This is a genomic window from Pseudoalteromonas sp. R3 (assembly GCF_004014715.1).
Lineage (GTDB): Bacteria > Pseudomonadota > Gammaproteobacteria > Enterobacterales > Alteromonadaceae > Pseudoalteromonas.
This window is the reverse complement of the sequence record NZ_CP034835.1, coordinates 2,768,232-2,825,902: the sequence shown is the minus strand read 5'-3', so window position 1 is coordinate 2,825,902 and position 57,671 is coordinate 2,768,232. Positions and strand designations below refer to the sequence as shown.

Annotated in this window: 45 protein-coding genes, 7 tRNA genes and 1 pseudogene (1 of these 53 only partly in view); 26 read left to right on the top strand and 27 right to left on the bottom strand. The window is 48.6% G+C overall.

Going from position 1 to position 57,671, the window contains the following annotated elements; all coding sequences use genetic code 11:
* From ELR70_RS17315 to ELR70_RS17295, 5 genes are all read right to left on the bottom strand, one after another.
* Nucleotides 1-738 carry the 5' portion of a helix-turn-helix domain-containing protein gene (locus ELR70_RS17315; RefSeq protein WP_054017077.1) on the bottom strand. It extends 237 nt beyond the left edge of the window, so only the first 738 of its 975 coding nucleotides appear in the window; the start codon lies at nucleotides 736-738; its stop codon lies beyond the left edge, outside the window.
* On the bottom strand, nucleotides 725-2,104 hold the full coding sequence (locus ELR70_RS17310; RefSeq protein ID WP_054017076.1) for an MATE family efflux transporter: 1,380 nt from the start codon (nucleotides 2,102-2,104) through the stop codon (nucleotides 725-727). The genes ELR70_RS17315 and ELR70_RS17310 overlap by 14 nt, the downstream gene beginning before the upstream one ends.
* A gap of 101 nt (nucleotides 2,105-2,205) precedes the next feature.
* Nucleotides 2,206-3,066, bottom strand: a complete 861-nt coding sequence (locus ELR70_RS17305; protein ID WP_054017113.1) for a transporter substrate-binding domain-containing protein — start codon at nucleotides 3,064-3,066, stop codon at nucleotides 2,206-2,208.
* 235 nt (nucleotides 3,067-3,301) lie between these two features.
* Nucleotides 3,302-4,270, bottom strand: coding sequence for a cysteine synthase A (cysK, locus tag ELR70_RS17300; RefSeq protein WP_054017075.1), 969 nt, complete (start codon nucleotides 4,268-4,270; stop codon nucleotides 3,302-3,304).
* Nucleotides 4,271-4,470: 200 nt separating this feature from the next.
* On the bottom strand, nucleotides 4,471-6,735 hold the full coding sequence (locus ELR70_RS17295) for a DUF5916 domain-containing protein (RefSeq protein WP_235577140.1): 2,265 nt from the start codon (nucleotides 6,733-6,735) through the stop codon (nucleotides 4,471-4,473).
* A gap of 259 nt (nucleotides 6,736-6,994) precedes the next feature.
* On the opposite strand from ELR70_RS17295, the gene ELR70_RS17290 reads away from it, so the two are divergent.
* From ELR70_RS17290 to ELR70_RS17240, 11 genes are all read left to right on the top strand, one after another.
* On the top strand, nucleotides 6,995-8,158 hold the full coding sequence (locus ELR70_RS17290) for a dicarboxylate/amino acid:cation symporter (protein ID WP_054017073.1): 1,164 nt from the start codon (nucleotides 6,995-6,997) through the stop codon (nucleotides 8,156-8,158).
* Nucleotides 8,159-8,321: 163 nt separating this feature from the next.
* Nucleotides 8,322-8,972 (top strand): UvrY/SirA/GacA family response regulator transcription factor, encoded by a 651-nt coding sequence (uvrY, locus tag ELR70_RS17285; RefSeq protein ID WP_054017072.1) that lies wholly within the window; start codon nucleotides 8,322-8,324, stop codon nucleotides 8,970-8,972.
* Nucleotides 8,973-9,009: 37 nt separating this feature from the next.
* A complete protein-coding gene (gene uvrC / locus ELR70_RS17280) occupies nucleotides 9,010-10,833 on the top strand; it encodes an excinuclease ABC subunit UvrC (RefSeq protein WP_054017071.1) in 1,824 nt (607 codons plus the stop codon).
* A gap of 44 nt (nucleotides 10,834-10,877) precedes the next feature.
* Entirely contained in the window at nucleotides 10,878-11,423 is a 546-nt protein-coding gene (gene pgsA, locus ELR70_RS17275) for a CDP-diacylglycerol--glycerol-3-phosphate 3-phosphatidyltransferase (protein WP_054017070.1), read from the top strand.
* 265 nt (nucleotides 11,424-11,688) lie between these two features.
* A tRNA-Gly gene (locus tag ELR70_RS17270) sits at nucleotides 11,689-11,764 on the top strand.
* Between the two features lie 33 nt (nucleotides 11,765-11,797).
* Nucleotides 11,798-11,871: transfer RNA gene (locus tag ELR70_RS17265), tRNA-Cys, on the top strand.
* Nucleotides 11,872-11,908: 37 nt separating this feature from the next.
* Nucleotides 11,909-11,995: transfer RNA gene (locus ELR70_RS17260), tRNA-Leu, on the top strand.
* 125 nt (nucleotides 11,996-12,120) lie between these two features.
* Nucleotides 12,121-12,196 (top strand) — tRNA-Gly (locus ELR70_RS17255).
* Between the two features lie 32 nt (nucleotides 12,197-12,228).
* Nucleotides 12,229-12,315: transfer RNA gene (locus ELR70_RS17250), tRNA-Leu, on the top strand.
* A 172-nt stretch (nucleotides 12,316-12,487) separates the two neighbouring features.
* A tRNA-Gly gene (locus tag ELR70_RS17245) sits at nucleotides 12,488-12,563 on the top strand.
* 31 nt (nucleotides 12,564-12,594) lie between these two features.
* Nucleotides 12,595-12,668 (top strand) — tRNA-Cys (locus tag ELR70_RS17240).
* Nucleotides 12,669-12,690: 22 nt separating this feature from the next.
* Here ELR70_RS17240 and ELR70_RS17235 read toward each other — a convergent pair.
* From ELR70_RS17235 to ELR70_RS17205, 7 genes are read right to left on the bottom strand one after another with little or no spacing between them, the layout of a single operon-like run.
* Entirely contained in the window at nucleotides 12,691-13,788 is a 1,098-nt protein-coding gene (locus ELR70_RS17235) for a hypothetical protein (protein WP_128064649.1), read from the bottom strand.
* A gap of 22 nt (nucleotides 13,789-13,810) precedes the next feature.
* The gene (locus ELR70_RS17230) at nucleotides 13,811-15,145 is read right to left on the bottom strand and encodes an ATP-binding protein (protein WP_054017068.1); all 1,335 of its coding nucleotides are present in this window, start codon (nucleotides 15,143-15,145) and stop codon (nucleotides 13,811-13,813) included.
* Entirely contained in the window at nucleotides 15,142-16,473 is a 1,332-nt protein-coding gene (locus ELR70_RS17225) for a sigma-54 dependent transcriptional regulator (protein WP_054017067.1), read from the bottom strand. Before ELR70_RS17225 ends, ELR70_RS17230 begins: the two co-directional genes overlap by 4 nt.
* A 54-nt stretch (nucleotides 16,474-16,527) precedes the next feature.
* On the bottom strand, nucleotides 16,528-17,745 hold the full coding sequence (locus ELR70_RS17220; RefSeq protein WP_054017066.1) for an FtsX-like permease family protein: 1,218 nt from the start codon (nucleotides 17,743-17,745) through the stop codon (nucleotides 16,528-16,530).
* Between the two features lie 4 nt (nucleotides 17,746-17,749).
* Nucleotides 17,750-19,111 carry an ABC transporter permease gene (locus ELR70_RS17215; RefSeq protein ID WP_054017065.1) on the bottom strand — a complete coding sequence of 454 codons (1,362 nt, stop codon included), beginning with the start codon at nucleotides 19,109-19,111 and terminating at the stop codon, nucleotides 17,750-17,752.
* Between the two features lie 9 nt (nucleotides 19,112-19,120).
* Complete coding sequence (locus ELR70_RS17210) at nucleotides 19,121-19,816, bottom strand: ABC transporter ATP-binding protein (protein ID WP_054017064.1); 696 nt, start codon at nucleotides 19,814-19,816, stop codon at nucleotides 19,121-19,123.
* Nucleotides 19,817-19,834: 18 nt separating this feature from the next.
* A complete protein-coding gene (locus ELR70_RS17205) occupies nucleotides 19,835-21,103 on the bottom strand; it encodes an HlyD family efflux transporter periplasmic adaptor subunit (RefSeq protein WP_054017063.1) in 1,269 nt (422 codons plus the stop codon).
* Between the two features lie 268 nt (nucleotides 21,104-21,371).
* Between ELR70_RS17205 and ELR70_RS17200 the strand changes: the two are divergent.
* The 4 genes and pseudogenes from ELR70_RS17200 (at nucleotide 21,372) to ELR70_RS17190 (ending at nucleotide 25,517) form a co-directional block, all read left to right on the top strand.
* Nucleotides 21,372-22,027: pseudogene (locus ELR70_RS17200) on the top strand (ABC transporter ATP-binding protein).
* Nucleotides 22,020-22,781, top strand: a complete 762-nt coding sequence (locus tag ELR70_RS25475) for a hypothetical protein (protein WP_241566316.1) — start codon at nucleotides 22,020-22,022, stop codon at nucleotides 22,779-22,781. Before ELR70_RS17200 ends, ELR70_RS25475 begins: the two are co-directional and overlap by 8 nt.
* Complete coding sequence (locus tag ELR70_RS17195) at nucleotides 22,745-24,433, top strand: ABC transporter permease (RefSeq protein ID WP_241566315.1); 1,689 nt, start codon at nucleotides 22,745-22,747, stop codon at nucleotides 24,431-24,433. Before ELR70_RS25475 ends, ELR70_RS17195 begins: the two co-directional genes overlap by 37 nt.
* Nucleotides 24,434-24,443: 10 nt before the next feature.
* On the top strand, nucleotides 24,444-25,517 hold the full coding sequence (locus ELR70_RS17190; protein WP_054017060.1) for a lipocalin-like domain-containing protein: 1,074 nt from the start codon (nucleotides 24,444-24,446) through the stop codon (nucleotides 25,515-25,517).
* A 241-nt stretch (nucleotides 25,518-25,758) separates the two neighbouring features.
* Here ELR70_RS17190 and ELR70_RS17185 read toward each other — a convergent pair whose 3' ends face one another.
* The gene (locus tag ELR70_RS17185; RefSeq protein WP_054017059.1) at nucleotides 25,759-26,688 is read right to left on the bottom strand and encodes an acetoacetate decarboxylase family protein; all 930 of its coding nucleotides are present in this window, start codon (nucleotides 26,686-26,688) and stop codon (nucleotides 25,759-25,761) included.
* 319 nt (nucleotides 26,689-27,007) lie between these two features.
* Between ELR70_RS17185 and ELR70_RS17180 the strand changes: the two genes are divergently transcribed.
* Nucleotides 27,008-27,379, top strand: a complete 372-nt coding sequence (locus ELR70_RS17180; RefSeq protein ID WP_054017058.1) for a hypothetical protein — start codon at nucleotides 27,008-27,010, stop codon at nucleotides 27,377-27,379.
* Nucleotides 27,380-27,402: 23 nt separating this feature from the next.
* Complete coding sequence (locus ELR70_RS17175; RefSeq protein ID WP_054017057.1) at nucleotides 27,403-27,699, top strand: hypothetical protein; 297 nt, start codon at nucleotides 27,403-27,405, stop codon at nucleotides 27,697-27,699.
* 37 nt (nucleotides 27,700-27,736) lie between these two features.
* Here ELR70_RS17175 and feoB read toward each other — a convergent pair whose 3' ends face one another.
* From feoB to ELR70_RS17150, 5 genes are all read right to left on the bottom strand, one after another.
* Nucleotides 27,737-29,821, bottom strand: a complete 2,085-nt coding sequence (gene feoB, locus ELR70_RS17170) for a ferrous iron transport protein B (protein ID WP_054017056.1) — start codon at nucleotides 29,819-29,821, stop codon at nucleotides 27,737-27,739.
* A gap of 19 nt (nucleotides 29,822-29,840) precedes the next feature.
* Nucleotides 29,841-30,065: a FeoA family protein gene (locus ELR70_RS17165; RefSeq protein WP_054017055.1), complete on the bottom strand. Its 225-nt coding sequence runs from the start codon at nucleotides 30,063-30,065 to the stop codon at nucleotides 29,841-29,843.
* A 315-nt stretch (nucleotides 30,066-30,380) separates the two neighbouring features.
* Nucleotides 30,381-34,616: a DEAD/DEAH box helicase gene (locus ELR70_RS17160; protein ID WP_128064648.1), complete on the bottom strand. Its 4,236-nt coding sequence runs from the start codon at nucleotides 34,614-34,616 to the stop codon at nucleotides 30,381-30,383.
* Nucleotides 34,617-34,693: 77 nt separating this feature from the next.
* Entirely contained in the window at nucleotides 34,694-35,215 is a 522-nt protein-coding gene (locus ELR70_RS17155; RefSeq protein ID WP_054017053.1) for a GNAT family N-acetyltransferase, read from the bottom strand.
* Nucleotides 35,202-35,627 (bottom strand): hypothetical protein, encoded by a 426-nt coding sequence (locus ELR70_RS17150; RefSeq protein ID WP_054017052.1) that lies wholly within the window; start codon nucleotides 35,625-35,627, stop codon nucleotides 35,202-35,204. Before ELR70_RS17150 ends, ELR70_RS17155 begins: the two co-directional genes overlap by 14 nt.
* Before the next feature lie 122 nt (nucleotides 35,628-35,749).
* Between ELR70_RS17150 and ELR70_RS17145 the strand changes: the two genes are divergently transcribed.
* Both ELR70_RS17145 and ELR70_RS17140 read left to right on the top strand, forming a co-directional pair.
* Nucleotides 35,750-36,556: an AraC family transcriptional regulator gene (locus tag ELR70_RS17145; RefSeq protein ID WP_054017051.1), complete on the top strand. Its 807-nt coding sequence runs from the start codon at nucleotides 35,750-35,752 to the stop codon at nucleotides 36,554-36,556.
* A 217-nt stretch (nucleotides 36,557-36,773) separates the two neighbouring features.
* Complete coding sequence (locus ELR70_RS17140; protein WP_054017050.1) at nucleotides 36,774-37,706, top strand: diguanylate cyclase; 933 nt, start codon at nucleotides 36,774-36,776, stop codon at nucleotides 37,704-37,706.
* 31 nt (nucleotides 37,707-37,737) lie between these two features.
* On the opposite strand, the gene ELR70_RS17135 is transcribed toward ELR70_RS17140, so the two are convergent.
* On the bottom strand, nucleotides 37,738-39,012 hold the full coding sequence (locus ELR70_RS17135; RefSeq protein ID WP_054017049.1) for an aromatic amino acid transport family protein: 1,275 nt from the start codon (nucleotides 39,010-39,012) through the stop codon (nucleotides 37,738-37,740).
* A 322-nt stretch (nucleotides 39,013-39,334) separates the two neighbouring features.
* Here ELR70_RS17135 and ELR70_RS17130 point away from each other — a divergent pair, with 322 nt between their 5' ends.
* Complete coding sequence (locus ELR70_RS17130; RefSeq protein WP_054017048.1) at nucleotides 39,335-39,805, top strand: GNAT family N-acetyltransferase; 471 nt, start codon at nucleotides 39,335-39,337, stop codon at nucleotides 39,803-39,805.
* A gap of 76 nt (nucleotides 39,806-39,881) precedes the next feature.
* Nucleotides 39,882-41,105 (top strand): DEAD/DEAH box helicase, encoded by a 1,224-nt coding sequence (locus tag ELR70_RS17125; RefSeq protein ID WP_054017047.1) that lies wholly within the window; start codon nucleotides 39,882-39,884, stop codon nucleotides 41,103-41,105.
* A gap of 28 nt (nucleotides 41,106-41,133) precedes the next feature.
* On the opposite strand, the gene ELR70_RS17120 is transcribed toward ELR70_RS17125, so the two are convergent.
* The 5 genes from ELR70_RS17120 to ELR70_RS17100 form a co-directional block, all read right to left on the bottom strand.
* Nucleotides 41,134-42,465, bottom strand: coding sequence for an ATP-binding protein (locus tag ELR70_RS17120; protein ID WP_054017046.1), 1,332 nt, complete (start codon nucleotides 42,463-42,465; stop codon nucleotides 41,134-41,136).
* The gene (locus ELR70_RS17115; protein WP_054017045.1) at nucleotides 42,462-43,835 is read right to left on the bottom strand and encodes a sigma-54 dependent transcriptional regulator; all 1,374 of its coding nucleotides are present in this window, start codon (nucleotides 43,833-43,835) and stop codon (nucleotides 42,462-42,464) included. The genes ELR70_RS17120 and ELR70_RS17115 overlap by 4 nt, the downstream gene beginning before the upstream one ends.
* 82 nt (nucleotides 43,836-43,917) lie before the next feature.
* The gene (locus ELR70_RS17110; protein ID WP_054017044.1) at nucleotides 43,918-46,329 is read right to left on the bottom strand and encodes an ABC transporter permease; all 2,412 of its coding nucleotides are present in this window, start codon (nucleotides 46,327-46,329) and stop codon (nucleotides 43,918-43,920) included.
* An 11-nt stretch (nucleotides 46,330-46,340) separates the two neighbouring features.
* On the bottom strand, nucleotides 46,341-47,048 hold the full coding sequence (locus ELR70_RS17105) for an ABC transporter ATP-binding protein (RefSeq protein WP_054017043.1): 708 nt from the start codon (nucleotides 47,046-47,048) through the stop codon (nucleotides 46,341-46,343).
* A gap of 34 nt (nucleotides 47,049-47,082) precedes the next feature.
* The gene (locus ELR70_RS17100; RefSeq protein ID WP_054017042.1) at nucleotides 47,083-48,339 is read right to left on the bottom strand and encodes an HlyD family efflux transporter periplasmic adaptor subunit; all 1,257 of its coding nucleotides are present in this window, start codon (nucleotides 48,337-48,339) and stop codon (nucleotides 47,083-47,085) included.
* Between the two features lie 202 nt (nucleotides 48,340-48,541).
* Here ELR70_RS17100 and ELR70_RS17095 point away from each other — a divergent pair, with 202 nt between their 5' ends.
* The gene (locus ELR70_RS17095; protein ID WP_054017041.1) at nucleotides 48,542-49,021 is read left to right on the top strand and encodes a GNAT family N-acetyltransferase; all 480 of its coding nucleotides are present in this window, start codon (nucleotides 48,542-48,544) and stop codon (nucleotides 49,019-49,021) included.
* Here the strand turns inward: ELR70_RS17095 and ELR70_RS17090 are convergent.
* Complete coding sequence (locus tag ELR70_RS17090; protein WP_054017040.1) at nucleotides 48,970-49,845, bottom strand: DMT family transporter; 876 nt, start codon at nucleotides 49,843-49,845, stop codon at nucleotides 48,970-48,972. The two genes, ELR70_RS17095 and ELR70_RS17090, sit on opposite strands and share 52 nt — an antisense overlap.
* Before the next feature lie 414 nt (nucleotides 49,846-50,259).
* Between ELR70_RS17090 and ELR70_RS17085 the strand changes: the two genes are divergently transcribed.
* Together ELR70_RS17085 and ELR70_RS17080 are read left to right on the top strand one after the other, a co-directional pair.
* Nucleotides 50,260-50,823 (top strand): YSC84-related protein, encoded by a 564-nt coding sequence (locus ELR70_RS17085; protein WP_054017039.1) that lies wholly within the window; start codon nucleotides 50,260-50,262, stop codon nucleotides 50,821-50,823.
* A 127-nt stretch (nucleotides 50,824-50,950) separates the two neighbouring features.
* On the top strand, nucleotides 50,951-51,673 hold the full coding sequence (locus ELR70_RS17080; protein WP_054017038.1) for an NAD(P)-binding oxidoreductase: 723 nt from the start codon (nucleotides 50,951-50,953) through the stop codon (nucleotides 51,671-51,673).
* Here the strand turns inward: ELR70_RS17080 and ELR70_RS17075 are convergent.
* Nucleotides 51,670-52,860, bottom strand: coding sequence for a porin (locus tag ELR70_RS17075; protein ID WP_054017037.1), 1,191 nt, complete (start codon nucleotides 52,858-52,860; stop codon nucleotides 51,670-51,672). The two genes, ELR70_RS17080 and ELR70_RS17075, sit on opposite strands and share 4 nt — an antisense overlap.
* 90 nt (nucleotides 52,861-52,950) lie before the next feature.
* Here ELR70_RS17075 and ELR70_RS17070 point away from each other — a divergent pair, with 90 nt between their 5' ends.
* Both ELR70_RS17070 and ELR70_RS17065 read left to right on the top strand, forming a co-directional pair.
* The gene (locus ELR70_RS17070; RefSeq protein ID WP_054017036.1) at nucleotides 52,951-54,834 is read left to right on the top strand and encodes a methyl-accepting chemotaxis protein; all 1,884 of its coding nucleotides are present in this window, start codon (nucleotides 52,951-52,953) and stop codon (nucleotides 54,832-54,834) included.
* Nucleotides 54,835-54,891: 57 nt separating this feature from the next.
* Nucleotides 54,892-55,353 (top strand): YaiI/YqxD family protein, encoded by a 462-nt coding sequence (locus ELR70_RS17065; protein WP_054017035.1) that lies wholly within the window; start codon nucleotides 54,892-54,894, stop codon nucleotides 55,351-55,353.
* Between the two features lie 49 nt (nucleotides 55,354-55,402).
* Here ELR70_RS17065 and katG read toward each other — a convergent pair whose 3' ends face one another.
* Nucleotides 55,403-57,556: a catalase/peroxidase HPI gene (gene katG / locus ELR70_RS17060; protein WP_054017034.1), complete on the bottom strand. Its 2,154-nt coding sequence runs from the start codon at nucleotides 57,554-57,556 to the stop codon at nucleotides 55,403-55,405.
* Nucleotides 57,557-57,671: the final 115 nt, after the last annotated feature.

Genomic DNA, 57,671 nt, shown 5'->3' with positions numbered 1-57,671 from the left:
TGTGCTTAGCCTAAACGGCTCACTGACTGCTGCTTTTAATGTTGCCGGGATCACCAGCGCGCCATCGTACCTTGCTTTATCAAGAGGGGTAAAAAGCGGATTATCATGACCAAATCCAAGCTTAGTGATGTGCCCAGCGTCCAGGCCTTGTGCTTTGGCCCATTGATGAAGTTGCTCCCAGCATTGCCAGATCCCCTCAAGATGATAACCCTCAGATGCTCTCAGCGTACACAAGTCCCGGGTGTCGACGTTCATGATTCGGGTGGGCACGGGAGTCTCGTCCGGCATGTGTGTCGACATTCGTTGTGCTTGCAGTTGCAGGAGTAACTCAATATTTAACTTTTGTGGTGCCATGTGCTGCGCAAGCTGTTGTCTCAATCGCTCTGTTTTTCTTACGCTAACCGGCGTAATACCATAGTGATCTTTGAAAGAGCGAGCAAAGTTAGCGCTACTTGAGTAACCGCAATCCAGTGCTATTTCTGTCACGTTTTTGTCAGGATGAAAAAATAACAAAGATGCAGCGCGTTCCAGCCTTATCCGATTACTATACTGTGTGAGAGATTCCCCCATCAGTGCAGAAAAAATGCGCTGGAAATGAAACCGGGAGAAATGGCTGAGCGCCGCGGCTTTATCCAGTGTCAGAGGCTCGTCTGGCTGACGGTGGATATGAATAAGCACCGGCTTCAGGCGCTGATAATACTGAGCACGATATTTGTCTTGTGGTTTAATCGATTGCATCTGGACCTTCTAACTTGGATACACTGTACTTGTTGTAATGAAGCCAGCATAAAACACAGGTTATTAATGCTGCGATGATGTCGGCACTGACTATTGCCATAAAAATTCCCTGAATGTGGAACCACAATGGCAAAATCAAAAGTAAAGGAGTAAACACAAATATGACTCTGAGCGCACTATAAAAACTCGCCCTGAGGGCATCGCCGATAGACTGATAAAAGCCGCTGGCGATCAGCATTATAGCTATCAGTGGTAAACCCCATAAAGCCGATTGTATCATTGTCTGGCCTTGACTAATCAGTACCGGCTGCTCTGTAAACCAGGCCATAATGCCGGATGCAAACGAGACCAGTATCAACACTAAGAGTATTGCGTACAGCATCATAGAGCCCAAGGCCACTTTTATTGTCTCGCGCACACGTACGCTTCTCTTTGCGGCGAGGTTATAAGCGCATATTGTCTGAAAGGTGACCAACATGGCAATCATAGGCAAAGTTGCAAAGGCTAGTACGCGGCCAAGCATACCGTAAGCTATGACCCAGTTTTCACCCGCCGTCTTCATCAGTTGAATATTCATGATAGCGGTTTGCCAGCCGAGGCATAGCTGAGTGATCAGGATAGGGGCTCCAACTGCCAGAATAGGCAACCAGGCCTTAAAATCAACGGTGAAGAAGATGCGTGTATACCTGTCTTTACTGCACAGCATGTATATAGCCAGCACTATTGTGGCTGCTTGTGACACTATTGTCGCTTTTGAGGCACCTGCAACTCCCCAGTCAAACAGCGCAATAAATAGGTAATCCAGCAGGATGTTTAGCCCCGAGGCGGTCAACATCAATATCATAAGCCTATGTGGCTGCCCTTCGGCACGAAAAATGTCACCAAGCACGGGTAACAAAATCGCCACAAAGCTAAACAAGACTATGGGGCGAAGATAGGCATAAGCATCCGCTTTAAACAACGGATCTGCACTGAGCCAGTTGATTATCTCTAACGGGTAAAGCCAGCCTAAAAGCAACAGAATAATACTCAATATAAAGACAATCTGGAGGGTATGACCAATGATTACCCCTGCTTTTTTTCGCTTTCCAGCGCCCAGTTGACGTGTTACCTGGGTGGCCATGCCAGCAGATAACATGGCGGCCAATGCAGCAATCGCCATTTGTATTGGGAAAGCGACTGCCACGGCACCCAAAGCCAGCTCACCCACAAAATGGCTGATAAAGAGCCCATCAATGAGGTTGAAAAGGCCAACAACGAGCATACCGATACAGATTGGGAAAAAGTGCTTAAAAAATAATGAGAAAACTGGCTCGGCTGCTAAATCTTCAGTGCTGTGTAGCGAGCGTTCACTTTTTACGGCCATCAAAAACTTCCTGTAGTAATTAACTTCAGGCTATTTTATTGACCCCATATCGTAGAGAATATTCAAATCTTGCGCATTTGAGTGTGACCGCAATAGATCACTCAATAGCATTCAGAGCTACCCATTTCAATGATCCGCTCGGTTTCGCCACTATTTTTGAATAAATACAGGCCTTTATTAATATCATTCAGAACGCCTCGCCAGTTAGGCTTGGCTTTGCTCAGTGCAAAGTAGAGGTTGTTATATCGCAGGGCTGGTTCAACATTTTCCAGCCCCCTTAGTAAGGTGACCTTCTCGGACTTGGCCAGCTCAGAGTAACTCACGGTAAAACGCAGCACTTTAGGGTCGCCTATAATCAGGTCAACACGCTTACCTACCAGCAATTTTACTAGTTGCAGATCATCTACCGCCTCAACAATCACAAATTCATTATTGTCCATCATGGCATCAAACTCAGGGGTGTTCTGATAACCGCGTACGACCCCTATAGTTGCGCCTTTCAGCGCACTGAGATTGCCTTCAAAATTATCGGATTCACCACGGCGTTTTAGTAAAGCGATTTCACCACCTGGGTAAGCGTTTGATAGCGCCAGTAGCTCACGACGTGTTTTTCCCTGATAGTTATCAGATGGGGATGCATCTTCAATAAAGTATTCGGGGAAGAGGATATCGGCGCGGCCAGACTCAACTGCTTTGACCGCTCTTGCCCAGGGCAGGAACTCGACATAAACCGGATAATTCTGATCGGCCAGTAAGGAGATGGTAAATTGAAATACCCACCCTTTATTGCACAACTGATCGCCGATATAAGGCGGCCAGTCAAGCGTTACCAGGTGCAGCAGTGGTTTGTCACCACTTTTGTTATACAAATAGCCATTACGGTATTGCTCACCTTGTACCATGATGTACTTGCCTTGCTTAAAGTAGCCGACATTCAGGCTGGCAGTAGCAGTCAGAGACATAGTACACAGTAACAGTAATAGTAGCCTGGTAAGTGTGTTCATAACGTGTTTCCTGGTGCGCGCAATTAAGATAAAAGCGTTTAAAAATAAAACGATGAGCTTGCTTTGAGAGCACATCGATTATCCATTAAGTCTAGACAGTATCACGCTAAAAGGAAGGGAAGAAGACAACAAGGCCAGCATTTTGCTGGCCTTGTTCTAAACAATTAGTCTAATAAGAGCTGGCGTTACCAGATTACTGTACTAACTCCTGCTCTGAGAACTCATCGGCAAACAGCGGGCTAGATAAGTAGCGTTCTGTTGCACTTGGCAGAATAACCACAATGTTTTTGTCTGCATTTTCAGGCTTTTCTGCCAGACGCTTTGCAGCAACAACGGCAGCACCAGAAGAAATACCGACTAAGATACCTTCATCCTTCATCAATTGGTGAGCCATCGCAATTGCGTCTTCGTTTGAAACTTGCTCTGTGCCATCAAGCAGTTCAAGATCCAAGTTACCAGGAATGAAACCTGCACCAATCCCCTGAATTTTGTGTGGGCCAGGCTTCAATTCTTCACCAGCCAGCGCTTGAGAAATAACGGCTGAATCAACTGGCTCAACAGCAATTGATTTTACGTCCAGGCCTTTTTCTTTTTTCAGGTAACGCGTTACACCGGAAATAGTACCGCCAGTACCTACACCTGCAACGAAGTAGTCTATTGCACCGTCCATTGCTTCGAAAATCTCAGGGCCGGTGGTCTGTTCGTGAATTTTCGGGTTAGCTGGGTTTTCGAACTGTTGTAACAACACATACTTCTCAGGGTCGCCAGCCAGGATTTCATTGGCTTTTTCAATAGCGCCTTTCATACCTTTGGCACCTTCAGTCAGTACCAGGTTAGCACCTAAGGCTTTAAGTAGCTTACGACGCTCTAGGCTCATTGTGTTTGGCATTGTTAGTGTCAATTTGTAGCCACGAGATGCTGCAACAAAAGCTAATGCAATACCTGTGTTACCTGAGGTAGGCTCGATAAGTTCTTTGCCTTCGCTTAGCAAACCGGCTTTCTCAGCTTCCCAAATCATAGAAGCACCGATGCGGCATTTTACGCTGAAACTCGGGTTACGAGATTCGATTTTGGCAAAGACGTTGCCACCGGTCACGCGGTTAAGTTTAACAATTGGGGTGTTGCCAATAGACAGGCTATTATCTGCAAAAACGTTCGACATAATTTTCCCTTGAATGAGCTAAGGATATCTAATACTAGTCACACTTTACTGGGCTTGAGGCAAAACAAAAGGAAAGAATGGCTATAAGATATATTAAAAAGGCTTATGCTTTGATGGAATAAAAAAATAAATATGTATAATTAAAGAGCAGTATTCACCCAGCCAGTCTCAGTGTGTCTGGCTGGGCTAATGAGGGAGGCTTACATCAACCAGGCGTAACTAAACTTAGCAAAAAATGTTTTGTTATCTTTGCTGATCTTGGTCAAATCATCATCCTGGTAGCCGTTATCTGAGTATCCGGCGAAAAACACAGTTTGTGGGTTGAGCTTATAGGCGTAGAGTAGTTGTGTGCTGAGGCGCTTGTATTGGCTGTCCACATCGTCTACATAATTGGCTTGATTACGGCGAATGTCCGTTTTAATGAACGCCAGTCTCAGGTAACTATTGATGTTAAACTGATAGGTAAAGCGCACATCACTGAGGTTAGCGGTAAATACATCCATGCCATCTGCGGTGAGCTTCTGATAGGTGTGACGTAGACGTACCTCAAAATGCTGGCCCAGATAAAAGTCCAGCATAGGGCGGATGTAACGTTCATCAGCCATGCGATTGTTGGCCAAATCGACACGGTTGCCTCTGCGCAGCGTTAATCCACTGAACACGCCCGGAGCAGGCTTACTCTCCAAATAAATCCATTGGGTATTTTCTGTGAACAGATCGGTGTTTCCATCTATGGCCAGGCTGGTTTCGTCATGGCGTAGTCCAGTTCGCTTGCGATGATCGACACCAAAATCAATGGTGCTCTGCAGCGGACCGCTGATGGCTATGTTACTTTGAACCTCTTTTTCCAGCAGCTCCCCATTCTCATTGTGACTGATATCCCAGTCGGTATACCAGCGAGTGCGATTCCACCAGGTCTGGTCATCACCATACCAGCGATATTCAAAGCCTGTGATGAGCTTATTGAAGTCGACTTGTGATAAGAACCCCATGTCGGCCCTTAGTGCAGCATCGTAGTTGCGATAACTGGCAAAGGCTTTCCAGTGTTTCTGGTTATGACGGTAGTCGAGCATATAGCCCAGGCCCTGATTATCATCCTGCAGCTGAGTGCGCAGCACACTTTCATCTATCTCACAGTCATCCAGGGTTGCGTCATCACACAGCTCTTTAACCATAGCCGGGTCGTAGTCCGTTTTTGAGGTCAGGATCTGTGCTTTAAAAGTATCATTTGCGGTGGGCTCGTATTTGCCATCCAGGCTGAACACCTGATTTCGGTAGTCGTTACTTTGTCGTGTTGTCGTTAAAGCGCCCACAGACAAAGTTTCATCGGCATCATAGCGATAGCGCAGTGCCGCATTTTCACTTTTTTGCTCCAATGAGACCACATTTGAGCCCAGATTACCCGGCACCATGACATTGGTAAACTCATCGTTGGTCACAAAGGCAGCATAGGTATGGCCCTGCTTGCTACCCGTCAACTTTGCGCCATAGTCTGGGGCTGCAATGTTACGGGTGTGCAAAAGATTGATATGGGAAGAAAAATAGTCCGCGTTATCAAGGAAGAATGCGCGTTTTTCCGGGAAGAATAAACTAAAACTGTTGTTGACACTAAGCTGGCCATTGTCGGCTTCTACCTGAGAAAAGTCCGGATTCAACGTGGCGTTTAAGGTGGTATCCGGTGTAATGGCCCACTTAACGTCCAGACCCGGCTCATAGTTAGTGTCGCTCTCCCAGTCCGGGATAGTACTGCCGTCAATATCCCGGGTTTGTTGACGACTGATCACCATGGAGGGGATGACCGCAAGGTTACTGCCTTGCTTGGCATCGGAAAAGCCGGTGTAAGCAGGCATCTGGCACACCCAGCATTGATTTTCATGGGCAATTTGCATGCTGGAAATTCTTAGTCGCTCGCTGCGCGGGTAGAAGCGTAAGAACTCCATGGCCATGGTTTTGGTGTCCTGGCTGTCATCAAAGTTGAGCACACGCAGTGGGATCTCCACTTCAACTACATACCCTGTTTCATTAATCTGTCCGGCGGAGTCCCAGATGCCATTCCAGGAACTGTCTTCACTGCCACTTAAAACGTTCTCTATGGAATCTTGCTGTACACCGAGGGGGTTAATAAAAAACTGATAGGCACTGCGGCCAGTATTAAAGGAGTCGATCTTTATTCCAACCAGATCGTCGTTCCAGTTACGGTCCCTGTCGCGGAAAAACGCCCTGATCTGACTCGGGTCTGGATCTTTGGCATCGAAGGCAAGAAACAAGGACTGGCCATTTTCAAATACGCTTACAGAGGTTGATACCGGGCTTTTGGCATTTTCATAAGGCCAGGTCACATTGTCGATAACAATATGTTTTGCCTGCTGCCACACAGACTCATCTATTTTTCCATCGATGTTCACGCTGGCATTGATATAAGGGATACTTGGTTCGGCGGCCTGGCTGGCGGCGCTTAACCACAAGCACGGCGCCATGAGTGAGAGTGAGCTTAAAACTTTATTTAACATTATTATCGGGTTTGATAGCACAACTTTGATGGCGCATTAAATACCAGAGAAACAGTGTGAACAATTGTTTAGCGTTTAACGGCAAGGTGGCCAAGTTAAGTGGTATTTTATTTATATTTTGTGAACAGTTAGTCAAGTCATATCGCAGAACTATGTACCTGCATTGTCATTCCATGGTAAAAAGGCGCATCTGTTTTTTACTCAGGCGTGTTGTATGTCTCTTATTTTAAAACTTGTTGCTGGTATTTTCGCCGGTGTGCTGGCAGGCTTCTATCTGCCAATGTTTCTGGTCGAATTGCTCTACACCGTCAAGGTGATTATCGGACAACTGATTTCTTTTACTATTCCACTTATTATTCTGTTTTACATTGCATCAGGGATCGCTGGATTACCAAAAGCATCTGGTCATTTGTTAGGTAAAACGGTTGGTTTTGCATACGGCTCTACGGTTATCGCAGGTACTTTGGCGGTACTATTAGTAAGCTTGGCTGTGCCTCTGTTTGAAGGCAGTGTTACTTACCAGGCTGCAGAAGCCACTAAGGTAGAAAGTCTTATCAAGCTTCAAGTGCCGCCGTTGATGGGCGTAATGACGGCACTGGCAACGGCGTTTGTATTCGGTATTGGGATTAGCCAGCTTCACCTGACTCAGCTTAAACAAGTGGTCGACCAGGGTCGCGATGTCATTGATGCGCTGCTGGCTAAAGTGATCATTCCCGCTTTGCCATTCTATATTGCAGGTGTGTTTGCAGAAATGGCTGTTGCGGGTACAGTGGCAGATACGCTGAGCACGTTTGGTGTAGTGTTGCTAGCTGCTGTTGCTATGCACTGGCTGTGGCTGGCATTTTTGTACATTACTTCCGGTGTATTGCTAAAACGCAACCCTGTAGAACTCATTAAAAATATGTTGCCTGCCTATTTTACCGCGATCGGAACCATGTCCAGTGCGGCAACCATTCCCGTCTCATTGCGTGCCAGTAAATCTAATAAAGTAAAAGAGGAAGTCGCAAACTTCACCGTACCTTTGTGCGCCACCATTCATCTTTCAGGGTCAACAATCACAATTGTCACTTGTACTATGGCCGTGATGTTGTTGTCTCCTGAAATGACCTTGCCCTCGTTAACACAAATGCTGCCGTTTATCTTTATGTTGGGAATTGTCATGATTGCAGCACCTGGTGCACCTGGCGGCGCTGTCATGTCTGCTTTGGGTTTGCTTAGCACTATGCTGGGTTTTGATGAAAGTGCGGTTGCCCTGATGATAGCGTTATATCTCGCACAAGACAGCTTCGGAACCGCCTGTAATGTGACCGGTGACGGTGTGATTGCATTGTGGGTAGACCGTTTCTCTGAGCAGGATCTGAAATTGCACGGCAATTAATGGTCAAGCTCTAATACTAAAGACTGTTTTTACCTAAAGTGGAAACTCGAATTGATTATGCTTTGCAATTTTCTGTGTTACTCTTGCAAAGCATAATCAGACGATTAAATAAATGACATTTGGCAGTTATTGCCATTACCAAGGCTAGTGTGAGGGTTACCCGTTGATTAACGTACTTTTAGTTGATGATCATGAACTTGTCAGAACCGGTATAAAACGCATTCTGGATGATGTGCGCGGGTTTAAAGTGGTCGGAGAGGCTAAAACGGGTGAAGAGGCAGTGAGCTACTGTCGTCAGAGTGAACCCGATATCGTGTTAATGGATATGAATATGCCAGGTATTGGCGGTCTGGAAGCGACTAAGAAAATTTGTCGATACTGTCCGGATGTAAAAGTCATTGTTTTGACCGTGCATTGTGAAGATCCGTTTCCAAGCAAAGTGATGCAGATCGGAGCGCACGGGTACTTAACTAAAAGCGCCGGGCCAGACGAGATGATCAATGCTATTCGTGCGGTAAATGCCGGACAGCGTTATATCGCTCCGGAAATAGCACAACAGATAGCACTGGCTCAGTTTAGCGGCAAAGTGGATGAAAACCCGTTCCAGTCCTTGTCGGATCGTGAGCTGCAAATCATGCTGATGATCACCAAAGGTGAAAAAGCGCAGGACATTGCAGATCGGCTTAATCTGAGCTCTAAAACGGTAAACAGTTACCGCTACCGCATGTTCGAAAAGTTGCACGTCAGTGGTGATGTTGAACTAACTCATCTGGCAATTCGCCACAAAATGATCGACATCGACAGCTCTCACTAGTAAGTGTGCTGTTCTAAATTAGAAGCAGTTTTCGACCATGGCAGTGTTTGACAGTCAGGCGTTTCTAAAAACGCTGACCACAGAACCTGGTGTTTATCGTATGTATGACGAAGATCATCAGGTTATCTATGTCGGTAAGGCAAAAAACCTTAAAAAGCGGGTCAGTAGCTACTTTCGCAGCAATATACCAGATGCTAAAACCCGGGTCTTGGTGAGCAATATTCGTCATATTGAAGTGACGCTGACGAATACTGAGACCGAAGCTTTATTGCTGGAAAACAACCTGATTAAAAAGTACCAACCTAGGTACAATATCCTGCTGCGTGATGACAAGTCTTATCCCTATATCTTGTTGACCGATCACCGTCACCCTCGCTTAGCGTTTCATCGTGGCTCCAGAAAGAAGAAAGGCGAGTATTTTGGTCCCTTTCCTAGCAGTGCTGCTGTATCTGAAAGCTTACGTTTGATGCAGAAGATTTTTCCTGTCAGACAATGCGAAGACGCCTATTATCGGGCACGAAGCCGACCTTGTTTACAATATCAACTGAGGCGCTGCTCCGCGCCTTGTGTGGCGAAGGTCAGTGATGGAGACTACGCTGAGCAGGTTGATATGGTGCGCCAGTTTCTGAGCGGTAAATCTCATCAGGTAATCGCTACTTTGGTGGACAAAATGGAGCAGGCGAGTATGGCGCTCAATTTTGAAGCCGCGGCGAAGTTCCGGGATCAAATCGCCTTGCTGCGTCAAATGCAGGAGCAGCAATCTGTTGCGGGCAATTTTGCCGAAATGGATGTTATCGGCTTTGCACAGCGCAATGGTCTGAGTGCTATTCATATGTTGATGATCCGCGAGCATAAAGTGCTGGGATCAAAAACTTTCTTTCCAAAAATCCCCAAAGATTCGGGCCGAGAAGAAATTCTCACCAGCTTTGTCGGCCAGTATTATGTGTCGACTGGCAGTCATGGCCGGATAGCCAAAGATATTGTATTGCCGTTTGATATTGCAGAGCTGGACGATCTGGCCGCAGCCCTTAGCCAGGTTGCTGAGCGCAAAGTGCATCTCAGAGTTAATGTACGTGCAGAGCGAGCGCAGTATCTGGAGCTGGCCAACAAGAATGCCCTGAACAGCATTATGGTGAAGCAAAATGCGCAGGATTCTATTGATAAACGGTATGCCAAATTAAAGGCGGCGCTGGGCGTGTCGGATATCAACCGTATGGAGTGTTTTGATATCAGTCATACCATGGGTGAAAATACCGTAGCGTCATGCGTAGTGTTTGATGGTCAGGGGCCTAACAACCGTGAATATCGCCGTTATAATGTTACGGGTATTACGCCTGGCGATGACTATGCGGCCATGGCATTTGCACTGAATAAACGATATGGCAAGGTCACAGACCCTGACAAGGTGCCAGACATTATCTTTATAGATGGCGGTAAGGGTCAATTATCACGAGCAGAATCATTCTTTGAATCCTGGACGCTGGATAAGTTACCTATGTTGATTGGTGTGGCGAAAGGCACTAGCCGTAAGCCAGGCTTAGAAACCTTACTGATCGATGGTGGACGTAAAACCATTAATCTGGAAAGTGATTCACCAGCGTTACATTTGATCCAGCACATCCGTGATGAATCTCACCGTTTCGCGATAGCGGGGCATAGAAGTAAGCGTCAAAAACAACGTACGCAATCCGTTCTGGAAGAAATAGAAGGCGTTGGTCTGAAGCGACGCCAGGCACTGCTCAAATATCTTGGAGGAATGCAGGGCGTAAAAGCCGCTAATATACAACAATTAAAACAAGTGCCGGGGATCAGCCCTCAGTTGGCTGAAAAGATATTTAACCATTTGCATGACAAAGCTTAAGCGTTCATGCGAACATAGTAAAAAAAGAGTCTCTCTTAGTAGTTATGTGGAACATTCCAAACACGCTCACAACATTTAGGTTGTTACTTATTCCTGTTTTCGCAGTGATCTTTTATTTGCCTTACTCATGGGCATTTTTTGCTGCTGCTTTTATTTTCTGGCTGGCATCAGTGACTGACATTCTTGATGGTTATCTGGCACGCAAGCTGGAACAGTCAACGCCATTTGGTGCATTTCTGGATCCCGTGGCCGACAAAGTTATGGTCAGTGTGGCACTGGTAGTACTGGCGACTCATTATCAAAATATGTTTATGACTATTGCTACCATTGTCATTATCAGCCGTGAAATTGTCATCTCGGCACTCAGAGAGTGGATGGCAGAGCAGGGTAAGCGCGGTAATGTGGCAGTGTCCTGGATGGGGAAGTTTAAGACTGCTGCACAAATGCTGGCCATCATTGGCTTGATCTGGCAGTTTGAACCCTGGATGGTGACGCTAAGTTATGCATTGTTAGCCATTGCGACTTTACTGACTGTGGTCTCTATGGTGCAGTATTTCTATGCTGCCCGTACTGAATTGATTAAATCTTAGTATTCTTTGGCTGAATACAAAGCGTTTTAGATAAAAAATAAGCAAACGATTAAAAAGCTTCATTTTTTATGTTGACGCCTCCCGGAACTTCTGTAGAATGCGTCCGTGTTGAGAGGCAACAGCCTAACAAAAAGAGAAGTTCAAAACGCTTCAGTATCTTGAAAGTTTTGAATTTTATATTGATGCGAGTATAGCTCAGCTGGATGAATGAATAGACGCAACCTTGCTTCTTACATATCCAACTAAGTTAAAAAGCTTCTGGAGTGCGAGTATAGCTCAGCTGGTAGAGCGCAACCTTGCCAAGGTTGAGGTCACGAGTTCGAACCTCGTTACTCGCTCCAAATTCTCTTTATCCGACTTGGTCGGGATAGTGCGGCGGAATGGCAGAGTGGCCATGCAGCGGATTGCAAATCCGTCTACCTCGGTTCGACTCCGGGTTCCGCCTCCATTTTCTCAACAAACTCCACATGCGAAAGCAGCCCGATGCCCGGGTGGTGGAATTGGTAGACACAAGGGATTTAAAATCCCTCGCTGGTAACAGCGTGCCGGTTCAAGTCCGGCCCCGGGCACCATTGTTTAGAGTAATTAACTTAATGGTTAAATTGCTTATGGAACGCAGGTATAGCTAAGCTGGATGAATGTAAAGACGCAACTTTGCTTCTTACATTTTATCTAAAAGTTAGAAAGTTCCTGGAACGCGAGTATAGCTCAGCTGGTAGAGCGCAACCTTGCCAAGGTTGAGGTCACGAGTTCGAACCTCGTTACTCGCTCCAATTTAAACAATGAATGCTCTAGCAAACCCGATGCCCGGGTGGTGGAATTGGTAGACACAAGGGATTTAAAATCCCTCGCTGGTAACAGCGTGCCGGTTCAAGTCCGGCCCCGGGCACCATTGTTACAGATAGCTTAATTTCTTGATATGACAGTAATATTAAGTTAGAGTAGCAACGATAAAATGTGCATTAATAAATGCAATATGGAACGCGAGTATAGCTCAGCTGGATGAATGAAAAGACGCAACCTTGCTTCTTACATATCCAACTAAGTTAAAAAGCTTCTGGAGTGCGAGTATAGCTCAGCTGGTAGAGCGCAACCTTGCCAAGGTTGAGGTCACGAGTTCGAACCTCGTTACTCGCTCCAATCTCTGATACACTAAGTGTCAATACAATGCGGCGGAATGGCAGAGTGGCCATGCAGCGGATTGCAAATCCGTCTACCTCGGTTCGACTCCGGGTTCCGCCTCCATTTTCTTTCCCCTTAGCTGTTTCTAAATTCTTTTCCCAGTAGTTTCCAGTAACCATACGTAAATCACCGGTATATCGTTTTTATATTGAATTCTCAGGTCTACTAACTCACCGCTGACACTTTCATTGATGGTAAATTCGCTGCTGGTGAGCAGGTATCGCCCCTGGTGGTGTTTTACTTCTACCTGCGCATCTACGGTGATCCCTTTGTTCTTGGCAATCTCTGTCAGGGCATCCTGAATAGCAAGCTTGATGGCGGTGCTGAGCAGGTTGTCTGAGGTCATAGTGCCATCTTCACCAAATGCGCCTAACACCAGATGTCCACTGCGTTTTATGTCGGCCATGGCGCTTGTTGTCGGTGTAGTCACAGCTTCAAGCACATCAGGCTTATACAGACCGATGAGCGTGGAGCCATACTGACAGCTTTGGTGCAATGCGAGGCGAGCAGGCACACCTTGTGCTGTTACTTTACCATTGCGGTTAAAGTTTATCTCATGGCGCAAAATACCGTCGCGACTGATTGCGCGCTCTTGCAGGTACTCGGTTGCATTTACCTGGGCCTGCAACAAAAAGCTCGCCACTGCTTTGGCATTGAGTTCGCTGATAGAGATCTGCTGATGGGGCGATGCCGTGTAATAACTCACTCCCAGCACCTGGTTGCGCTGTTCATTTTCACATAACCAGGCAGGCTGGCAGAGCGAAAAGTCACAATGACGTACAGGGCAGTTGGCATTTTCCTTAAGTGGCGTGAAGCTGACATAGCTGTATTGAGTGTCCTGGGTATTAAAGGGTGCTGAGTAATAGATGGTATGACCGGAGGATAACACTTGAGTGGGCTCATCCGGTGTCACACCTTGCAGATCGCTGCGCTGTAACATAATAGCATGATAGGCCGCTAGTTTTTTGAGTGCGCGGGTCCTACTGGCCAGCTCTGAACCATTCGGAATGGCGCTGAACGGGGCCGCGGTGCCAATGAAGCCAAGTTGTTCGGCTTGTTTTGGCGACTGAATCCAGCAGGGCAGGTGTGTCTCCCGGTGCTTTTCGGGTGGCTGTGGAAGCGTTTTACAGCCGGTAAAGATTAGGGTGCCAGATAGCATGGCCCAAAGCAAAGGTGAATGCACAGTCGATCCTTGTGAATGTAGGTTACTGTCCATTCTCTCCCAAAGGTAAGTCGAATTCTACCATCAGGCCACCCTTTTCGCGGTTACGCAGTCTTAACTGTCCCTGATGTGCTGTGATGATGTCATGACACAGGCTCAATCCGAGCCCAGTACCCTGAGATTTAGTCGAGTAAAATGGCTGTAGTGCTTGATGTAAATTACCCGGCTGGATCCCACATCCGCGGTCAACGATGGCAAAGCGAAGCCGGCTTTGATCCCGAACCACCTGCACGGATATCTCGCTTTTATCACTGCCTGATTCGTGGGCATTTTTGAGCAAATTAAGCAACACCTGCTCTACCTGAGCAAGATCGAAGTCGCCGCTGTAATCGGGGATTGTGCCCAGTAGTTTAAAAGGGTAAAAGGTCTGCAATCTATCCAGAAGCGGTGCGATAGCGTGCGTTGCGCTGCTGGGGGCCGGTAAACGTGCATACTCTGCATAGCGCTGGATAAACTCGCTCAGGTTATGCGCTCGCTGTGAAATGGTGTCCAGCATGTCTGGCAGCAGCTCAAGGTGTTTTTGCTGGTTCAGCATAGTCTGTGCCGAGCTGGTCAGTGATTGGATGGGTGCCAAAGAATTGTTTAGCTCGTGGCTTATCAGACGAATGGCATTTTTCCACAGCATGATCTCTTCACGATTTTGCTCTGCTGAGACGTTTTTACAGATCACCAGTGTATGGGGCTGATAATTTAGAGTAACCTGTTCGATGCCAAGATAAAAAGTGTGCTTTTGCTCTTGTTGCTCGAAGCTCAACATACCTGTGTAACCCAGACTGAGTGCCTGGGCTAGTGGTGCGGGTAAAGCATCACAGGCCGTTTCGAGTTTACTGCCTGTGAGTGCACCGGCTTGTTTACTTAGTAACTGACGTGCAGCGGCATTGTGGTAAACAATGTGGTGGTGTTTATCGAGTAGCAGGGTCGCCATTGGTGAGGCTTGGACTATGCTATCCAGTACCAACTCTTTTTGATTGAGCTTTTGTTTTTGCTGCTTCAGGTTGGTTGTCAGCTGGTTGTACAGCTCAATCAGGCTGGTTAGCTCAGGATCGGATGTTGGCGAGATCCGCAGTGACAGGTCGCCATCTTTGATACTTTTAATACCATCCTCTAAAGTCGCCAGTAACCGCTGTCGACGGGCCGTTAGATGGCCTAGTAGCAAGACTAAAGCCAGTAAAGATACAAGCAGAATCGAAGAGCAGGCAATGGCCACGGGGATTTGATGGTGCAAAGCCATCGTCAGCGCCATCAGTGCGCAAGTAAGCACTACAGTGCAGCTTAACAGGATCTGGCCCGCGAAAGACCAGTGCAGGCGCACGTTCATCGCTTAATTCCAAATTTGTCCATACGACGGTACATCGCTTGGCGACTTAAACCAAGACTCTTAGCCGCATGCGTTACATTACCCTGGTGTTTATCGAGGGCCTGGGTAATATCCTCAATAGTAAATTCATGGCTTGCCAGCGTAGACGCCGATGCATTCAGGCCCAGGTCCGTCGCTTCAATACGCTCTCCGGCAGCGAGCAGCTCGGCCCGTCCTATGACATTTTGCAGCTCTCGCACATTGCCCGGCCAGGCATATCGCTTCAGCAAACGTTGCGCGCCTTCACTCAGCGATTTGTGGCTGCTGAGGAAATGCATAGCGAGCGGAACAATATCATCGGGTCGCTCAGCGAGGGGAGGAAGCCGCAGTTCAATCATATTCAGGCGGTAGTAGAGATCTTGTCTGAATTCTCCACGGGCGATGGCCTCATTCAGATTCGCATTGGTCGCACTGATCACCCTGACGTTAACTTTTTGCGTTTTGCTACTGCCAACGGCTTCAAACTCACCGGTTTGCAGTACTCTCAATAGTTTTTGCTGGCCTGTCAGTGGCAGGTTGCCTATTTCATCGAGAAACAGTGTCCCCCCATTTGCTGCGGCAAAACGTCCTTCGCGGCTTTTTGTTGCGCCAGTGTATGCACCGCTGACCACGCCAAACAGCTCGGCTTCGATCAGATCTGCAGGCAGGGCACCGGCATTGACCCGGATAAAAGGTTTATCCCGGTAGGCGCTGTTGGCCACCAAGAGTTCAGCGATTTTTTCCTTGCCAGCCCCATTAGGACCTGTGATCAAAACCTGGGCATCAGAATGTGCTACTTGTGTTGCGGTTTCAAGCAAAGACAACATGGTGTGATCGGCGAAGATCAATCCACAGAGGTCGTAATCCTGGCGAAGCCGCTCCTGTCTGACCTTGAACTGTTTTTTACTGCGGTTTTGAGCTTGCTGAAGCTGGTACATTTCCAGTAAGTTGTTCACCGAGCTGAGGAGCTTGTCATCCTGCCAGGGTTTAGCGATATAATCCGCAGCCCCATGCTTAATGAGTTCTACGGCCATTTCCAGCTGGGCCCAGGCGGTTAGCAGGATAATAGGGAGATCAGGGTTAAGTGCCCGGATCTGATGATACAGGGTTTTGCCTTCTTCACCTGAGGTTGTGTCATGGGTAAAGTTCATATCCTGGATCACCAGATCGTAATCCTGTGACTGCAGCATCGCCAGCCCCTGCTCTGGCGAACTCGCACCTTCGCAGTCGATATCATTAATTAAAAAAAGAATTTTAAGCGCTTTGATAACATCAGTGTTGTCATCAATCACCAGAATTTTGTGTTGCATGGTGTTATTTATCGTTATTATTTTATCAGTATCAAGGGCTTTTCAGCCCTTGGTTCAGGTTTTTGTGACTCTTGCAGGCGCTATCTTAGCGGCTTTACGAACAGGAATATAGACCGCCACTGCACTGAGTAGCCAGACAGAGATGGCAACCAGGACAGCCAACCAGGGTTCTACCAGGCCTTGTGCTCGTAAGTGAGTCACAAAATAATTGTTCAGCCATAAGGCCGCAAAACTGCCAAGCAGGATACCCGCCATGGCCAGCAAAGCGTTTTCAATCAACAGCGTTTTGAGTATGGTGCTTTGGCTGGCACCCAGAGCGCGTAAAATACCAATGTCTTTTTTACGGATCGAGACGGAAAAAGAGACCAGACCGATTATCCCAAAAGCAGTGACCGCCACAGCGATCACACTGATCCCTATCATGATAAAAGCAAAGGTACTTCGCCCATCCCATAATCGCTTCTTTGCTCGGGCGGCAAATTCTACTCGCTCTACTATTCGCCCACCTTGTTGGTACAGCGCGTCTTCAACATCTTTTAAAATGGCTTCTTTGGTGCCTTTTTTGACTCTCAATATATAGTTGACGTTTGTGCTGCCAAAATGCGCTTGAGGGACAATTGTCGAGTGATACCAGTGTTGCTCATAGACTGCACTTTCGCCAAGCATTTTATCAGCATAGACCCCAATAACTCGATAAGGCAGGCGCGCGCGTTGTAAATATACGGTTTGCCCCAGCGCACTTTGCTCACCAAAAAGTGACTTCGCCAGGGCTTCGCTGATCAAGACGACGCTGGCAAACCGGCTCTGATCTGAACCTGCAAAGACAAACTCACTAGGATAGAAGTCTCGCCCTTGTGTGATAGTCAGGCCCAAAGTGGCAACGCCTTCAGAGGTGATGTCAAACTGCGCATTTTCAATACCAGCTTCTTCTCGGTCAGTGGTTTTATAAACCTGATTGCTGCCCGAGACTGTGGCCAGTACCAGTTCATTGCTGGCATAAGTTACCTGAGTTACCTCTGGCAATGCACCGAGATTGCTTAAATCCCGTTGGATCAGAGCTGATTTATCGACCTGCTTGTCAAACACCTTAGTGTAGACATTGAGTATCTCATATTCGTCGAGGTGAGATGGGATAAGCCAGTTTTTGAGCGTCCCATAGCTGATGAAGCTTGCATTGCCGACTATGGTCACCGCTATGGCTATCTGGATTAGGATCATCAGTGAGATATTACGGTGTTTAACAATAATTTTAAGTATATGTTTTAGTGACATCGTCTTATCCTCTTAGCTGAGCTGCAGGTGCAGTGCGACTTGCTTTGATGATGGGGTAGAGCCCCGCGGTAAATATCGCGATAAAAATGCCTATTGCAGCTTGCAACGCAAACGGAATATCCATGCTGTACATGCGGCGTACCTGCTCGGCGTCGGCCAGGTAGTCTGCCTGATACAAGGCCAGATGAAACATGGCAACCAGTCCAAATTGTGCCAGCAGTAACCCCAGAACAATGGCGGCACCACTGAGCATACTGAGCTCCAGCAGCTGGATTTTCAGAATATATAGTTTGTTAGCCCCAAGTGCCCGATACAAAGAAACCAGTTTGGCGCGACTTTGGTTTTTTGCCAGCAAGATCCCTATGGTGTTGATGAGACAAATCGCAAACAGCAAATAAGCAAATTTAAGGTAGATCTGTTCCCAGTATAGATTGTCACTCATTCTGTCGTTCAGAGTCGCAAGTTGGCCCAGATAGAAGGGCTCGGCATGACCAAAGCGGCCCAGAGCAAGCTGTTGCTCTGCATAGTTACGCAGCCAAAGAGTGAGCTCTGCGTGGCTTTGTTCCTGGTTATCAGGGTCTAATTCTGCCCAGGCATGCAGGTATCCGCACTCGGCACTCTTTAACCCCTGAACATCGTCACGACGATAGCTGTTTCGCAGTGGCTCGTCCTTGGTACGACATGGCATATAGCCGGTGCGGGCAATATTATTCGTATGCGCGTACCCTAGCGGTATAACAGCCATATCATTGACTCGGCCGCGAAAACGCATGTTCTGAAAACGACGCAAATAGGCTGACATATCCATGACACCCACTACCTCAAGCTGGCGATTGTTGATAACAACTTGCTGACCGACCGAGTTCTCACCACCGAACAATAGGTCGTTGGCTTTTTTATCCAATACAATGACGGCTGTGTTGTCCATGTCTGCGCGCCAGGGTTCACCATAGATAAACGGAACCTGAAGTAAGTCAAAATATCCAGCATCTGCCGCAGAAGCTTCTGCCGTGACGGGTCTGACGCTGCGATCCGGCAAGTCGATGACGAACGACGTCGTATAATTCAATGACAATCTTACGCTGTTGTGATTTGCCCAGTCGGCATAAAGTGACTGCGCATCCGTGTAGGTAAGTGGTGGCACACTAAAAGGCGAGCGATTCTCATAATCGGGATCCATAAAGTTTAAGCTTACGTGGTAAATGCGATCGGCACGTTCGTCTATGGGAGAATGCCCACTGCGGGTTACTATGTTGCCCATAGTCAACAGCAGGGTAATGCCAATAGCCAGATTGAGGACCATCAGCAAAGTCAGTTTGCGTTTTTGTTTCAGACCACGCCAGGCCAGTTGCACTAAATCCTTCATTGCAGCCACCTAAGAGATCAGTTCAACCAGTTCATTTTTATTGATATCGCGCAGCTGACCATCGAGGATCTGTATATTCCGGTGCGCACGCTGTGCCAGTTCATTGTCATGGGTCACCATAAGCAAGGTGGTACCCTGACGATTAATCTCCTCCAGCAGGTCCATAACCTGTCTTGCCATCATAGTGTCCAGGTTGCCAGTAGGCTCATCGGCGAGCAAAAAACGCGGCTGACCTGCCAGTGCCCGGGCAATGGCGACCCGTTGCTGCTGACCACCACTCAATTGCGCGGGAAAGTGACTGGCACGACCGCCAAGACCGACTAGCTCAAGGCTTTCTTCGATGCGCTTTTTACGGGCCTGAGCAGACAAGCCCCGGAAAATCAGTGGCACTTCGATGTTATCGTAAAGATTCAGATCGCTGATCAGATTAAATCCCTGGAAAATAAAGCCAATTTTTTCATTGCGTAGGCGGGAGAGCTGTTTATCACCTAGGGTGCTGACATCTTCTCCGTCCAGTTCATAGCTGCCTTGCTCGAAGTTTTCAAGCAGCCCGGTTATGTTCAAAAAGGTGGTTTTACCTGAGCCTGAGGGGCCTGTCACGGCAATAAATTCGCCTTCTTCTACGGTGAAATTAACGTCTGACAGTGCGTGTGTCTCGACCAGCTCAGTGCGATATATTTTACTGATGTTCTTCATGCGTAACATGGGTATGTTCCTTTATTATTATTCGCTGAGGATCACTTGTTGTGATTGTCCGAAAGCAGCCAGACTTGAGATAATGATTGTATCACCAGGTTGCAGCCCCTGGGTAATCTCTACTTCTCTGACACTTTTGACACCCAGTGAAATAGGGGTTCTGAATGCGGAGTTTTGTTCAATTTTGTAGGCGGTGCGTGATGCGCCGGTTTCGACAAAGGCACCGCGTTCAACCTTAAGTACATTCTGTTTTTGCGCGATAATGATCTGAGCATTGACGCGTTGATTCTGGCGTAAATTTCCGGGCTGCTCGCTAAAGCGGATCCGACCACGAACCTGGCCCTGCTCAACTTCGGGAGAAATAGCCACTAAAGTCGCACTGTAGTGTTCATTGTTAATTTGTACATTTGCTCGCAAACCTATGCCTAGCTCATCTGCGAGGTTTTCAGGGATATAGGCTTCGACCTCCAGCTCGTTGAGGTTAACCAGTGACATCAATTGCGTGTCTCGCTGCACATGTTGCTTTTGCTGAACATTCAGTGTGCCGACAATGCCGGACAAAGGTGAATGTAAAGTCAGCGCTTCGACCTGGCGGCGTAATTCTTGTGTAAGGTGGCGCTGACGAGTGAGATTAAGTTCGCTACTTTTTAGCTCAAAGCTGAGTCGTTCCTGGGCCAGTTGCAGGCTGGCAATGGCATGGCGTTCATTCAACTCTGCACGTTTCAGAGCGACTTCTGTTTGTTCTAATTCCTCTTTGGAGATGATCTGTTTTTCGATACTTGTGCGCGCTCTGGCCATTTCACTTTGCGCGGCTTCTAGCTCTACTTTGGCCAGTTCCATTTGTTGCGTGTTGTCCAGTTGCTGCTGTTTGATTGCGATTTTCTGGCGGCTTACTTCCATCTCCAGACGCGCCAGAGTGGCCTCTTCCTGGAGTAGCTGGTTACGTAGTTCCGGACTGTCGATGGTCAGCAATGCTTGTCCTGCCTTAATTTCATCGCCTGCTTTGACAAACAAAGTGACGGTGCCGGCCGCAATAGCGTACATTGAGGGGCTATCCGCCGCCATGGTGCGTCCTTCAACGCGCAAATCCTGAACCATATCGCCTCTGATTACGGTGGCTGTTCTTAAATTCTGTAACGACACTACCTGATCAGCGCTGAGCAATTGGTCGAAACTGTTGTAGGACGCAGTCGCTGCACCCACGAGCCCGATGGCTGTTGCCATTGCAAGCCACAAGCGGGGCAGTCTGCGTGTTTGCTGGATCACTTTGTCTTGTTGTCTGGTATCTCGGATCATGCCGGGTATGGCTCCCTGTTTTCTGGATTTTACCTTCTATTACAAAATAAGTGCCAAAGTTTAAGTTATTGAAATTATTGTTTTATTTTGTTTTTCCTCTTGTGTTGCTAAAGCAGCGGACGGACAGCGGACAGTACGCGGACAGTAGATGGGTGTCCGGACAGGTGCAAAGTGGGGAACAGACAGAATACACTAGAATTGCCGGGTTGTTCCTGTACTATAGAGACAAAAGCTAAGCAGCTGTTTATTAAGTGGTAATGGAGATACGATGATCCAACTTGATGAAGTCACCTTTAAGCGCCCGGATGGTACGGGTACAGACATGTGTTGGACGGGCTGAGCTGGTCAGTGGCTGCAGCCGAGCAGGTCGCGTTAACGGGCGAAAGTGGATCAGGTAAAACAACGCTGCTCAATATACTTGCAGGCTTGTTGACACCAGATGCTGGATCTGTGTTTATTAGTGAGCAAAATATCAGTGATTACAACAGCACCGAACTGGCATTGTACCGCCGTACAATTGGCATGATATTTCAGCATTATCAGTTACTCAGTCCACTCACGGTTGCCGATAATATGGCGTTTCAGGCACGTCTTAATGGTCGCTCAGTCAGTTATGGCGATATTGTTGCCATGGCAGAAAGACTAGGGCTAGCGGCTAAGCTTGATGCATATCCAGCGCAATTAAGTGGCGGGGAGCAGCAGCGCGTTGGGATTGCCAGAGCACTGCTCAATCAACCTCGCTTGCTGCTCGCGGATGAACCCACCGGCAACCTGGATAGTGTGCGAAGTCAGGAAGTGCTTGAGCTGCTGATGGCGCTTTGCAAGGAGCAGCATGTCAACCTTATCATGGTGACCCACAGTCGTGCGCTTGCGGCGCAGTTCCCGCGTCTGGTGGAGTTACGTGATGGACGTATACATGAGTGAGCTACGCCTGATCTTAATTACTTATGGCCAGTTCTATCGTCGCCATAAAAGCCTGCTGGGGTTGTTTCTGCTGGGCCTTAGTCTGGGTAGTGCCTTGCTCAGTGCGACATTAGGCTTAAATCAGGAAGCATCGCAGCGTTACACCACCAGCACGGCACTGTTGTCACAACCGGTTAGTCATTTTATCCGCCCACCATTAGGGGAGAATGGTCTGGCTTTTTCGTTGTGGCAACGACTGACGGCGTCCGGGTTTAAGCAGGTCCAGCCCGTGCTCGAAGGGCGGCTCAGGACTGATGAAGGTCAGACACTGGCTATACGAGGTGTCAATTTACTGCAATGGCAAACAGCGAGTGCAGCTATACCAGCAACAGATGAGTCAGCCGCACAAGTTGCACGAACAAAGCTGTTTGATACTGTGTTTTTGTCACCTCAGTTAATTGCCCGGATGAAACTGGATGGATCTGTGCTGCTCATTGATGGAGTGAGTTACCCGACCAGCCTGTTAGATGGGACGGGCCATTATGCCCTGATGGATATCAGCCTGGCGGATAGACTGTTACAGGCGGGTGGACAGAGCAGCTACTTTGAAGTAACCGGTTTGAGTGAGTCTGAGTCACAACGCCTGATCACGCTACTTGGCACTGAAGCCAGGCTGGAGTCTGCTCAGGCCCAAACCTTCGATGCACTATCGGGGCCTTTTTCTTTAATCTTCAGGCGTTGGCCTTACTGGGTTATGTCGTTGGTGCCTTTTTAAGCCTCAATGCCATCAAACTTGCCTATCAGAGTCGTTTGTCACTACAGCAACAAATGGCTACCCTTGGTTGTCTTCAGGGCCAATTACTTAAAGCGCTGTGTCTGGAAGTGGCTTTACTGAGTATTGTGGCTGCAACGCTGGGTAATCTGATTGGCGTTGTAATGGCCAATGCGATGATGGGTGACATTAGCGCTGTGTTGGGTAGCTTTTATAAACTGGACCGCGCCCTGACGGTACAGTTCAATGCCTGGCTGGTGCTCCTGGGAAGTTTACTCAATCTGGCTATTTTAGCTGGCTTCGTCATGCTGCAAACCCAGCTGGCGCAAAGGCTTTCCAGGTGGCTGACACCAGGTCTGCTTTTGATTGCTTGTATTGGTGGCCCGTTGATGTTGTACTTTGCACAGACTAAATGGCAAGCGCTGCTTCTGTGTGTCTGTGTGCTACTTTTGTTTTTCGCGCTTACCCCCTCTGTGGTACGTCAGGTGTTTCGTGTTCGCTGGCCCACTCGCTCCCCTTTGCTCAGCTGGCTCAGAGCTGACAGCCTGACACAATTACCCGCTTTATTAAGCTCCGTACTTGCGATTTTGATGGCGATGGGCGCAGCCATAGGAATGCAGGTGATGGTGGGGAGTTTTAGCAGTGCACTGGATGCGCACCTGCAAACTCGCCTCAATGCCGATCTGTATGTTCGGCCCGATGAGCCGACTTCCCAAATGCGTCTGGCTCTGGCTGATATGAGCGAAGTTGAGCAGGTTGGTGTGTATTGGTCAGCACAAAGTGAAATCACAGTGGGTAATGAGGATATCCCCGCAACTATCATGAGCTTTGGTGAAGACTATTCTTATCATCAGCATTTGACCCTGTTAAACAAACAGCCACTAGAAGCGGCACATCTGGCCAGTACAAACGAACAATTATCTTGTCTTATCAATGAACCAGGTATGCGACGATATGCATTAAAAGCGGGCAGTATACTTGAGATAAAGCAGGGTCCGCGCGCATTTCATTGCAAGGTTAGAGGTGTGTTTTATGATTATGGTGAGCCTGGCATAAATCTGGTTGTAAGCTCGTCGGTCATAGTACAACAGGCTTTTTTGTATGAAGCTGTTGGTTTTATGCTGACGCTGCAAGATGGCGTTAACTCAGAGCGTATTGCTGATGCCATTAGTCAGCGCTGGTCACTGGCCGGACACCAGTTAATTCACAATCGGGTGTTTAAGCGCTTCGCAAAGCAATTATTTAGTCAAACTTTTCTGGTTACCCATGCGCTGAACTTGTGCATTATGCTCATTGCTTTATTCGGTGTCTGGGTGAGCTTTCTCACTCTTGGGCGGCAGCAATTACACCCTATGGCGGTGTTACAAACGTTGGGCGTGACCCAGTGGCAATTATTTGCTCTTAAATTATGTCAGGCTGCGCTTATTCTCGGTATGACGTTGCTTCTGGCCGTGCCTCTGGGCATCCTGTTGGGCTGGGTGTTGTTAGAATATGTGATGCCCATCGCCTTTGGCTGGAGTATGGCCATGGTGCTCAGTTGGGGCGACATTTTGGGATTTTGTGCTGTGATACTGTTACTGGCGCTGGTGGTGAGTGCCATCCCGTTGTTGAAACTGATCAGGCGTAATGTGGCCGACAATGTGGCACAGTTATAAGGAGTAGCAAATGCAGTTTACCGGGTTATTTTTACTCATCATATTAGTTTTAACAGGATGCCAGCCTGGCGCACCTGAAGCTGAAAAGAATAATGCTGCGATGGCTGTCCTTGGTCAGGAACTCGGTGAGCCGGTAAGCGCTGCGCACTCTCTGGTGTTTCCCCGCGATCATGGTGCGCACCCTGAACAGGGGGTGGAATGGTGGTACGTGACGGGCAATCTGAGCGCACAGGATGGCACTCAGTTTGGTATGCAATGGACTTTGTTCCGGGTGCTCGACCCGGGGTTTTCTGCTTCTCAGGGGTCGCCCTGGTGGGACGGCCAGTTGTACTTTGCACATTTTGCCCTGCAGGATGGTCGTACCCATCATGCCTTTGAGCGTTATGGCAGAGCAGGGCAGGTCGAGATCCAGGCAAGTCCTTTTATTGCCCGGCTGGATAACTGGCAACTGGCGAGTCGGGAGAATTCATTCTTACCTCTGCGATTACAAACCCGGGAACCTGGTTATGGCCTGGATATTACACTGACAAACAGCCCGCAGGTGTTGCATGGCAAACAGGGATATAGCCAGAAAACACAGCAGGGCCATGCTTCCTTTTATTACAGCTATCCCTTTTTACAGGTGGCAGGTACGTTGACTTATGCGGGCAAAGATTATGAGGTCACAGGTCAGGCCTGGCTGGACAGAGAATGGTCTTCGGGCCTGATTGACAGCCAGCACGGAGGCTGGGACTGGTTTAGTTTACAAAGCACCGAGCCCAATCAAGGTGCGCTGATGGCATTCTGCACTCGAGATGAAAACCACGCTTATGCTTATTGCAGTGCCTCAGAGATATCATCGTCTGGAGAGGTGACCGCTTATCCTGACGAGCAGGTCACTCTGACAGTACTGAACAGAGCGAAAACGCACGATGTGACACATCCGGTTAGCTGGCAATTGCAGTTACCGGGCAAAGAAGCGGTGATCATTGATGCGCTGCAATCAGACTCTTTGAATACTTTGAGCGTGCCTTACTGGGAAGGCCGAATACGCAGCCGGGGTGGGTTTTCCGGGCAAGGGTATGGTGAGCTGTTTGGGTATTGAGTATTCCCGGGTCAAGGAGGCAGAATTGTGCAATTATCTTTATAAGATGTTGTTATATAAAACTGTCTTATGGCTTTTCGGACTGAGTTGGCTGACAACCTTGTTATCAGGGCTGTAATGATAAAGGGGCACAGGTGTACCAAGTGCCAGCATTTAATTCAAACAACCCTGGTGAGGCCTGCCGCACAGGATAATCCGTAATAGGTTATGCGGGCAGGTATACACTGTCGGTGCTCAGGTATTACTCCCGGCCATACAAGGGCATAGCGACGCCTGAAACGTCAGGAAACTCCAGGACAGCGACAGGCGTAAAATCACTTTCTGCCAGGAAGAAAGTTGTCAGGCTGGCTCTTGAGTGAATAGTAAACTCTCCCACAAATGGCATCATCCAGCCACTGTCACTTGATAATACACCACTTAATTGCGGTACTTTACTGTAGTCAGGTAACAGGTAATCAGGAAGCACGTTATCTCCAACAGAATGCAGTGGCAGGTTGACGCCAATCTGACGAGTGTAGGACACGTCCAGCATAGACCGCCCAGTAAATTGGTTGGCCAGAGTTAATGTATGCTGGTGAGGTGTGATAGTAATAGTCACTTCGGCTGCTTGTTTGGGGTAGCCCCAGATCTCGCGGCCAGCTCTGATTGCTATAGGATTGTCGAGCATAAGGTGCTGGTTATAAAGTGCATAATTATGTGGTTTTCCAGCTGCTTGCTGCTCGGCATTCGCCGCTGCCAGTGCCGCCAGTACTTTACCGGTAAAACTCAGTTGAGCACTTGGCTCGGTCATGTCACCCGGGCAAGGTAAAATGGGGTCGACACTGCCGCGACGTTTAACATAAAAGCTAGAAATGGTTTCGTTATAGGCACCCGCCGGGCTGGCGGTAATTTTTTGCGTATACAGCGCGCCAATGCCTTTCGATGCAGCGCCTTCGCAATGCAGGCGGACTGGTTCCCATTGCCAGTTCCATAGAAAAAACTGTGCAACATTCGCATCAATTAACCCAACAACAGCACTGGTGGCTTCGCCCTGCACATGAAAGGGCATATCGACGGGCGTGCCATCAGAAAGGTACGTGGTGCTAGTTACTGGGTAACTTTCACTGAGATCTGCGGCGTGACTGCTCAGCGATATCATAGTACCGAGCAAGAGGGATTTGATTTTCATCATGGATCCTTTTTTAGTTATGGTTTTCCTTTTGGGTGTACTGCCTGAAACACACTGGTTTAGGTACAGAGTGCGTAAAAGCGGGACTAGGTTAGCATGGTGTGATGAAAAGTAAATGAAATGAACAGAGTGGGGGAAATCGGCGTGCGGTAATTCAAATGTATACGAGTGTAAACTGGCTATTCTTTCCATATCCGCAATGCTGTAAACTGGCGACCCATTTATGTAGGCAAACAGATAATTAAGTCTGACATAAATAACTTTCAAATAGGCGCAGTTCGGTTCCCATCCGTACTAAGAGATAAGAAGGAATTCATTATTTATGATCCCATTTGCGGTGTTGATCACAGTATTGGTGTGTTTTGTCGGCTACGGGTTGTGGCCATTGGTGATCTCCGTGCTGGGTTATCTGGTGTCCGAACAACCATCGGAGGCCATGATCCTAGTGTTTTTCTGGTTAACTATGGTATTTATCCAGTTTGTTGCAATGTGGCATATTGCCAAAAGAAAGCCCAGAGGGCGTAATTTCTTTTTCTATACCGTGTGGGTCTGTGTTTTTGTACAAAGTGCAGACTTACTACTGGGTACTGAGGGCGCGCTACCAGTTTGGGATTTAGTCGATCTGTTTATCTATCCAGCTTTGGCAATGTGGGTACTGTATGCCAGCGACGTCAAGCAATATTTCGATAAGTAAAAGGCAAAACAAAGAGTAATTGTATGAGTAAATGTGGTAAATGTGACAGCGATATTTCCTTTATGTCGGTATTAAATACACCGAATCCTTTTAAACTAAAATGCGGCAACTGCAAAGCACCGATTTCGCTGAGCCTGGTGAGCGCCGGTATTGTAGCGGGCATTATTCTGGCGGTGATAAGTACCATCCTGATCTATTTTTACGGCTCTGAAGGGTACTGGATTAAAGTGGTGCTGCCTACCGTTTTGGCCGCAGAGGGTCTTTATTTTGCTGCTATTAGAATGGGGTTGGTAAAAGTCAAACCAGAAAAAGCAGCATAAAAAATGGGAGCCTTTGGCTCCCATTTTTTATGTATTATCAGCTTAATTCGATTTTGTAAGTTGGCACGGTATTAATACGCTGACTCAGGCGTCCGAGCAATACCCACCAGGCAAATAAGGCGCTAAGCATAAGCGCAATCCACATGGCTGCCGACTCCGGTGCTGTACTGAGTTGCCCTAGCTGGTAGACGAGGGTTGCCAGTATATAGGCAATCGAGGTTGTCCAGCTAATCACCACCCACATCCACTGACTACCAGACTCACGTTTAATTGCCCCAAGTACCGCAACACAGGGGGTATAGAGCAGAATTAATACCAGATAGGCAAATGCGCCCAGCTGGCCATTAAACTGAGCTGCCATAGCAGTCAACAGCTCATTGTCAGCGTCACCGCCTTCTTCAACGGCCCCCAGACCTAATGGGTCCCCAAGGTTGTTAAGCAAATCCACCGAGTTGTCCCATAGTGTCATGGTTGCCTCGCGTGCTGAGCTGCTCAGAGACCAAGCCTGCGCCTCTTCCGGTACGCCGACATATAAAGCGTCCATCGTGCCTACAATGGCCTCTTTGGCGAACAGACCGGTCACGATCCCAACAGTCGCTGGCCAGTTGTCTTCTTCTATACCTAACGGTGCAAACACAGGTGTTACCACTTGTGCGGCCTTAGACAGCAAAGACGCTTCACTGTTTTCGTGGCCAAAGCTGCCGTCCGTACCGATAGAATTGATCATACTCAGCAGCGCAACGACAAATACAATCGTTTTTCCAGCGCGGGTAATAAAGCTCCGTAAGCGCTGCCAGGTGGTCATCATCAGGTTGCGCCACACCGGCAGGTGATAGGCGGGCATCTCTATAAAAGAAGGCACTTTTTCCTGTCTGAACACACGTTTTCGGAACAAGTAACCTGATCCTACAGCAACGAGAATGCCAAACAAATACAGTGCAAATACTATATTTGCGCCATTGACCGGGAAAAAGGCGGCGGCAAACAAGGCATATACCGTCAAGCGAGCACCACAAGACATAAAAGGCGCCATGATCACCGTCAGGAGGCGGTCTGACTCCCTGCTCATCGTACGAGCGCTCATCACGGCGGGGACGTTACAACCAAAGCCCACAATCAGAGGCACAAACGCATTGCCGGGCAAACCAATGGATGACATCAGGCGGTCTATAACAAAAGCAGCACGTGACAGGTAGCCACTGTCCTCAAGAATTGACAAACAGAAATATAATACAGCAATAACAGGAATAAAGGTCGCCACCAGCTGTAAACCGGCGCCAAAGCCGTCACCCAGGATCACACCAAGCCATTCAGGTGCCCCCAGGTTAGCCAACAGCAATTTGGTCCCGTCGATAAAGATGGCGCCAACCAGAATATCGAAAAAATCGATAAAAACGGCCCCGAAATTGACGGCAATGGTGAACATCAGGTACATCATAAACAAGAAAATAGGGACACCAAGCCAACGATTCAGTACCAGTTTATCGAGCCGCGTGGTGAAATCAGAGCGCGTCTGCGACATGATACTGACACCGTTACTGAGCTTTTTGACGCTTTGATACCGTTTTACAGTGTCCTCACTATTGATATCTGACTGAGTGACTGGCTGTCTGGTGGTTGCCGAGTTATCTGACTTAAGGTGATGAATCAAGGCATCGGTTAGTGCCTGCATTCCTTCACCTGTTGAGCCTATCATTGCGATAACCGGCACGCCCAGTCGTTGTGACAACAACGCAAAGTCAAGCTCTTTACCTTGTTGGCGGGCGACATCGGTCATGTTAGCAACCACAATCACAGGCGTTCCTGTTTCCTGCATTTGGGTGGTCAAAACCAGGTTGCGTTCGAGGTTAGCACAGTCGACAACGTTGACTATCAGGTCGGCGTCTTGAGAGCGGATATAGTCAATGGCAATCTGTTCATCCTGGCCCGGATCAATCTGAGCCATACTGTACAGTCCGGGTAAGTCAATTAGCTCAATCTGCTGGCTCTGTAATGTCAGCTCGCCACTTTTGCGTTCAACCGTGACACCTGGCCAGTTCCCCACCTTTTGCCTGGCGCCGGTAAGACGATTGAATAGGGTGGTTTTACCACAATTGGGGTTACCAACGAGGGCGATTCTCACGTGACCTTACTCCTTTTAATTAGCGGTTCAGTTGGATAAAGCGTGCATCTGTTTTGCGGATACTAATATAGGTGTTACCAACCTTGGTCTGGATTGGGCAACCCAGGGGGGCGATATTTAAGACAGAGATCGCTTCGCCGGGGATGAGACCCAATGCCATAACGCGGCTGATCAGGGCTGCATCCGGATGATCAATACCCGCAATAATCGCTGTGTCATTTGGTTTTAAATCTGCAAGTGTCATAGAGGTAATGCAAACCTTGATAAGAATTATTTATTATTAGAGTGCTATAGTACCGCAACTTAAATGTCATAAACAAGCTGGCGCAGGAAAAGAGGTGAGTTATTTTTATGATTGATAAAGTTATATATTTTAGTTGGTTACGCCTTTTAAAGGAATGTCATCAAGGTGTTGTCAGAGACCTCATATAGTTTGCACTTTGATTGCCAACTGTTTGCAAAAGTAGCTGTTAGGGGAGTTTGGGCCCAGCTGTTCAGGAAGTCGGTGCTCAGCGGCCATCATTGGTAGCTGAACACCTGTGGTTTTTAGCTGCTGTGTTTAAAAGGTCTCTTTGAGTAAGTTAAGCATATCCTCGACCGATAGCTTGCCGGCCTGCTCGTTACCTGCCAGCAATTGATCTGCAAGGTCTCGTTTGTGCTGGTGCAGCGCGACTATTTTCTCTTCTATGGTGTTCTTGGCGATGAGGCGATAGATAGTCACCGGACGTTGCTGACCCATGCGATGAGCCCTGTCAGAGGCCTGTGCTTCGACCGCTGGATTCCACCAGGGATCCATATGGATCACATAGTCGGCAGCGGTGAGATTCAAGCCCGAGCCACCAGCTTTTAGACTGATCAAAAACACTTCGCCATTGCCACGCTGAAACGCATTAACGCGCTCCTGGCGTTGCGCAGCTGGTGTGCTGCCATCCAGATACTGATAGGCGATTGCACGTTCCTCAAGAAGTGTTTTAATGATCTGAAGATGACCCACAAACTGGCTGAAAATGAGTGCTTTATGGTTATTTTGCCGTAATTCATCTAGCAGCTCGCCCAGGGCATCCAACTTACTGCTGGGCAGTGTACTCTCTGCCATGACCAGTTTTGGGTGACAGCAGGCCTGGCGGAGCTTGGTCAGCTCTGCGAGCATTTTTATCCGCTGTTCCGCTGCTGAGCTGGTGCTGGCAGATTCGGTGATCTGATCGATAGCATGCTGTCGCAGCGCTTCATAAAAATTCATCTCATCATCGCTGAGCGAGACCGTCAGATTGATTTCGGTTTTCTCCGGCAGCTCAGTGAGCACCTGGCTTTTCAGGCGCCGCAGAATAAAGGGCTTCACTAACTGCTTTAGGCTTTGACGCGCTTTATGCGCCGCGAGCTTGTCTTGTTCGGCATTTTCCATGGGCTGTGAAAAGCGGGCATTAAAGCGCTTCAGATTACCGAGCAGTCCGGGGTTTATAAAACGAAACAGTGACCACAATTCGGTCAGGTTGTTTTCTATTGGGGTGCCTGTGGTGATCATCTTAAATTCGCCCTTGAGAGCACAAGCTGCCACAGTGCGTTTGGCCAGCGGGTTTTTCAGCGCCTGCGCCTCATCGGCGGTGATAGTGTGCCATTGCTTGGCTTTTAACAGTTCAGCCTGACGCTGCAACAGACCATAACTGATCACCACACAATCAAATGGGCCTGCCTGGGTTAACAGCTGCTCGCGCTCTTGCGCACTGCTATGATCGCAAAACAGCATCATGTTTAAAGCTGGTGCAAACTTACTTGCTTCCTGTTGCCAGTTAAAACATACAGAAGTTGGCGCGATGATCAGGGTTGGCCCTTCACTGGCGCGTGCCAGGATCACGGCCAGAGCCTGTAAGGTTTTGCCCAGTCCCATGTCATCGGCCAGGCAGGCTCCGGCGCCCCAATGAGCCAGGCGCATTGCCCAGTCGAATCCCGCCAGCTGGTAATCGCGCAGTTGCGCCTGCAAGGTGGGAGGGACGGTGAGAGTCAGTGCATTGGCCTGGTACATCTTTTTGCTTTGTTCTTCCCAGGCTGGCAGGGTTTTCATGCGCATGCCTGCGGTGGCTTCAGCCACCTGACCACTGGCAAGTGGGTGGAATTGACCCTCATCGGTCACCCTATCAAGCTGGGCGAGTTGATTACGCAAGTCTTGAGATAGTGCCAAAATCTGTTCACCGTCCAGGTTGACAAAGCGACCATGGCTGGTGGCCATCAAACTTAACAGCTTTTTCAGCTCAATGACCTGTGCATCATCGACCTGCAGCTCTCCGGTTACGTCAAACCACTGATTTTGTTTGCTCATGGCCAGGGCAAGATGCTGGGACTCAAGTGGTTTGCTGAGACGAAATTTTTTCCCTCTTGGCCAGCGCAGTCTCAATGTCAATTCATTCTCAGGCACTGCAATACATTGCTCGAGCTGCTCCAGGGCTTCCAGTGCCATTTCCAGGTCGTCCAGTTGCAGTCGATTGTCGGACATAGCCAGGAATGCCGGGCAGTGTTCATCCAGCAACTCCAGCCAGCGCTGCTCCCGGGCTAAGTTGCGCTGAGTAGCTACCCGTTTGTTATCAATTTCTGTTGTCAGATTGGGACTGCCAATGCCTGGATGCAACATCGGACCCTGGTCGCCAAATGGCATACTGACACAATGAAACTCCAGACCGCCCTGGTAGGGGGTGATGTTGACCACCAGCTCTTCGGCAGGCTCCACTGTGGTTAATCCGGTTTCTACCCCTTCGAGATCGGATTGAATATTCAGTAAAGGGGCAATGGCTGTGATACTTTCGAGCAGCTTGGGTTTGGCGGCTTTGGGTACCACCAACCCGCTCTCACCGATGATCTCTGCCACTTGCAGGTGCTGACGTGTGAACAGGGTAAACCCATAGCGATGCCCCTGAAGTGAATAAAAGGCGTATTCGTCCTGTCTGGCATGTTCATCCAGCTGCATTCGGTAGTCTATACCTTGAGGCAGGTTAGGGATCGATATCATCAGCTCATCGCCGTTATCGCGGATCTGAAGCTCAGCGGGATATTCAGTCAGCTCAATTTCTGTATTTAAATCCTCGCCCAGATACAGGTTTTGAGCGCCCGCAGCAGCGCTCAGCGCACTTGCGCCTTCGAGCTCAAATGTGCGTCCACCATAGTAGCTGTGGTTTTCATATATCCGAATGGCCGCGATGATCTCTTTATCCTTGTCGCTCAGGTATTCAAAGCTTTCGGGCTCGTCGATTAACCTCTTCAGCGCGACATTGCGGCCCTTACTCCAGCCTTGTTTCCCCAGTTTTTGTTCCCGAGGCTTCAGGGTGAGGTCAAATCGTGATTGCTCAAGCTGCCAGATGAGTCGATGGCTCTGTGGTGATTTATCCTCAGTGGCTGCGTGATTTGGTGCCAGGTTTTGCAGCTTTTCCAGAGCCAGTTCCCAGCCGCTTTTTTGTTCTATCAGATTGGCAAAGTTGAGCACCAATCGCTGAGGTATGCTGGGGACCGGAGCCTGATGGACCAGCAAAAGATCCGCCCCCATACAAGCAAACAAAGGTTGCTGCATTGTGCTGAAAGTCGTACAGGCCTCGCTGAGGCGATTTAGCCTGGCTGCTTGTGCGCGGGCACCCGTCCAGTGTGTAGCAAGGGCAATCAGTAACTGCAGCAGGGCAAAATCAAAGGGCTGCGTATTCCGGAGTACTTCATAATCTTGATATTGTTCACTGAATGTCTGAGCATCATTGAGGCATTCGGTAAGATACTCCAGTAAGTTCAGGATGGCGTAGTTAAATGTGGGGGCTTTTTTATCCGCAGCTTCAGCCCGAACCAACTGGCGCACTGTTTTAAACAGTTGGGGCTGACCCTGGCAAGCCTGAACCAGAATGGCTAGTTTATGAAACAGACCAGGCAGGCCACCCAGATATTGCTGTTTGCGTCGGGCCAGTTTGTTTTTCGCCACGATGGCTTGTTCAAATAATGCGTGTGCGGTTTGCTGCTCGCCAGAGCACATGGCTACGATGGCACGTAACTGTAATGCATAGCAGCTGGTGTCGTTGCCAAGACTGGCGATACATTGATCCAACTGTGCACGATACAGGTATTGCTCGGCCAGTAAGCAGTGCAGCAGTTGATTGTCAGGCTGACGCTGGCAAAGCTGCTCTATCAGCTTGAGCGCGGCAAAATTATTCTGACAGCCACTTTGCAAGGAATGGACCAATGTGGCACATGCCTGATATAGCAACAGCGGTGGTAGCTCAGCAAGGCGGTCGGCGTCTGCCGGAAAAAACAGCGTATCGACCAACACCTGGTTGGTGTAATGATCCAAATATTGCGGATTCTTGTGAAACGACAGCAGGTCCGTGGCTTTGTCGTATTGGCCAAGCATGAGCAGGTCGCGGATAAAACGCTGTTCGTCCGAAAAATCCCGCTCCCATTCATACAGGTTGAGTATAGGCACGATTTGTTCGGCGTAATTCAATGTGCTCATAAAGCGATCTTCACGCAACGCAGTGTGACACAACGAGACTTCAATGAGCGGCTGCACCCTGAGGCCCTTTTGATTGCTGATCAGCAATCCAGCTTCTGCCAGAGCGGTTCTTTGTTCTGGTAGCATGCCCTGGCTGAGCGCGGCTAAGTCGTGAACCTGTGCATCAACTAATAACTTTAACACACGTTTTAGTTTACTTATTGCGACTGGTTTGCCGATCAATGCCAGGACCTCCAGCATGATCTGTTGCTCTTTAGGCAGCTGCGCGTAGCGTGCCAAGAGTTCTGTTATTTGTGTCTGGCTGAAAGGGGTATAGTGCATGCTCATGGACCTAACCAGGCCGTGCTCCGCAAGTTGTTGTTAATTGCGAAGCAAAGTAGCAGATGCGAGGTACGTGCTCAAGTCAAACCAGCCACAGAGAAAGTATAATACAGCTGCGAGCTGCTGTTTTGAGACTGAGCCTGGCAAAGTACAAAACCTGCTTTTTCCAGCACTTTTATTGAAGCAGGGTTATCGGCTGCAACGCCGGCATTGAGTATGGCATCAGGCTGTATTTCTCGCAGATGAGTCACCAGTCCCTGCAGTAGCTCACTGGCATAACCCTGACCCCAGTGTGCTTCGCCTATCAAATAGCCAAGTTGTATCGTATTGGTTGAAAAGTACAACATTGTCAGGCCGAGGCACTGTGCTTGTTTATCTCGCACCAGTAACAGGTCACAGTGTGCGAGTTTGTCCTTTATCCAATCATTAAGCTGAGCCGGAGTTTGTGGGCAGTGTTGCCAGTCTTCGGGTAAAAAGCGCAGCGTATTCGGTGTCAGCAAGTGTATTAGCTGGTTTGACTGCGCCGGGCTGAGCTTGTTGACCAGCAAGGATGCGGGGATGACCTCTAACCTGGCCGTATTGAACTCAAGCTTTGTCATGAACTTGCTCCTTTGTGTTGATTTGCGCTTCTGACATGCCTGCTTTAAATGCCTGAGTGAGCTCGTGCCCTTTTATTGCCGGTAATGCGAGTGCTTTCAGAGCCAGGCTGCCAATCATCATCAGTAACGCTGTGACCAGCGCATCCAGACTCATACCTATCATTGTACCAGCCAGACCATATGACTCGGTTAAGGTGGTAAGTTCAGGCAAAGTATAGACTCCAGTGAGTAGTTGTAAGATTAAGGCAGCCCAAAAACCAAAGCAGTACGGGCAGTGCCAGGCAGAATACAAATAGGCCAGCGGAGCCGGTAAACGCTCCACCAGAGCGTTGAACCAGGAGCCCCAGTCGGGTAACTTTTCCCACACAAGTACATGGATTGACAGCCCCATCAAAACGAGTGATAACGTCATGCGTGTTTCCTCAAAATCGGTGTATTGTTTTATCTGTGTCTATTATTCTCAATAAAGCTAACTGATGTTATTGTTGGATTTTTGATTTAATCGGCTTATTTTAAGATTGCGGGTGGAATAAGATGACCAATCACGTTGCAGCCTGTGGTCAGATGAAAGTGGCCAGACTGGCGCCAGAGCCACACGGCACACACAGCGAAAGTGTTTTAAGTTATATTCGTTCAGGCTCATTGGACATGTTACATGGAGAGACCTTCACCGCCACGCAGGGTATGTTTGTATTGGTGCCCGGCGGGATGCCACATACTTTGTTATCGGGCTCCGACTTGCATGTTCACTGGATGAGCTTTTGCCCAGACTGCCTGGGGCTTGAGCCTGGGTGTGCTTTATTACAGCCTTTTCAGCAGGTGCGCCTGGGGGCTTTACCGGCATTGACCTTATCAGGGGAACGTGTTGAATTTGTTCAGACTCTGTACCAGGAGTTTGAACTGGCGTTGCAGCAGTCATTACCGCTGGAGGTCATGAAAAGCTTTGTGTTTTTGCTACTGCACGAAGTGTCATTGGCGCAACAACCTGTTAGCTGGCGTGCAGGCATGCATCCTAAAGTGGTTGCGGCACTGTCCTACATAGAAAGCCAGGGATTACAGCCGGTTTCATTACAGGGTGTAGCCGATGCTGTATTCGTGAGTGCGCCTTATCTGGCGACCCTATTTAAACGAGAAACGGGCTACTCAGTCGGTCAATGGCTCACAAAAAAGCGTCTAGGTGAAGCCTGTAATCGCCTGTTGCACACGCATACATCGATTGCGGCTTTGGTAGAAGAGCTCGGCTGGTCAGACACCACTCATTTTATCCGTCAGTTCAAGGCTGCCTATGGGGTAACGCCTGCGCTGTGGCGCAGGCAGCACAGCCTGAAACAAGCGCGCTAATGATATGTCCCTTTTTTTGTGCAAAAGTCATACAGTTCTGAGAGGGTTAAATTACTGATTTTAAGCTTCTAATCCATTTAATAAAGCACAGACGCATGATAAGTTAGTCATAGCATGTTAACGGGTATTTATTTGTGCGCCTGCTATAATTGCAATCGGGACCGAAAAAAGTCGGTCTAAGTTGAGCCGAAGAATCACAGTAATAGGTAAATGTACTTTGTTTAAGGAAATTGAAGACCTGAGCGAGAGTCTGGTATTGATTGTTGAAGACTCAATGCTGACGCAAAAAGTCATCTCGTGTTTTTTAGAGGGGATTTGTTCGGTACATATGGTGACATCTGGTGAAAAGGCGATTGAATTTTGCCATGCTACACCGCCAGACCTGATCTTAATGGATTGGGTACTGGAAGGCATGTCTGGGGTAGAGGCTTGTAAACAGCTACAGGAAATGGAAGGGCTGTCTGACATTCCCATTATTTTTGTGACTTCCAACATTAGCGAACAGCAGCAAGACTTATGCTGGGATGCCGGCGCGGTTGACTTTATTCCTAAGCCCATCGTAGCCAAGACTCTGATTAACAGGGTAAAAACCCATTTAAAATACAAACAGCAGGCCGATACGCTCAAGCGCTACTCGTATTACGATGGCCTGACAAAAGTATTCAACCGGCGCTTTTTTGATATGGAAGGAGCGCGTCAGTTCAAACAGAGCGTCCGTCAGCAGCACACTTGCTCAGTGGTGATGCTGGATATCGATCACTTTAAGAAATTTAACGACCGATATGGTCATTTGAGTGGCGACGATGCACTTAAGGCCGTTGCCAGTGCGATTGATGGTCAGATACGCAGACCAATGGATGGGGTATATCGCTACGGTGGCGAGGAGTTTGCCATCTTACTACCAGACACAGAGCCTGACGGGGCAAAACAGCTTGCCGATCAATTTGTTGATGCCGTCAAAGCGCTGGACATTGTCCATGAAGATTCGGAGTTTGGGGTGGTTACTATCAGTGCGGGTGTTGCGAGTAATAACCGGGGTGAGCACTATCAGGATTTAGCGCAGCTGATTGCTGCGGCGGATGAAGCGCTCTACAACGCAAAGCACCAGGGGCGCAATCAGGCCTGTGTAGCAGAAAAAAAGGGCGCTTAGGCCCTTTTCAATTGAAAGTTAACATTACGGCTTAACCTGCCATGTTATATAGCAGTGCAGAGACAGCTAACAGACCAACTATCAGGATAAAATAGGTACCAAGATGATGACGGTACTTTTGTAGTGTTGGCACCTTAAAAATAGCAATGGTTGGCATGATAAAGAGGATCATAGCAATAATGGGTCCTGAGATGGCGCCCATCATATCCAGAATGCTGGGGTTCATTACCGCGCATACCCAAATAGCGATAAACATCAGGCCCACACCCAGTTTATCTATCAAACCCACAGATAAAGATGACTGCTTGCTCAGCAGACCGTTAAAGCTTTCGCGTGCCCCCAGAAAGTGGCCGAGGAAAGAAGAGGTAATGGCAATAAAGGCAACCAGCGGACCCAGCATGGCTATAAACGGGTTGTCATACACATTGGCAAGATAAGACAAAACAGACACATTGGCTTCTTTGGCTTCGCGCATTTGCTCCGGGCTTAGTGACAGTACGCACGAAAAGACAAACAGCAGCACGAAGACAATCAGCATGAGCGAGGTATTACGCAAAATGGCTTCGGCTTTGTGTGTGGCGTTGTGTGCATAATGACGACGCTGGACATTGGCAAAGCTTGAAATGGCTGCAGCATGGCTGAACGAAAAGACAATAATAGGTACAGACAGCCACAGGGTTTCACTCAGGGTTGCAATATCCGGTGTTGTCACAACAGGTGTTTGCCAGTGTGGGACCAGATACAGTGACAGCATAAGCAGGATGGCAACCAGTGGGTAGACCAGTAACGCAAAAGCACGTAATAACAGCTTTTCTCCACCCAGCATAATGGCAATCATGCCCGCAACCAGCAAGCCGGAGAGCAACACTCTGGAAGGCGATGCCATCTCCAGCTGATTGACCATAAAGCTGTCTACTGTGTTGGTCAGGCCAACACCATAAATCAACAAAATTGGGAAGATTGAAAAGAAGTAGAGCAGTGAGATTAAGCGGCCTGATGCTGCACCAAAATGCTCTTCAACGACGTCGGTAAAGTCACTATTTTTGTTTCTGGAAGAAAGTACAAATCGTGCAAGTCCTCGGTGAGCCAGGTAGGTCATGGGAAAGGCCAGTACTGCCATGATCATCAGTGGCCAGAATCCACCGATACCTATATTGATAGGCAGAAATAAAATTCCGGCGCCGACAGCGGTACCAAACAGGCTCAGAACCCAGTTGGTGTCATGCTGTGTCCAGCGACCCCGACTGCTTTGGCTCTGTGCATCAGCGAGTGCCGCTGTTGAGAGCCCTTCTGGGGTATTACTCATACTTGTTGTCCTATGATTAGAATTATATGCGCGCGGATGATATAAAAAATACGGCAGATATGCATGTTTTCGTCAGCACTCAGTCTGTATATGAGTAAATACTCAGCAGCGCTGGTCGAATGTTAGTCATATGACCACAGACAATGATAGATACCACCACTACATTTGACTTTGTAACTTTAAAAGGTACGATTAGGGTCGGAAAATAAGCTAGTATCATAATACAGAACATAGTATTTTAGTCTCTATATCATGCCCAGTTATCAAATACCGTCATGCGTCGTGCAGTTAATCTGATTGGGCTAGCAAGGTAAATCACGCTATGGAAATAATTAATCTTGATCCGCATCACCCGGAAGTGTCGCAGTTACTGAGAGACATAGATGCGTTGATGAATACATTGTACCCGCCAAGCAGTAACCAGCTGATCCCCGCCGATGAGCTAGCTGCACCGGATGTCTATTTTGTTGGGGCCAGAACAGAACAAACGCTGATGGGTTGCGGTGCGTTGGTGCCAAAAACAGATGGCGCCGGTGAACTGGCGTGTTATGCGGAGCTCAAACGTGTGTATGTGCAGCCGCCATATCGAGGGTTAGGCGTATCCAAACAGATTATGCAGTCGCTCATTGAGCATGCTCGGCGGTGCGGGTTCAAGGTGCTTAGGCTTGAAACTGGGATCCGGCAAACTGAAGCCATAGGACTCTATACCTCATTGGGCTTCATTCAATGTGAGGCGTTTGGCAGTTACGAGCCCGATCCGTTGAGCGTATATATGGAATTGCATCTTTCATAAGTGCGCATTTCTGTGCGGGCGTTGAGTCACATTTTTGCTATACTCCCGCGACGAATTTTTTGAGCTTTACACAATTATGTCCTTTGAATCTCTCGCCATTGCGCCGACCCTTTTAGATGGGCTTGCGGCGCTCGACTTTATCGAGCCGACGCCTGTTCAGGCACAAAGTATTCCCTTAGTTTTGGCAGGTCACGACTTGCTGGCATGTGCACAAACGGGGACCGGTAAAACCGCGGCGTTTATGTTGCCTATAATGACACAGCTGATAAGTAAACCGGCTAAAGGTGTCCGCGCTTTGGTACTGGCCCCTACTCGTGAACTAGCTCAGCAAGTGGCACAGCATGCCGGTGCTTATGCGGCTCATAGTGATTTGGTAACTGTTTGTCTGCATGGTGGAGCCAACATTGGGCCTCAAGAAAAAGCACTGAGAGAGGGTGCTGATATTGTGGTTGCCACACCCGGACGGCTGTTGGATCATTTGATCAAAGGCACATTAACGCTATCAGCGATAGAATATCTGGTATTCGACGAAGCGGATCGAATGCTTGATATGGGGTTTATGGGTGAAATACGCCGTATTATGCGCAAGATGCCATCTGAGCGGCAAACTTTACTGTTTTCAGCGACGGTTGATGAGGCCATTTTTAATCAGGTCAAAGACTGGTTGAAAGAACCCAAACGAATAGGCATAGAAGCTCAGAACCAAACCGCAGCTAAGGTCGAGCAAATTTTTTATGCGGTGGATGAAGAGCGCAAACGAGAGCTGATCGCACACCTTATTGGTAAGCAAAACTGGCATCAGGTGCTCATTTTTACACGCACCAAAAAGCAAGCTGATGACTACGCGAAAGAGTTAAATAAGGATGGTCTGAAGACGCAATCTATCCACGGCGATAAGTCTCAGGGGGCGCGGAATAAAGCGCTTGCACAATTTAAAGACGGCGAAATTAGAGTACTGGTTGCAACCGATGTGGCGGCGCGTGGTATTGATATTCAGCAACTGAACTACGTTATCAATGCGGAGCTACCTTACGTGGCTGAAGACTATGTACACCGTATAGGTCGTACTGGCAGGGCAGGAGAAGCGGGCACAGCGATTTCATTGGTCAGCATTGATGAGCAATGGTTACTGGAAGAGATTGAAGTGCTGCTGGATGAGCGCCTCACGCCACAGTGGTTAAGCGGTTATGAACCTGATCTGACCCGTGAGCCTAAAAATGAGCGACAAAACTCAGCCAAATCTCGCCGTCAACGTGATAAAAAACGGGTACTGGGTCAGCGTGGTAAGCGTCGGCGTTAATTGCTCGGATAATTATAGTAGCGGCACACTAATTTTTTGGTTGAGCTAAGGGTAATCTTAGCTCAACCTGGCATCCTCTTACCTCTTCAGATAGCTGGTAATTAGACAGCGATAACTGCCCGCCATGGTTTTGTACAATCTGTCGTGCAAGGGCCAGTCCCACGCCTGTTCCATGTTCTTTTGTGGTGTAAAGAGGAATAAACAGGTTGTCTGGGTTTTGGATACCAGGACCCAAATCACGTATCAGTATGGTCACGCTATTGTGAGTGTGCAAAAGTTGGCAGTCGATGGGCTTATCAGGAGCAGCTTCGACGGCATTTTTAAACAAATTGATCAAACACTGTTCCAACTGGGTCTGATCTAACATCAGCGTGGGCAATGGCTGTGCCTTGAATTGCACGGGATGGCCGATTAACGCTATCACCCCATTTAATATCTCGTTTAGCACACAGGGCACACGTTGTGGTGCAGGAAGCTGACTCAATGCCTTGTATCCACTTATAAAGCTGTGTAATCGTCTTGCGCGTTCAGCGATAATCGCGAGTCCTTCGTGGAGATCCTGCTTGTCCTCTTGGGGGGCTGAGAGTTGGCTGACCAGCTTAGTTAAAGTGGCAGACAAACTATTGATGGGTGCCAAAGAATTATTCACCTCATGGCTGAGTACTCGAACCAAATCCTGCCATGCTTTGTGTTCCTGACGACTGATCACCAGCTCAAGATCAGACAGAATATACAAAGTATGTTGTCTGGCCTGTTCCCTGAAGGAGTCTTTGAATAAATGCCAGCGAGTTGGCTGCTGGCGCAAGGTCAGGGTGACCAGATCGTGGTTGCAGGCGCTGTCCAGCGGCGCGAGCTGCAAAGCCTTCAGTGTTTGTCCACACAGCCGTGATTGCGACTGGGCTAGCAAACGTTCAGCTGCTGGGTTTGCCATGGTGATTCTGCTGTCAGAGTCGGTCGCAATGATCACCGCATCAACTTGTTTGAGGAGCTTTGCCATCAGCAGTTGATGTTCTTTGTAGTCGAAGCGGGCGGAAGCCAGGCTGTCGCAAAGCTGATTAATTTGACTTATCAGTAGTGCTTGTGGGCCTGTTGCGTTGGCTGATTTGGCGCGTAGTGTAAAATCGCCATGGTTGAGAGCTTCGATCAGATTACCAAATGAGATAAACTGCTCGCTGAGTTTGTCGTGAATTTTGTATAATGAGGCCAGAATCCCACAGCTTAGCAGTAGAATAATCAGTGCTTTGAGGTACAGGCTGATATCACTCACAGAAACAAAAATCAGCGCTGTGAGCCAGCTGGGCAGTAGTGCTAAGGAAACATAAATGAGTTGTTTGTATTCAAAACTCAGGCGCTTTGTCATAATTGATATTTCTCTAAGCGGCGATAAAATGCACTGCGGCTTAGTCCAAGGGACTTAGCTGCGGCCAGCGCATTGCCTTTGTGGTCCATCAGTCTGCGTTCAATCACCTTTTTTTCTATTTCGTCCAGTGTTCCCTCTGGCGACTCAGATTCATGCACTTGCGGGGGAACATGTGGTTGTGAGGGGGTTAGCATCAGGTGTTCTGTGGTGATTTTATTTGCTGCCAGCAGCGTTGCTCTTTCCATCGTGTGTGCCAGCTCTCTGATGTTGCCAGGCCATGGGTAAGTCATCAGTGTAAAAACGGCCTCCTGACTGAGTACTGGCACGTGCTTTTGTAAACGCTTGGCAGCCTGTTCGATAAATGCATTTGCCATAGGTTGAATATCTTCCTGTCTCTGGCATAAAGGTGGCAGGTCAATAACAAAGGTGTTGAGGCGATAGAACAGGTCCTGGCGAAAACGCTGTGACTGAACCATGTGTGCGAGATCTGCATTGGTGGCGCTAATCAATCTGAAATCAGCCTCCTGGGTTTTACTGCTGCCCAGTCTTTCAAATTGGCGCTCTTCCAGTAAGCGTAATAGCTTGGCTTGCTGTGATAGAGGAATATTGCCAATTTCATCTAGAAACAAGGTGCCCTCGCGCGCCAGCTCAACCCGTCCTATTCGTTGTGATTTGGCATCGGTAAATGCGCCTTTTACGTGACCAAATAGCTCGGATTCAAACAGGGATTCGCTGACGGCACCCATGTTCAGAGAGACAAAGCGATGTTCACTGCGAGTGCTCATTGCATGAATGTGTCTGGCGAGCAGGCTCTTTCCGGTACCATTGGGGCCGGTGATTAGTATGTTTATATCTGTTCTGGCAACTTGCTCAATCTGAGCCATCAACTTTTGCATGGCGGCAGAATGAGTTATCAGAGGGGGTTGGCTGTCAGCCAGAGATGCCTTCAGGCTGGCATTTTCAGCACTTAGGAGCTGATTCTGGTGGCGCTCAGCACGCAGTTTAAGCTGGTTTATAATAATGCTGTGTAGCCGCTCATTTTCCCAGGGCTTTTGAACAAAATCTCCGGCACCGGCTTTCATCACTTCTACGGCGATTTCAATACTGGCCCAGCCGGTCATGCACACGATGGCCAGGGTATCGTCGAGCTCGTGCAGGCGCTGTGTCAGGGCAATACCTTCCTGCCCGGAAGTGGTATCGGCACCATAGTTAAGATCGATCAGAGCAAGATCAATGCGCTGTGACTTAATAAAATATTCGGCTTCTGACGGTGAGCTGGCGGTGCTGACCTCAAAGCCTTCACTTCGTAAAAACAGGCGCAAGGCGCTAATGATGCTGCGATCATCATCGCAGATCAGTATATGTGACATAGGTTCTTCTTTAATTCTTATTAATCCAAGTTAGTGTAGAGTGTTTGAATTCGGCCCACAAGCACAGTGGGCCGCTGTAACGCTATTCGTCACGCAGAGCCGCGGCAGGCTCAAGCCTTAATGCTGCGTTGACGGGAACCATAATGGCAGCGAGGATGACAGTAGCAATTAAGAGTGGCACTCCCAGTGTGATGAGGGGGTGGCTCTGGGCCAGGCCGGCCTGAGTCATCAGATTGACCAAAGCAAACCCCGCTGGTAAGCCAAACATCAACCCAACTCCCAGCTGTTTACTTCCTTGCCAGATAAAGTGGATCAAAATTTCGCTATCACTGGCGCCTAACGCACGACGAATACCGACCTCTTGTTGCTTTTGTGCAATTGCATTGGCCATGACCGCATAAATCCCGCTAAAGGCAATAACCATTGAGGCAAGCGCAAACAAAGTGAATACTTTACTGACAAAGTTCATCCCGGCGACGCGTTCAGCCACAGCAGGCTCTATGGACATGACACGATAAGGGGGGACGCTTGGATCTGCTTTGAGTGCAGCGCGTTCAAGCGCTTGGCGAATACTGGCCTGCTTGCCTTTGCCTTGTATGGCCAGATGCATATAACTGCGTGGCATCTGCTCGAAAGGCACGAAGGTTGTGGTGCGAATTAAATTATTACCAGTCGGTTGACCCAGTATCACGTCATTGACGACACCTACGATGGTAAACCAGTCATCCCCTTGTTCAACGTACCGGATCCGTTTGCCCAGTGCAGAGCCCGCAGGGAAAAACTGACTGGCAAATGATTGGGTCACGATAACAACCTTTGGGGCATCCTTGTTGTCCTGGTTATTGAATCGACGCCCCGCTATTAAAGTCACATCCAGCATCTCGAAAAAATTATTCGCGATCACATTTAAGTTTGCTGCCGGGTACTGCGCCATACGGCCGTAGTCTTGTCCCTCAATGGCAAAGTTATTGTACGCCCCCCAGGTGTGTGCCATTGAACTGGCCATAGTCACCTGATCAATTTCGCTCTGTTGTAGAATCAGGGTACTGAGCGTAGAGAAATACTGTCGCCGACTGTCTTCGCTTTCGTAACCCAGATCCGGTAACTGAACTCTCGCGGTTATGTAGTTTGTTGTACGCATACCGTAGTCGGCCCGGTTAATGGTATCAATGCCATTAACCATTGCCGCCGAGACCATAATTAAGGCACAAGAGAGTGCAACTTCCAGAGCGACAATCAGTTTACTAAGACGGGCATTTTTCTGGCCTTGCGCACCTCGTGTACCATCTCGTAATACTGTATTGATATCCGTGCTGGTGGCACGCCAAGCTGGCAGTAATCCGGTGAGCAGGGCAGTTGCAATGACAATAGCAAACGCCACTAACAGACTACTTTGGGTAAAATTTGCATGCCACCAGTAGGGCATTTCAATAGGCATGGCTGTGGCAAAGTAGTTAACTGATACCTCCACTCCCCATCCCGCCAGCAGTATGGCGAATGTGCCAGAGAGCACAGAGATCAATGTACTTTCTATCAACATTTGCTTAATCAGCGTGGCCCGTGGAGCACCCAGCGCACTGCGGATTGCGGTTTCTTTGGTGTTTTCCAGTGCCCGAGAAAGTAGCAGATTACCCACATTCACACATGCGAGTAACAGGATCATAAAGACTGAGATATACATTGTAGCGACAATTTGTGTACCGCCACTGCCGACCAGTTCATCCTGAAAAGTCCAGACATGACCCAGCACGTTGGAATTGAGCTGTGGATGTGCTTGTCTGAGTTGATTGAAGTATTGTGCCACTTCCTGAGCCAGTTCGGCACGCTCAGTACCCGGCTTCAGTCTGGCATACATGGCGACATAGGGGGAGTCTTTGCGATCGAGCCCCTGAGTTGAGAGTGAAAATGGTAAGTATAGTGTTGCGTCTGACGGGAAGCGGTAGCCCTGCTCAGATACGCCTATGATCGTATGCGCTGTACCATTGACGGTCAGTGTTTTGCCAACAACGTTTGCGTCACCTGCAAATAGTTCTTGCCACAGGGCATACCCTAGTACTACGACTTTGTCTTGGCCTGGTAACATGTCGGCGTCGCTGAGTAAGCGACCAAGGACAGCGCGCCCTCCAGAGAGGCTAAACAGCTCAGGAGTAACTAGGTGAGCACGGTAGCGCAGCGCCCGGTCACCAGTACTCAGGTTAGCACCACGAATGGCAAAAGCGTCGACGGCATCTACCGTGGTAAGGCGTTGCTTGAGCTCCAGATACTCATGCAGTCTAACAGAGGGCCCGTCATAAATGGTGCCGTTGCTATTGATGGTGATCCGCACCATACGTTCGCCGCCGCTAAAGGGCAGTGGTGCCTGAATTGTAGATTGGATAAAACTGAACATGTAAATGCACAATGCCAGACCTGTGGTCATAACAAACAGGGTCAGTGCTGTAAATCGTGGGGCCTTGAGCAACCGTCTGAGTGTATATTGGATATCTTCAATCATTATCTTGATCCTTAAGCGACAACACTGTTTTGAGCGGCGCGGGTATCAGAAATGATCCGTCCGTCAAACACTTCTATAATACGCTCAGCACGCTGTGCGCCTCTGGGGTCATGCGTAACCATACAAATCGTTGCGCCTTCGTGGTGCAGCTTATCCAGTAGCGTCATAACCAGCTCGGCATTTTTTGAGTCCAGATTCCCGGTTGGTTCATCCGCTAGGATGATTGCCGGATCTCCGGCAATGGCTCGTGCGACCGCAACTCTCTGTTGCTGCCCACCGGATAGCTGGCCAGGGTAGTGGCTAGTCCTGTGTCCCATATCCACTTTTTTCAGGGCATTCATCGCCATGGTTTCGCGTTCCTGTCTGCTGAGTGTTTTGCGATAGCGAAGCGGTAGCGCCACGTTTTCCAGTACGGTCAGGTCACTGATAAGGTTAAATGACTGGAAAACAAAGCCGATATCCTGATTGCGGATGGCAGCTCGTTGTTTATTGCTGAGGCCTGTAACCTGCTTACCATTTAGTTCATAGCTACCTGAGCTGGTGCTGTCGAGTAAGCCCAGTATTGACAGTAAGGTTGATTTTCCACATCCAGATGGGCCAGATATGGATACGTACTCGCCTTGTTCTATAGTTAGATTGATATCGCTTAGGGCATGTGTTTCAACGTCTTCTGTAGTGAACACTTTTTTCAAATTTTTCAGTGTAATAAGCGCCGTCATGAGGTGATTCCTGATTGTTTTTAAGGGTTGTAAACTAATGCAGCGCTATGCTGCTATGATGTGCAAATTGTTCCTGATCTGACACTATGATGGTGTCTCCTGCCTGTAACCCTGCTAAGATTTCTATTTCCATGCTGGAAGCCTTGCCAAACTGTACTTGGGTTTTATTGGCAAACTGTTGCGCCGCATCCAGTTTAAGTATGTTCATGGTCTGATCCGGTTGTGAAAATGCCGGGCGTTTCACGTACAGAGCATCATTCAAGTGACGAATGATAATCGCTCCATCAATGGATAAGTCGGGTCGGGCTTCATTTGGCAAATCACCGAGCAGCTCAACATCTACCTGTACCGTGCCGTTAACCACAGCGGGGTCAATGCGTGTGACTTTGCCCGTAATAGTATTAAAGCGCGTGTCAATTTCAACGGACTGACCCAGTGCTATGTTTGCAGCTTGGATCTGTGGCACTTTCAACTCTGCAATGAGCTCATCAGCGTGAGCAAACTTGGCAATGTTTTGACCTAATGCCACTCGTTGGCCAAGCTCCAGAGGCATTGCCTGAACGATACCATTGAGCGGGGCTGTGATCTGTAAGGATGTTAGCTGAAACTGCGCTTGCTCAATGGCTTTATGCAGTTTTGCCAGACGTGCACTGCGTGCTTTATAACTGGCCTGAAGGTTCTTTGCTAATTGTAGCTGGCGACTTTTATCTATCCTGAGTGTTTGTGCAAGCTGAGTAACGGTTAATTTGGAGTCTTCATAGTCCAACCTGGATACCGTTGCATTACCTTGTTTGATCAAATCTTCTTCTGCATCAAGACGCAGTTTGGCTTTGTCATATTGCATTTGCGTTCTGAGCAATAGTGCCTGCATTTCCAGCTTTTCCGATTGGTGGCTGACGGCGAGCGCTTCGAGCTCTGCCTCCAGTGCCGTGTATTCCCAGTTTAACTCATCCAATTGTTGTTTTAGCTCTGGGTTACTTAATTCGACTATCAGGTCCCCGGCGTTAACTTCTGCACCTGGCTTTACAAGGATCCGCTCAACTTTACCGGTTACATTACTTGCAACCCAGCGAATATCTTCTGGTACCAGCGTACCAGGGGCTGCAACTTTAATACTGAATTCTCCGCGTTGCACCATGGCCGTGAGCAGGGTGCCCCGTTCGACGCTGAACGCGCTAAACTGCTGTTGGCTTATAACGAACAGCAGGGTGAGAAAACCAAATAGTGTAGCGACAATGAATGTGATCTTATGCTTGTACCAGGCTTTGCGTTGCTTTTTAACTATATCCATGGGTAAACTCCGGTCTGAACTTAGCCACATATGATCAAGCTTTGTGCCAAAAGATAAAGTGTATAATTATCATGTTCTTATTTGCTGTATTGTAAATGTGCGGCATCACTTCACTGAAGTTGAGTCCCATTTTTGGGATGTCAGAATGAGATGGCAGTCCCAAAACTGGGATGAAGCAGGCAAGGCAGACAGGAGTTAACTTATGAGAGAAATTCAGTGGCATATTCATCAGGGTAGCATTGAAGACATGCTGGTGGTTGAGCAACAGATCCCTGAGTTTTCAAACCCCAAGACTCGGGAGGATATCCTTCAGAGGCTGGCTGGGCGAAAATATCTGGCGTTAATCGCCAGCTGTGATGGTCAGCCGGTTGCCTATAAACTTGGTTATGAGCAGGCTCCGCAACAATTTTACAGTTGGCTTGGGGCCGTAGTCCCAGTTTGTCGCGGCAAGGGTATCGCGCGCGCACTATTACTTGAGCAGGAACGTTGGTGCCGTGAGCAGAACTTCACTCACATTGAAGTTAAGACAATGAATCGTTTTAAAACCATGATACAGATGCTGGTAAGCCATGACTATCACATTGCAGAGCTGATTCACCCGGTAGTACCGACGGACACATTACTGGATGTTCAGATCCGGTTTCGTAAGGTACTTGAGCGCCCGTGCGCATCAAAGTATTGATTAAGCCCTAACGCCGCAAAGATAATCGCACTGCCCAGTCCCAAAGTGACCAAATCCGCAGTGCGATTCCAGATCAGAATATTTACCAGGATCCCGGCTGGGATCAACACATTGTTCATGACTGCCAGTGCCCCAACCGATACCAAAGTGACACCTTTGTTCCAGACAAAATAACCCAGTGCAGATGCAATAACGCCCAGGTAAATCAGGATCCCCCATTGCTGCGGGGTTGCAGGCAGCCTGTTCAGGTCTCCAAACAAAGCAAAGCTCAATAAAGAGACGAGCAACGCACCAACAAAGAAAAAGCCAAAACTCTGATGATGTATTAGCGTGTGTTGCTCAGCAAGGCGTTTGTACAAAACCTGTCCCAGTGCAAAACACAGATTGGCGCCCTGCACGATGAAAAAGCCCAGCCAGAAGTCTGGGTTAGGTGTTGTGAGGCGGATCACGACAGCGCCAAGTGTGGCCAGCAGTGCAACCAATAAGTAGCGAGCATTGAAGCGCCCTGCAAACATGTCATTGAGCAAGGTGATGTACACAGGTGTCATAACGGTAAATAAAAGTACTTCGGGCACGGACAGGAATACAAAAGCGTGGTAATAGAAACCGTACATAACACCTATCTGGATAGCACCTATTGCCATTAAGCTAAGCATCACGGGACGAGCAGTTTGTTGCCAGCGAATAAACGGCAAGAAAACCAGAGCTGCCAGAGCAATGCGACTTAGTGCCGCAAACCATAAGTCAACGGAACCTGCCAGATAGACGCCGATCAGGCTGAATGAAAATGCCCACACCAGGGTGATAAAAATCAAATGATACATATTCAGGTACGTAATTCAGGATAGCAAGATGTGCAGGATCATACCGCAGCAGGAGTTGATTAATCTAATGAAAACAGAGAATAACAGAAACCAAGTGACTGTTGGCTGGCTGCTTTAAGCAACTTTGATTAAGTTCGCTGCAACTTGTTTGAGCAAGTAAGGAATGAATCATCGAAAATTACGAATTAACAGAACGTAATAATATGATTTTATTTTATAGCGGGCGAGCTACAATGACCTTGTTTTCACATTTATCCCTTCATGATTACCCATGATGTGTGTTAAGGCCGCTTTATGCGGCCTTTTTTTTGCCCGTCTATTCTGTTCAGCTGCGCCTAACCTGCCTACCCTTAAGATAACACTTTTCAACAGACAGTACTTTATTGTCTTTACCAACTGTAAAAGGAAAAAGGTATGCGTACAATTCCATTGCTGATGTCGGTTGTTTTATCTGTGTTGCTGAGTGCCTGTGCGTCCATGGGACCGGGCGACGCCGCACAAAAGCGCGCCGAAATCCATAAAATGAAACGAGAAACCCTGACAAAACTGTATAGTAAAAAACCAGATATCCGTGCGCAGTTGAGTAATGCGCCGGGTTATGCGGTATTTTCCAATGCGAATCTGAACATCATTTTTGTCGCGGCCGGTACAGGCTATGGGGTGGTGGAGGATAATATCGCGGGCAAGTCAACCTACATGAATATGGCCGAAGGGGGAGTTGGGCTTGGTCTGGGTGCCAAGGACTATCGCATCGTGATGGTGTTTCACACTAAAGCGGCAATGAAACAATTCGTCGAGTCGGGCTGGACATTTGGTGGCAACGCTGATGCGGCGGCTAGAGCTGCTGATAAAGGGGCGTCCATCGAAGGTGAAGTTTACTATGGAGATGTCACCGTTTATACGTTTACCGAAAGTGGTTTGGCATTGCAGGCGACCATCAAAGGCACCAAGTTCTGGAAAGATAAAGAACTGAACTGATTGGCTTACGCTCAGCTGGCTTATCAGGCCGGCTGACAAATTTGCTTACCAATTGTCACAATTGTACTGGTTTTAACTCGCCGCTCAGGCGTTACACTGACAGCAGATGAAAAACCAAGGAAGCAATATGATCTTAGTGCTTGGCGCAAGTGGCGCGACGGGTAAGCTGGTTGTTGAACAGTTGCTGTCGGCGCAGGAGCCAGTCAGAGTGCTGGTACGAAAGTGCAGTACTCAACTGGCATGGTTTAAAGCTAACCCTCAACTGGATGTCAGAGTCGGTGATATCGCTGAGCTTAGTACAAATGAACTTAATGCCTTGGTATCGGGCGTACAGACGGTGATTTGTTGTCTGGGACATAGGCCAACGTTTCAGGGCATTTATGGCCCGCCGCGCCGTTTGGTGCGTGATGCTGTGCGCAATGTATGCAAAGCAATCGATAAGAGTCATGCCCACACTCAGGTAAAATTCATTTTGATGAACAGTACCGGATGTCGCAATGAGCTGCTGAATGAACGGCCATCTTTGGCACATCGAGCGGTAGTTGCATTACTCAGATTATGTCTGCCACCTCATCCGGACAACGAAGCCGCCGCACGGACCCTGCGTGCGTACTCGACCATCGAAACAGGGGTTGACTGGGTGGTCGTTCGTCCAGATTCACTGATTGATGAGCCTGAGGTGAGTGCCTACGTCATCCACCCATCTCCAATAAGAGATGCCATTTTTAACGCCGGGCAAACCAGTCGTATTAATGTTGCCCATTTTATGTGTCAGTTGGCACTGGACTCAGGCTTATGGCTACAATGGCAGGGTCAGTCTCCCGTACTCTACAACCAAAGCCAGCCTTAGTAGTCAATCGTGGTTTTATAATCGTACCGAAAACCGATTGAAATGGAGTCGAAATCATCACCATTAACAAACGACTTGTTAAGGTATTCCAGGTGCACCCTGAGTACCTTGATTGGGCTCCATTCCAGGGTGACGTTAAACCCATCAAAGCTGCCAGCTGCGGGGTCTGAATCCTGAAAACCATCATCAAAATCAAAATACCCAGCTTTCAACTTGTAGGCTTTGGCCAGCTGATAAGCGAATGATAAATCAAAGGTATGACCGTTGCGATCGGCGCCTGGAGCACGCCTGTCATAGTTTTTGTCCTGATAGGCAACCGCTGCGTAGAAGCGGGGTGTAAACTGATAAGCCAGTGAGGTCGCCCAGAGATTGTTGTCTCCAAGCTGGATATCATCTGCATAGACATCATTTTGCTGATAAGTGATTGCTGCATGCAAATCGTTGGCATCATAACTCAGGCCCACATTGACCAAGTCGTCAGAGTTGCTGCCAGACTCACCATTAAACTGTGCAACGGCAACAAAAGTAAAGGGGCCGGGAGTGAGCCGATAGCTAACAAGATTGTCAACAAAGAACAGGCTTTCAGGGTCATAGGCGAACGGACTGTTAGCATGGTTGAAGATATCAACGTATTCGGCGATGAATAAATACTGCGCGGGTCTTTGCTTGCCAATACCAAAGCGGCCTACGGGTGTGTTCAACGCTGTATAGGCTCGCCGGGAGCGACCAAAATTGCCTTCATTTGCAACGTCAATACTCCATTCACCATGCAGCTCAGCACTCCAGTCTTCGTCGAATTCGTGCGTTACTTTGAGGCCTGCGTGAGACAGAGCATCACGTACGTCCCAATTGTCCTCGCCATTAGTCTCAAGGCGGCCATAAGTCGGGCGCATAGTGGCATAGACATCTAGTTTACGCTTTTCTTCCTGGACTGTTTCCGTAGATGTGCGAGCTGGCTTGTGCTTGTCTGCGGCCTGACTTGAGATCTGGGTGTCAGGCTTAGATGCTTGCTTTGTTGTCGGTGGGTTTTGGTTTTCGAAGCGGGCCTTCAAAGCCCGTAGTTGTGCTTCCAGAGCTTCGATGTCAGCCATTGTGACAGGACGTTCTGAACTAGCGTAAGTGCTGGCCATTGGGATGCACAGTGTTACCAGGATAGCTTTAGCTACAGAGGAGATCGCGTTTTTCATAGCAAATTACCAAATTTGTTGCGTTAGTTGCGATAAATCGAATTATAGACAACACTTTGGCAAAGGGTGATTTTATTTGGCCTAAATTATATGAAAATCCGCAGCAAATTCTCTTTGGCATCGGCGCTTCTTATCTTTGTGATCATATTGGTGATCAGTATTACCACTTACTGGCTGGTCAATGCTTCTATGAATAAAAAAACCACCGCCTATGTGAGCGATTCCGCACAGTTACTGGCGCTGGGTATTGACAACTGGCTGGCCGAAAAAGCCGCTCTAATTAGATTGCTGCGCAGCCAGATTGAAGCCGATTTTAGTCCGGACCAGTTTCAAAAGGGGCTTGAATCACCCTATTTTAAAGAAGCTTTTTTACTGGCGTTTGGCACTTTAAGTAACGAGTCTATTTTAAGGTCTAACAATCCAAACCGGCAAAACCCGCCGGACGTAGATTTTCGGGAACGTGGTTGGTATAAGCTGGCCAGAGACAAAGGCAAAACCGTGTTCACCAGTCCATATACGGATGCTGCAACTGGCGAACTGTTGCTCTCTGTGGTGGCACCTATTAATTCGGGCGGCCAGTTTCGCGGTGCCATTGGCGGAGACCTTAGTCTGGATACCATCGCCAAAAGCGTCAATGCAGTGAACTTTGACGGCACAGGTTATGCCTTTTTGGTAGACAGCAAAGGAACCATCGTTTCTCACCAAAATGCCAAACTCAATGGCAAGCCGCTGAGTGCTTTATCTCCTCAATTACATAAATCAGCTGAGCAGACCTTGTTGGAAGTGACAGTAAAAGGGGAGGCGAAGCTACTCTACTTTTATCCTTTGTCCCAGCAATACGGTACCGACTGGTATCTGGCGGTCTTGCTTGATAAAGCACTGGTGTTTCGCGATCTGAGAGAATTGTCTATGAGCACTCTGATACTGGCTGTGGTGGCGATCCTGCTTGGGGCATTTCTGAGTCGTGCATTGGCAATTCAGCTACTTAGGCCATTGAAAGACCTCAACGATGCGATCACCAATATTGCGTCAGGTAGCGGCGACCTGACGCAGCGTGTACGCATAAAACACCAAGATGAGTGTGGTAAAGTGGCACAGGAATTTAATCAATTTCTGGGATCTTTGCATAGTCTGGTAACGGATGTGAAGCAGCGGGCTGATATGGTGGTGGCCAGTTGCGACGAAGCGAGAACGTTGGCAAATCAGTCCAGCTCACAGCTGACTGAGCAGGTGCAACATATTGAAGGGCTGGCAACAGCGATGCACGAAATGAGCACTACCTCCAGCGAGATTGCAGGTAGTGCGCAAAACGCGGCGACGTCAATTACCTCCGTCAACGAAAAAGCCGCACAGGGTCAACAAGTATTTCAGAAGACACGAGGCGAGATTAGTGCTTTGGCGGATGAAATAAACACCTCCCACGAAATGAGTACTCAGCTGGCTGAATACAGTCAGAGCATTGAAAACATCTTATCCGTCATCAACGGCATTGCGGAGCAAACAAATCTGCTGGCGCTCAACGCCGCTATTGAAGCAGCCCGTGCAGGTGAGCAAGGGCGGGGTTTTGCTGTGGTTGCTGATGAAGTGCGCTCACTGGCGACCAAGACGCAAGAGTCAACTACCGAAATTAAGTCCATGATAGAGCAGATCCAAGCATCGTCAATACAGGTACAAAGTGCGATGGGCAGCAGTCGCGATAAAACTTTGCTCTGTGTGGAGCAAACTGAGCAGGCCACGGGTATGCTTAATGAGATATCCGAAGCCGTAAAAGACATCATGGATCGTAATATTCAGATCGCAACGGCCATAGAAGAACAAAGTGTAGTGATTGAGGAAATAAACAAAAATACCTCTAATATCAATGATATTAGCGTGGAAGTTGGCAGCTTTGCAATTCGTCAGTATGAGTCCAGCAAAGTGTTGGCACAGCATGCTCATGAACAAGAGGGGTTGTTGTCGAAATTCACGCTTTAGCTTGGCTGCGGCAAGTTGTACACTTGCCGCATAACCAATAGAGTAAATGAGTCAATTTTGGACAACAACAAGAACATATGGGTAGATGCAGATGCATGCCCTGTGGTGATCCGTGAGATTCTGTTTCGTGCTGCAGCCAGAACCCAGATGCCTGTCACATTCGTCGCTAATCAATATATCAAAACGCCGCCGTCTCCTTATATTCACAAGCTACAGGTTAGCAGTGGTTTTGATGTCGCTGACAACGAAATTGTACGCCGTATGAGCGCGGGTGATTTAGTGATCACCAGTGACATTCCGCTTGCGGCAGAAGCTATAGAGAAAGGCGGACTAGCACTGAGCACGCGTGGTGAAGAATTTACTCGGGAAAACATCCGCTCCCGACTGAATATTCGCGATTTTATGGACACTATGCGAAGCAGCGGCATGGTCAGCGGCGGCCCGCCTCCACTGGGGCAGGCTGAAAAACAACAGTTTGCCAACAGCCTCGACCGCTGGTTGCAACAAAACAAAGCCTAAGCTCATAGTCACCGACTCACCCCTAGTCGGTGACTTACTCGCTTGGTCGTTATGTCATATCGGCATGCATAACTTTGGCCCAGACGTCAACAAAGTCTTGTACAAATTTCTCGCGGTTATCGTCTTGTGCATAAAACTCAGCATAGCTACGTAATACGGAGTTAGAGCCGAATACCAGGTCGACGCGCGTTGCCGTCCACGCTACTTTCCCGCTTTGACGGTCAATCAATTGATAAGTGTGCTCATCCTTAGGCTGCCACTGGTATTGCATGTTGGTCAGTGTAACAAAGAAGTCGTTGCTTAATATTTCAGGCTGATCAGTAAATACACCATGTTGCGTGGCACCATGATTGGTGTTAAGTACACGCATGCCACCCAATAGCGCCGTCATCTGTGGGGCTGTTAGTCCCAGCAACTGGGCCCTGTCCAGCATGAGCTCTTCCGGGCTCACCTGATAGGGCGCTTTTAACCAGTTACGGAACGCATCATGCAGCGGCTCGAGGACGGCAAACGCCTCGATATCTGTCATTTCGTCGGTGGCGTCACCCCGTCCGGGTGTAAAAGGCACCTGAATATCGAAACCAGCCGCTTGTGCGGCCTGTTCAACAGCAAGGTTACCTGCCAGCACCAGCGTATCTGCCAAGCTGGCATTGTGTTGCTGTGCGATTGGGGTGAGGGTAGCCAGTACTTTGTTTAGTCGTACTGGCTCGTTACCGGGCCAGTCTTTTTGTGGCGCAAGGCGAATACGTGCACCGTTGGCACCGCCACGCCGGTCTGAGCCGCGAAACGTTCGCGCGCTGTCCCATGCTGTCGCAACGCGCTCTGCAATACTCAGGTTGCAGGCAGCGATGGCTTGCCTGAGCGCCTGAAGGTCGTAGCTGGTATTACCTGCAGGGACCGGATCTTGCCAGAGACTGGTTTCCTTTGGTACATCTGGTCCTATATAACGCGATACCGGACCCATGTCTCGGTGCGTAAGTTTGAACCAGGCCTTTGCAAACACCTTAGAAAAATATTCCGGGTCATCATAAAAACGTTGTGAAATTTTACGATAGGCTGGGTCTACTTTCATCGCCATATCGGCGTCCGTCATAATTGGACTGTGGCGCTTTTGAGGGTCGGCGACATCAGGATATTTATCTTCTTCTTTCACATTAATGGGCTGCCACTGCCAGGCGCCTGCCGGGCTCTTTTTTAGTTCCCATTCATAGTTAAGCAACAAATGAAAGTAGCCGTTGTCCCAGCGAGTCGGCTCGCTTGTCCAGGCACCTTCCAGCCCGCTGGTCACCGCATGTTTGCCAGTGGCGCCGTCTTTGAGCCAGCCTAACCCCTGAGCCTCCAGAGCTGCTCCTTCGGGCTCGGGGCCGAGTGCCTGTGCATCGCCATTACCATGGCACTTGCCTACCGTGTGACCACCTGCGGTAAGTGCAACGGTCTCTTCGTCGTTCATGGCCATGCGGGCGAATGTTGTACGCACATCTTCGGCCGTTTTTTGTGGGTCTGGCTGACCGTCGACTCCCTCCGGGTTGACATAAATCAGGCCCATCATCACGGCAGCAAGTGGGTTATGCAGCTCCCGTTCACTGTGATAGCGGCTGTTGTCTCCGTCGCTGGTTGCCAGCCATTCAGATTCAGGGCCCCAGTAAATGTCTTTTTCAGGGTGCCAAATGTCTTCGCGGCCAAATGCAAACCCGTAGGTTGCCAAGCCCATAGATTCATACGCTACGGTTCCCGCATAGGCGATTAGGTCAGCCCAGCTCAGTCGGTTTCCATATTTTTGTTTAATCGGCCAGAGCAGGCGGCGAGCCTTATCCAGATTGGTATTATCGGGCCAGGAGTTAAGCGGCGCAAATCTGAGATTCCCGGTGCTGGCACCGCCACGGCCATCGGCAATTCGATAAGTCCCTGCGGCGTGCCAGGTCATGCGGATCATCAATCCACCGTAATGCCCCCAGTCTGCCGGCCACCAGGGCTGACTGTTGGTCATCAGCGCAAGTAGATCTTTTTTAAGCGCGTCAAAATCGAGTTGTTTGACGGCTTCGCGATAGCAAAAGTTCTTATCCATTGGATCAGTTTTGCTGTCGTGTTGGTGCAGTATGTCGAGGTTCAGTGTCTTGGGCCACCATTTTGGCTGTGCCAATTGATCTGTTGTGGGGCTGTTATGTAGTATCGGACAGGTGCCAGAGCGGTCGTTTGCTTGCATTGCTGTGTCTCCTTTCAAGTCACGGCGTGTTGGACTGCGCTGATTAAATACGGCTGTTATCAGGCGACGGGCTATAGATTATAGTCAAAACATGATTAAGTTGAGTAAATTTCAT

Coding starts and splice junctions, on each gene's coding strand:
- uvrC (WP_054017071.1), top strand. CDS start 9,010: ATGGCAGTGTTTGACAGTCAGGCGTTTCTAAAAACGCTGACCACAGAA.
- ELR70_RS17210 (WP_054017064.1), bottom strand. CDS start 19,816: ATGTTACGCATGAAGAACATCAGTAAAATATATCGCACTGAGCTGGTC.
- ELR70_RS17310 (WP_054017076.1), bottom strand. CDS start 2,104: ATGGCCGTAAAAAGTGAACGCTCGCTACACAGCACTGAAGATTTAGCA.
- ELR70_RS17175 (WP_054017057.1), top strand. CDS start 27,403: ATGAGTAAATGTGGTAAATGTGACAGCGATATTTCCTTTATGTCGGTA.
- ELR70_RS17090 (WP_054017040.1), bottom strand. CDS start 49,845: ATGTATCATTTGATTTTTATCACCCTGGTGTGGGCATTTTCATTCAGC.
- ELR70_RS17215 (WP_054017065.1), bottom strand. CDS start 19,111: ATGAAGGATTTAGTGCAACTGGCCTGGCGTGGTCTGAAACAAAAACGC.
- katG (WP_054017034.1), bottom strand. CDS start 57,556: ATGCAAGCAAACGACCGCTCTGGCACCTGTCCGATACTACATAACAGC.
- ELR70_RS17105 (WP_054017043.1), bottom strand. CDS start 47,048: ATGACGGCGCTTATTACACTGAAAAATTTGAAAAAAGTGTTCACTACA.
- ELR70_RS17080 (WP_054017038.1), top strand. CDS start 50,951: ATGATCTTAGTGCTTGGCGCAAGTGGCGCGACGGGTAAGCTGGTTGTT.
- ELR70_RS17130 (WP_054017048.1), top strand. CDS start 39,335: ATGGAAATAATTAATCTTGATCCGCATCACCCGGAAGTGTCGCAGTTA.
- ELR70_RS17120 (WP_054017046.1), bottom strand. CDS start 42,465: ATGACAAAGCGCCTGAGTTTTGAATACAAACAACTCATTTATGTTTCC.
- ELR70_RS17085 (WP_054017039.1), top strand. CDS start 50,260: ATGCGTACAATTCCATTGCTGATGTCGGTTGTTTTATCTGTGTTGCTG.
- ELR70_RS17160 (WP_128064648.1), bottom strand. CDS start 34,616: ATGCACTATACCCCTTTCAGCCAGACACAAATAACAGAACTCTTGGCA.
- ELR70_RS17165 (WP_054017055.1), bottom strand. CDS start 30,065: ATGACACTTGCAGATTTAAAACCAAATGACACAGCGATTATTGCGGGT.
- cysK (WP_054017075.1), bottom strand. CDS start 4,270: ATGTCGAACGTTTTTGCAGATAATAGCCTGTCTATTGGCAACACCCCA.
- ELR70_RS17150 (WP_054017052.1), bottom strand. CDS start 35,627: ATGACGTTATCACTCGTTTTGATGGGGCTGTCAATCCATGTACTTGTG.
- pgsA (WP_054017070.1), top strand. CDS start 10,878: ATGTGGAACATTCCAAACACGCTCACAACATTTAGGTTGTTACTTATT.
- ELR70_RS17110 (WP_054017044.1), bottom strand. CDS start 46,329: ATGATTGAAGATATCCAATATACACTCAGACGGTTGCTCAAGGCCCCA.
- ELR70_RS17070 (WP_054017036.1), top strand. CDS start 52,951: ATGAAAATCCGCAGCAAATTCTCTTTGGCATCGGCGCTTCTTATCTTT.
- ELR70_RS17185 (WP_054017059.1), bottom strand. CDS start 26,688: ATGATGAAAATCAAATCCCTCTTGCTCGGTACTATGATATCGCTGAGC.
- ELR70_RS17075 (WP_054017037.1), bottom strand. CDS start 52,860: ATGAAAAACGCGATCTCCTCTGTAGCTAAAGCTATCCTGGTAACACTG.
- ELR70_RS17125 (WP_054017047.1), top strand. CDS start 39,882: ATGTCCTTTGAATCTCTCGCCATTGCGCCGACCCTTTTAGATGGGCTT.
- ELR70_RS17115 (WP_054017045.1), bottom strand. CDS start 43,835: ATGTCACATATACTGATCTGCGATGATGATCGCAGCATCATTAGCGCC.
- ELR70_RS17205 (WP_054017063.1), bottom strand. CDS start 21,103: ATGATCCGAGATACCAGACAACAAGACAAAGTGATCCAGCAAACACGC.
- ELR70_RS17100 (WP_054017042.1), bottom strand. CDS start 48,339: ATGGATATAGTTAAAAAGCAACGCAAAGCCTGGTACAAGCATAAGATC.
- ELR70_RS17305 (WP_054017113.1), bottom strand. CDS start 3,066: ATGTCTCTGACTGCTACTGCCAGCCTGAATGTCGGCTACTTTAAGCAA.
- ELR70_RS17180 (WP_054017058.1), top strand. CDS start 27,008: ATGATCCCATTTGCGGTGTTGATCACAGTATTGGTGTGTTTTGTCGGC.
- ELR70_RS17230 (WP_054017068.1), bottom strand. CDS start 15,145: ATGAACGTGCGCCTGCACTGGTCTTTCGCGGGCCAGATCCTGTTAAGC.
- ELR70_RS25475 (WP_241566316.1), top strand. CDS start 22,020: ATGAGTGAGCTACGCCTGATCTTAATTACTTATGGCCAGTTCTATCGT.
- ELR70_RS17190 (WP_054017060.1), top strand. CDS start 24,444: ATGCAGTTTACCGGGTTATTTTTACTCATCATATTAGTTTTAACAGGA.
- ELR70_RS17135 (WP_054017049.1), bottom strand. CDS start 39,012: ATGAGTAATACCCCAGAAGGGCTCTCAACAGCGGCACTCGCTGATGCA.
- ELR70_RS17220 (WP_054017066.1), bottom strand. CDS start 17,745: ATGTCACTAAAACATATACTTAAAATTATTGTTAAACACCGTAATATC.
- ELR70_RS17225 (WP_054017067.1), bottom strand. CDS start 16,473: ATGCAACACAAAATTCTGGTGATTGATGACAACACTGATGTTATCAAA.
- ELR70_RS17290 (WP_054017073.1), top strand. CDS start 6,995: ATGTCTCTTATTTTAAAACTTGTTGCTGGTATTTTCGCCGGTGTGCTG.
- ELR70_RS17095 (WP_054017041.1), top strand. CDS start 48,542: ATGAGAGAAATTCAGTGGCATATTCATCAGGGTAGCATTGAAGACATG.
- ELR70_RS17145 (WP_054017051.1), top strand. CDS start 35,750: ATGACCAATCACGTTGCAGCCTGTGGTCAGATGAAAGTGGCCAGACTG.
- ELR70_RS17155 (WP_054017053.1), bottom strand. CDS start 35,215: ATGACAAAGCTTGAGTTCAATACGGCCAGGTTAGAGGTCATCCCCGCA.